Source organism: uncultured Erythrobacter sp. (genome assembly GCF_947502395.1).
Classification (GTDB): Bacteria; Pseudomonadota; Alphaproteobacteria; order Sphingomonadales; family Sphingomonadaceae; genus Erythrobacter.
In genome coordinates this window covers 1-56,267 of record NZ_CANMZM010000001.1, presented here as the reverse complement: position 1 = coordinate 56,267, position 56,267 = coordinate 1, and the positions used below count along the sequence as shown (strand labels likewise).

General features: G+C 56.1%; 56 protein-coding genes and 1 tRNA gene (1 of these 57 running past the window's edge). 13 read left to right on the top strand and 44 right to left on the bottom strand.

The window, feature by feature from the left end; all coding sequences use genetic code 11:
• The 9 genes from Q0778_RS00285 to pgsA form a co-directional block, all read right to left on the bottom strand.
• A protein-coding gene (locus Q0778_RS00285; protein WP_298333197.1) for an isopeptide-forming domain-containing fimbrial protein crosses the window boundary here: on the bottom strand, positions 1–1,598 show its start. Its footprint begins 3,637 nt before the window's first position; the window shows 1,598 of its 5,235 coding nt (coding positions 1–1,598); the start codon lies at positions 1,596–1,598; its stop codon lies beyond the left edge, outside the window.
• A 52-nt stretch (positions 1,599–1,650) separates the two neighbouring features.
• Positions 1,651–2,766, bottom strand: a complete 1,116-nt coding sequence (locus tag Q0778_RS00280) for a hypothetical protein (protein WP_298302733.1) — start codon at positions 2,764–2,766, stop codon at positions 1,651–1,653.
• A gap of 106 nt (positions 2,767–2,872) precedes the next feature.
• Positions 2,873–3,358 (bottom strand): hypothetical protein, encoded by a 486-nt coding sequence (locus Q0778_RS00275; RefSeq protein ID WP_298333195.1) that lies wholly within the window; start codon positions 3,356–3,358, stop codon positions 2,873–2,875.
• A gap of 30 nt (positions 3,359–3,388) precedes the next feature.
• Positions 3,389–4,381, bottom strand: a complete 993-nt coding sequence (locus tag Q0778_RS00270; protein ID WP_298333193.1) for a hypothetical protein — start codon at positions 4,379–4,381, stop codon at positions 3,389–3,391.
• Between the two features lie 144 nt (positions 4,382–4,525).
• A complete protein-coding gene (locus Q0778_RS00265) occupies positions 4,526–5,527 on the bottom strand; it encodes a DUF2891 domain-containing protein (RefSeq protein ID WP_298333191.1) in 1,002 nt (333 codons plus the stop codon).
• Positions 5,518–6,468, bottom strand: a complete 951-nt coding sequence (locus tag Q0778_RS00260) for a DUF979 domain-containing protein (protein WP_298333189.1) — start codon at positions 6,466–6,468, stop codon at positions 5,518–5,520. Before Q0778_RS00260 ends, Q0778_RS00265 begins: the two co-directional genes overlap by 10 nt.
• Positions 6,465–7,136 (bottom strand): DUF969 domain-containing protein, encoded by a 672-nt coding sequence (locus Q0778_RS00255; protein ID WP_298333187.1) that lies wholly within the window; start codon positions 7,134–7,136, stop codon positions 6,465–6,467. Before Q0778_RS00255 ends, Q0778_RS00260 begins: the two co-directional genes overlap by 4 nt.
• Positions 7,137–7,139: 3 nt before the next feature.
• Positions 7,140–10,682: a hydantoinase B/oxoprolinase family protein gene (locus Q0778_RS00250; RefSeq protein WP_298333185.1), complete on the bottom strand. Its 3,543-nt coding sequence runs from the start codon at positions 10,680–10,682 to the stop codon at positions 7,140–7,142.
• Positions 10,683–10,978: 296 nt separating this feature from the next.
• Entirely contained in the window at positions 10,979–11,590 is a 612-nt protein-coding gene (gene pgsA / locus Q0778_RS00245) for a CDP-diacylglycerol--glycerol-3-phosphate 3-phosphatidyltransferase (protein WP_298302708.1), read from the bottom strand.
• A gap of 156 nt (positions 11,591–11,746) precedes the next feature.
• On the opposite strand from pgsA, the gene Q0778_RS00240 reads away from it, so the two are divergent.
• Positions 11,747–13,141: an MFS transporter gene (locus tag Q0778_RS00240; protein WP_298333183.1), complete on the top strand. Its 1,395-nt coding sequence runs from the start codon at positions 11,747–11,749 to the stop codon at positions 13,139–13,141.
• Positions 13,142–13,160: 19 nt separating this feature from the next.
• On the opposite strand, the gene Q0778_RS00235 is transcribed toward Q0778_RS00240, so the two are convergent.
• The gene (locus Q0778_RS00235; RefSeq protein ID WP_298333181.1) at positions 13,161–13,436 is read right to left on the bottom strand and encodes a hypothetical protein; all 276 of its coding nucleotides are present in this window, start codon (positions 13,434–13,436) and stop codon (positions 13,161–13,163) included.
• Between the two features lie 169 nt (positions 13,437–13,605).
• Between Q0778_RS00235 and Q0778_RS00230 the strand changes: the two genes are divergently transcribed.
• Entirely contained in the window at positions 13,606–15,309 is a 1,704-nt protein-coding gene (locus tag Q0778_RS00230; protein WP_298333179.1) for a thiamine pyrophosphate-binding protein, read from the top strand.
• Here the strand turns inward: Q0778_RS00230 and Q0778_RS00225 are convergent.
• Positions 15,306–15,716, bottom strand: coding sequence for an EVE domain-containing protein (locus tag Q0778_RS00225; protein ID WP_298333178.1), 411 nt, complete (start codon positions 15,714–15,716; stop codon positions 15,306–15,308). The genes Q0778_RS00230 and Q0778_RS00225 overlap by 4 nt on opposite strands.
• A 220-nt stretch (positions 15,717–15,936) precedes the next feature.
• Here Q0778_RS00225 and Q0778_RS00220 point away from each other — a divergent pair, with 220 nt between their 5' ends.
• Genes Q0778_RS00220 through Q0778_RS00200 form a run of 5 tightly spaced genes read left to right on the top strand, consistent with a single transcriptional unit; the run spans position 15,937 to position 21,212 of the window.
• Complete coding sequence (locus Q0778_RS00220) at positions 15,937–17,601, top strand: EAL domain-containing protein (RefSeq protein WP_298333176.1); 1,665 nt, start codon at positions 15,937–15,939, stop codon at positions 17,599–17,601.
• Positions 17,602–17,660: 59 nt separating this feature from the next.
• Positions 17,661–18,473: a diaminopimelate epimerase gene (gene dapF / locus Q0778_RS00215; protein WP_298333174.1), complete on the top strand. Its 813-nt coding sequence runs from the start codon at positions 17,661–17,663 to the stop codon at positions 18,471–18,473.
• Positions 18,470–19,645 carry a MiaB/RimO family radical SAM methylthiotransferase gene (locus Q0778_RS00210; protein ID WP_298333172.1) on the top strand — a complete coding sequence of 392 codons (1,176 nt, stop codon included), beginning with the start codon at positions 18,470–18,472 and terminating at the stop codon, positions 19,643–19,645. The genes dapF and Q0778_RS00210 overlap by 4 nt, the downstream gene beginning before the upstream one ends.
• Positions 19,642–20,556 (top strand): signal recognition particle-docking protein FtsY, encoded by a 915-nt coding sequence (ftsY, locus tag Q0778_RS00205; RefSeq protein ID WP_298333170.1) that lies wholly within the window; start codon positions 19,642–19,644, stop codon positions 20,554–20,556. The genes Q0778_RS00210 and ftsY overlap by 4 nt, the downstream gene beginning before the upstream one ends.
• A complete protein-coding gene (locus tag Q0778_RS00200; protein WP_298333168.1) occupies positions 20,556–21,212 on the top strand; it encodes an inner membrane-spanning protein YciB in 657 nt (218 codons plus the stop codon). Before ftsY ends, Q0778_RS00200 begins: the two co-directional genes overlap by 1 nt.
• Before the next feature lie 115 nt (positions 21,213–21,327).
• Here the strand turns inward: Q0778_RS00200 and Q0778_RS00195 are convergent, their stop codons facing one another.
• The 11 genes from Q0778_RS00195 to Q0778_RS00145 form a co-directional block, all read right to left on the bottom strand.
• The gene (locus Q0778_RS00195; RefSeq protein ID WP_298333166.1) at positions 21,328–21,660 is read right to left on the bottom strand and encodes a hypothetical protein; all 333 of its coding nucleotides are present in this window, start codon (positions 21,658–21,660) and stop codon (positions 21,328–21,330) included.
• A gap of 27 nt (positions 21,661–21,687) precedes the next feature.
• Positions 21,688–23,619 (bottom strand): potassium transporter Kup, encoded by a 1,932-nt coding sequence (locus Q0778_RS00190; protein WP_298302669.1) that lies wholly within the window; start codon positions 23,617–23,619, stop codon positions 21,688–21,690.
• A gap of 122 nt (positions 23,620–23,741) precedes the next feature.
• A complete protein-coding gene (locus tag Q0778_RS00185) occupies positions 23,742–24,386 on the bottom strand; it encodes a tetratricopeptide repeat protein (protein WP_298302667.1) in 645 nt (214 codons plus the stop codon).
• Positions 24,383–24,805, bottom strand: a complete 423-nt coding sequence (locus Q0778_RS00180) for a cytochrome c-type biogenesis protein (RefSeq protein ID WP_298333164.1) — start codon at positions 24,803–24,805, stop codon at positions 24,383–24,385. Before Q0778_RS00180 ends, Q0778_RS00185 begins: the two co-directional genes overlap by 4 nt.
• Complete coding sequence (locus Q0778_RS00175; RefSeq protein ID WP_366519505.1) at positions 24,805–25,329, bottom strand: DsbE family thiol:disulfide interchange protein; 525 nt, start codon at positions 25,327–25,329, stop codon at positions 24,805–24,807. Before Q0778_RS00175 ends, Q0778_RS00180 begins: the two co-directional genes overlap by 1 nt.
• Positions 25,329–27,323, bottom strand: a complete 1,995-nt coding sequence (locus Q0778_RS00170; RefSeq protein ID WP_298333162.1) for a heme lyase CcmF/NrfE family subunit — start codon at positions 27,321–27,323, stop codon at positions 25,329–25,331. Before Q0778_RS00170 ends, Q0778_RS00175 begins: the two co-directional genes overlap by 1 nt.
• 6 nt (positions 27,324–27,329) lie before the next feature.
• Positions 27,330–27,791 carry a cytochrome c maturation protein CcmE gene (gene ccmE, locus Q0778_RS00165; protein WP_298302658.1) on the bottom strand — a complete coding sequence of 154 codons (462 nt, stop codon included), beginning with the start codon at positions 27,789–27,791 and terminating at the stop codon, positions 27,330–27,332.
• Positions 27,788–27,928: a hypothetical protein gene (locus Q0778_RS00160; protein WP_298302656.1), complete on the bottom strand. Its 141-nt coding sequence runs from the start codon at positions 27,926–27,928 to the stop codon at positions 27,788–27,790. The genes ccmE and Q0778_RS00160 overlap by 4 nt, the downstream gene beginning before the upstream one ends.
• Entirely contained in the window at positions 27,928–28,686 is a 759-nt protein-coding gene (gene ccmC / locus Q0778_RS00155; protein WP_298302654.1) for a heme ABC transporter permease CcmC, read from the bottom strand. Before ccmC ends, Q0778_RS00160 begins: the two co-directional genes overlap by 1 nt.
• Positions 28,687–28,783: 97 nt before the next feature.
• Positions 28,784–29,851, bottom strand: coding sequence for a Glu/Leu/Phe/Val dehydrogenase dimerization domain-containing protein (locus tag Q0778_RS00150; protein ID WP_298302652.1), 1,068 nt, complete (start codon positions 29,849–29,851; stop codon positions 28,784–28,786).
• A gap of 70 nt (positions 29,852–29,921) precedes the next feature.
• A tRNA-His gene (locus Q0778_RS00145) sits at positions 29,922–29,998 on the bottom strand.
• A 231-nt stretch (positions 29,999–30,229) separates the two neighbouring features.
• Between Q0778_RS00145 and Q0778_RS00140 the strand changes: the two genes are divergently transcribed.
• Both Q0778_RS00140 and Q0778_RS00135 read left to right on the top strand, forming a co-directional pair.
• Positions 30,230–30,865 carry a 2OG-Fe(II) oxygenase gene (locus Q0778_RS00140; protein ID WP_298333160.1) on the top strand — a complete coding sequence of 212 codons (636 nt, stop codon included), beginning with the start codon at positions 30,230–30,232 and terminating at the stop codon, positions 30,863–30,865.
• Between the two features lie 68 nt (positions 30,866–30,933).
• A complete protein-coding gene (locus Q0778_RS00135) occupies positions 30,934–31,407 on the top strand; it encodes an MOSC domain-containing protein (protein ID WP_298302644.1) in 474 nt (157 codons plus the stop codon).
• Here the strand turns inward: Q0778_RS00135 and Q0778_RS00130 are convergent.
• The 12 genes from Q0778_RS00130 to Q0778_RS00075 all read right to left on the bottom strand — a co-directional run bounded on the left by Q0778_RS00130 (position 31,404) and on the right by Q0778_RS00075 (position 42,054).
• Positions 31,404–31,730 carry a multidrug efflux SMR transporter gene (locus tag Q0778_RS00130; RefSeq protein WP_298333158.1) on the bottom strand — a complete coding sequence of 109 codons (327 nt, stop codon included), beginning with the start codon at positions 31,728–31,730 and terminating at the stop codon, positions 31,404–31,406. The two genes, Q0778_RS00135 and Q0778_RS00130, sit on opposite strands and share 4 nt — an antisense overlap.
• A gap of 90 nt (positions 31,731–31,820) precedes the next feature.
• Positions 31,821–32,045 (bottom strand): 50S ribosomal protein L31, encoded by a 225-nt coding sequence (gene rpmE / locus Q0778_RS00125; protein WP_298302635.1) that lies wholly within the window; start codon positions 32,043–32,045, stop codon positions 31,821–31,823.
• 108 nt (positions 32,046–32,153) lie between these two features.
• A complete protein-coding gene (fabZ, locus tag Q0778_RS00120) occupies positions 32,154–32,633 on the bottom strand; it encodes a 3-hydroxyacyl-ACP dehydratase FabZ (protein WP_298302631.1) in 480 nt (159 codons plus the stop codon).
• Between the two features lie 27 nt (positions 32,634–32,660).
• The gene (locus Q0778_RS00115; RefSeq protein ID WP_298302628.1) at positions 32,661–33,359 is read right to left on the bottom strand and encodes an OmpH family outer membrane protein; all 699 of its coding nucleotides are present in this window, start codon (positions 33,357–33,359) and stop codon (positions 32,661–32,663) included.
• Positions 33,359–35,965 carry an outer membrane protein assembly factor BamA gene (bamA, locus tag Q0778_RS00110; protein WP_298334821.1) on the bottom strand — a complete coding sequence of 869 codons (2,607 nt, stop codon included), beginning with the start codon at positions 35,963–35,965 and terminating at the stop codon, positions 33,359–33,361. Before bamA ends, Q0778_RS00115 begins: the two co-directional genes overlap by 1 nt.
• Before the next feature lie 349 nt (positions 35,966–36,314).
• Positions 36,315–37,424: an RIP metalloprotease RseP gene (gene rseP, locus Q0778_RS00105; RefSeq protein WP_298303384.1), complete on the bottom strand. Its 1,110-nt coding sequence runs from the start codon at positions 37,422–37,424 to the stop codon at positions 36,315–36,317.
• Between the two features lie 16 nt (positions 37,425–37,440).
• Positions 37,441–38,604: a 1-deoxy-D-xylulose-5-phosphate reductoisomerase gene (gene dxr / locus Q0778_RS00100; protein WP_298333156.1), complete on the bottom strand. Its 1,164-nt coding sequence runs from the start codon at positions 38,602–38,604 to the stop codon at positions 37,441–37,443.
• Entirely contained in the window at positions 38,604–39,374 is a 771-nt protein-coding gene (locus Q0778_RS00095) for a phosphatidate cytidylyltransferase (RefSeq protein WP_298333154.1), read from the bottom strand. The genes dxr and Q0778_RS00095 overlap by 1 nt, the downstream gene beginning before the upstream one ends.
• A complete protein-coding gene (uppS, locus tag Q0778_RS00090) occupies positions 39,361–40,002 on the bottom strand; it encodes a polyprenyl diphosphate synthase (RefSeq protein ID WP_298334819.1) in 642 nt (213 codons plus the stop codon). Before uppS ends, Q0778_RS00095 begins: the two co-directional genes overlap by 14 nt.
• An 80-nt stretch (positions 40,003–40,082) precedes the next feature.
• Positions 40,083–40,640, bottom strand: coding sequence for a ribosome recycling factor (gene frr, locus Q0778_RS00085; RefSeq protein WP_298302613.1), 558 nt, complete (start codon positions 40,638–40,640; stop codon positions 40,083–40,085).
• A 6-nt stretch (positions 40,641–40,646) separates the two neighbouring features.
• Positions 40,647–41,366 (bottom strand): UMP kinase, encoded by a 720-nt coding sequence (gene pyrH / locus Q0778_RS00080; protein ID WP_298302610.1) that lies wholly within the window; start codon positions 41,364–41,366, stop codon positions 40,647–40,649.
• A gap of 157 nt (positions 41,367–41,523) precedes the next feature.
• Positions 41,524–42,054 carry a Crp/Fnr family transcriptional regulator gene (locus Q0778_RS00075; RefSeq protein WP_298333152.1) on the bottom strand — a complete coding sequence of 177 codons (531 nt, stop codon included), beginning with the start codon at positions 42,052–42,054 and terminating at the stop codon, positions 41,524–41,526.
• Between the two features lie 51 nt (positions 42,055–42,105).
• Here Q0778_RS00075 and Q0778_RS00070 point away from each other — a divergent pair, with 51 nt between their 5' ends.
• Both Q0778_RS00070 and Q0778_RS00065 read left to right on the top strand, forming a co-directional pair.
• Positions 42,106–42,843, top strand: coding sequence for an SDR family NAD(P)-dependent oxidoreductase (locus tag Q0778_RS00070; protein WP_298302604.1), 738 nt, complete (start codon positions 42,106–42,108; stop codon positions 42,841–42,843).
• Entirely contained in the window at positions 42,840–43,508 is a 669-nt protein-coding gene (locus Q0778_RS00065) for a VTT domain-containing protein (RefSeq protein WP_298333150.1), read from the top strand. Before Q0778_RS00070 ends, Q0778_RS00065 begins: the two co-directional genes overlap by 4 nt.
• Positions 43,509–43,924: 416 nt before the next feature.
• Here Q0778_RS00065 and tsf read toward each other — a convergent pair whose 3' ends face one another.
• Positions 43,925–44,851 (bottom strand): translation elongation factor Ts, encoded by a 927-nt coding sequence (gene tsf, locus Q0778_RS00060; RefSeq protein ID WP_298302597.1) that lies wholly within the window; start codon positions 44,849–44,851, stop codon positions 43,925–43,927.
• 87 nt (positions 44,852–44,938) lie between these two features.
• Complete coding sequence (gene rpsB, locus Q0778_RS00055) at positions 44,939–45,712, bottom strand: 30S ribosomal protein S2 (protein WP_298302594.1); 774 nt, start codon at positions 45,710–45,712, stop codon at positions 44,939–44,941.
• 345 nt (positions 45,713–46,057) lie between these two features.
• On the opposite strand from rpsB, the gene Q0778_RS00050 reads away from it, so the two are divergent.
• On the top strand, positions 46,058–46,339 hold the full coding sequence (locus Q0778_RS00050; protein WP_298302591.1) for a hypothetical protein: 282 nt from the start codon (positions 46,058–46,060) through the stop codon (positions 46,337–46,339).
• A 1-nt stretch (position 46,340) separates the two neighbouring features.
• Here Q0778_RS00050 and Q0778_RS00045 read toward each other — a convergent pair whose 3' ends face one another.
• The 3 genes from Q0778_RS00045 to Q0778_RS00035 all read right to left on the bottom strand — a co-directional run bounded on the left by Q0778_RS00045 (position 46,341) and on the right by Q0778_RS00035 (position 49,244).
• Entirely contained in the window at positions 46,341–47,111 is a 771-nt protein-coding gene (locus Q0778_RS00045; RefSeq protein ID WP_298303380.1) for a phosphatidylcholine/phosphatidylserine synthase, read from the bottom strand.
• Positions 47,112–47,229: 118 nt separating this feature from the next.
• Positions 47,230–47,982, bottom strand: a complete 753-nt coding sequence (locus Q0778_RS00040; protein ID WP_298333148.1) for a phosphatidylserine decarboxylase — start codon at positions 47,980–47,982, stop codon at positions 47,230–47,232.
• An 80-nt stretch (positions 47,983–48,062) separates the two neighbouring features.
• Positions 48,063–49,244 carry a beta-ketoacyl-ACP synthase III gene (locus Q0778_RS00035; RefSeq protein ID WP_298333146.1) on the bottom strand — a complete coding sequence of 394 codons (1,182 nt, stop codon included), beginning with the start codon at positions 49,242–49,244 and terminating at the stop codon, positions 48,063–48,065.
• Positions 49,245–49,384: 140 nt separating this feature from the next.
• On the opposite strand from Q0778_RS00035, the gene Q0778_RS00030 reads away from it, so the two are divergent.
• On the top strand, positions 49,385–51,298 hold the full coding sequence (locus Q0778_RS00030; protein WP_298333144.1) for a cation:proton antiporter: 1,914 nt from the start codon (positions 49,385–49,387) through the stop codon (positions 51,296–51,298).
• Between the two features lie 241 nt (positions 51,299–51,539).
• Here the strand turns inward: Q0778_RS00030 and Q0778_RS00025 are convergent, their stop codons facing one another.
• The 5 genes from Q0778_RS00025 to istA form a co-directional block, all read right to left on the bottom strand.
• A complete protein-coding gene (locus Q0778_RS00025) occupies positions 51,540–51,734 on the bottom strand; it encodes a helix-turn-helix domain-containing protein (protein WP_298333142.1) in 195 nt (64 codons plus the stop codon).
• Positions 51,731–51,937 carry an AlpA family transcriptional regulator gene (locus Q0778_RS00020; protein WP_298333140.1) on the bottom strand — a complete coding sequence of 69 codons (207 nt, stop codon included), beginning with the start codon at positions 51,935–51,937 and terminating at the stop codon, positions 51,731–51,733. The genes Q0778_RS00025 and Q0778_RS00020 overlap by 4 nt, the downstream gene beginning before the upstream one ends.
• Positions 51,938–52,524: 587 nt before the next feature.
• Positions 52,525–53,097: an SDR family oxidoreductase gene (locus Q0778_RS00015; RefSeq protein ID WP_298333138.1), complete on the bottom strand. Its 573-nt coding sequence runs from the start codon at positions 53,095–53,097 to the stop codon at positions 52,525–52,527.
• A 134-nt stretch (positions 53,098–53,231) separates the two neighbouring features.
• Entirely contained in the window at positions 53,232–53,960 is a 729-nt protein-coding gene (gene istB / locus Q0778_RS00010) for an IS21-like element helper ATPase IstB (protein ID WP_298333136.1), read from the bottom strand.
• On the bottom strand, positions 53,957–55,471 hold the full coding sequence (gene istA / locus Q0778_RS00005) for an IS21 family transposase (protein WP_298333134.1): 1,515 nt from the start codon (positions 55,469–55,471) through the stop codon (positions 53,957–53,959). Before istA ends, istB begins: the two co-directional genes overlap by 4 nt.
• Positions 55,472–56,267 lie beyond the last annotated feature (796 nt).

Below are 56,267 nucleotides of genomic sequence, written 5' to 3'. Positions count from 1 at the left end.
CTGCCATCTTCCATCACCATTCGCACTCCAGCGACACCTGGGCGCGGGTTGTCACGAGTACCGCGAACATCGCACGGACCAGCGGTGATGCGGCCTATGATTGTCATTCGATCCGCTATTGTGTCGCGCTCGACATCGATAGCAATGTTGGCCCGGGACTTGCGCCCAACGGAATCGGTCACGATTGCGTCATTCACGGCCTTCCCTGGATCGGCATCTGGGCGCACCGTCACTGCATAAGTGACGCGCACGCTTTCCCCCGCAGCCAGATCACCAAGATCGACGGTGAGTTGGCTACCATCTGGTGCAAATTCAATGCTATCAAGAGCTTCTTCACCGTTCACCCGCACCGTATCGGGGCGGAACCGCAGTGAGGAAGACGGAGTATCGGTTAGTACAACATTGCGTCTTGGACGTGACGGGTCGTCATTTGTGGCTGTGATTGAGTAGAAAACCACATCGCCTGGCTGAACGCGTTCGCGCGAAGCGGTCTTAACAAGACCAATGCTGACACCAGCCCGGTCCAATGGAATGTCCACCTGAACCGGCGTGGGATCATCAAGCGTAAAGCTCTGACCAAATGAAGCGTCGAGAATTCTGAAGGAACGGCCATCAGGACGCGTGAGGCGCGCAAGATTGTCCGGGCTGACAACTGAGGGCGCACTGTATGGATCTGGAGGCTCAATCACGAGCCGGTATTGGCCCAAGAATGTCAGAGGGAACCAGAATTCGCCTGGCTCCTGATTGTGGATTTGCCCAGAACCAAAAGCAATGGGCTCTCCCGAAATAACCGATGAAGGCCAAGGGGTTACACCATCTTCAGCAAACACCGTCGCGGGCTGGCCGGTTGATGCATCAACCAGCGTAACGCGCGCGCCCGATACCGGCTCACCGGTCTCGCTGTCGAAGACCACCCCAAATGGATCGGCCAGAACTTGAACGTCTGTTTCAACAATGACCGTAGAGTCGTTTGGAAGCGAGGCAGCGATCGAGATCGTCGAGCCGTCATTGATGCTCAGTCGGCAATCACCCGAAGTGGGCACTGGTGGGATCCGTGCCGTGCCCATTTGGCCCACGAAAACACCGGTATTGGGGCCCGTCTCAAAGATCGTGACTGTTTCCTCATCGCCCGTTGAGGTGGTGATTGTCACCGACAGCCGGTCTTCGGCGGTCTTGTCGACATTAGCGGCCAGTGCCGTAACTTCGAACAAGACTGTTTGCCCTGGTCTGATCGTGCTGGTTACTTCCGCTGTTCCTGCCGCAGGAGTCAGCTCGATTGTGGAGCCGGAAGCGCTGGCATCAGATGCGGGCACTTGCGTGCTTGCCACGCATAATGGTGCGCGGAAATTGAGATCAATGTCACCCTGTGGGGTCGGCCTGAACGCCCGGATCTCGGGTGGTGGTAATGTGACATCAAATTCAATGGTATTTGAGACCGTATCACCCTGACGTCCCCCAAAAAGCCAGGTGGCCTCTGCTGTGTTCGTGACCGTGCCGATGACCTCGACATCAGTATCTGTTTCTGAATTATCTTGCGCTGCAGCGCCTTCTCCGAACACGCCGAAAGGCAGCAACACTACAAGGAGTGCTGCTGCCAAGCGCTTCAGAGAAGAGCACACACGCAAAGTCTAATTCTCTTCTTTCACGATCTTAGTTGATCGTGACTTCGAAGTAGACCGAACTGGTCGTGTTGGCCGGAATGTCGGCCAAATTCCCAGAGATCAGATCGAGGCCGCCCGTACCGCCGCCGGCAGTGAAAGAGGCATCGCCGCCTTCTTCATCGGTGCCGCCGCTACAAGTCGCAACCGGGGTAGGACCCGAGCTGTCGATCGTGGCTGTTCCGTTGACGATAATCCCCGAACCTGGCGTGAATGTCACGTCGGCAGGAAGGTCATCGTTCACCGTCACCGCGGTTGCATCAGCTGCGCCTGCTGCGTTGGTCACGGCAATACAATACTCGATTGTAGCCCCTGGAATTGCTTTCGGATTGGTGGCGCCGTTGACAGGATCGCTTACAATACGGCTCGACTTCACGACCGTAACGACAGCGCCCGCGACCGAAAACTGTCCCTGATCGGAATGAGCACCGTCACCGACAGCTTCCTCAGCCGTGCCGGATTGATCGGCAAGGACTGTATCCACACCGGAAGTGTTCGCACCAGAAGTCGCGTTGATTTCAGCCCCAAGGCCAGCTGCGCCAGCTTCGTGAGCGTCAGCAACCAACACGAGATCAAAGGTATCGGAGTTGACTGCATCAGTCGTGATGTCGGCAACGACGAGAACTTCGATGGTCTCAGTGCCCGTGCCGTCATCGGCGGCCACTTCATCAAGGAAAGTTATCGCGCCTGCGTCAATTTCAGCCTGCTGAAGCGCACCGTCACCATTAAGATCGCGATAGATCGTAATGTTTTCAATGTTGGCAGCCGTACCGCCGACCAAAACGGCCGAAAGGTCAAGGTCAACGGTGTCGTTCGACAGGTTGGTCACGTCAAAAGCGAGAACCGCCTGAACTTCACCAGGCGAAACCGTTACCGGGCTTGTGCTGGTCAAGTTGACGTTGACATCGATACGGCGATCAACCGTGAAAGTGTCACTGTCAGTGACATCTTGCTGCGTGTTCGGGTCGTTTCCGACCTGGTAAGAGACCGTCACCGAGTTGGTAATCGTATCCCCCGCCGTTGTGCCGACTGCGAGAGCCGGCGAGCTGGACATGGCAACAAGCGCCAACGCGCTGACTGCCCCCAGCAATTGGGTTGAATGTCTCATTGCAAATGGTCCTTTGCGTGTGTGCCCTGCGTCAAAACTACCGCCCGCAGGAATTGGCGGCTAACGCCCCCTGTTTGAGTGAGGCGAAGCTTGTTCTCCCGTCCGATCAGCGAATGATCGCAGGATATTCGAGGCGACCGTTTTCCCCCGGCGCAATTTCAGCGAGGGTCCAGCGGACATGGGTTACATCTTGGTGGGTGGCGCTGCGGGTGCTCCCGTCTTCCAGAGTGACAGCGAGGCCAGACAAAGTGCCCCAGCTCTTTCCGCCATCGACTGAAACAACCAATTCAGCATCTGCGTCAGGCGCAAGACGAACGGGGCCAGGAAGTGGGTTCGTCACCACAAAATTCTTAACCGGCTCATCCCCGGTGTTGGCGTAATCGGTGCCGAAGATCAGGCGATCGCCCGGGACAATTGTGCTGGGCTCGACAAGTTCAACGGATTGATTTCCCTCGGCATCGAACGAAGTCACCACCGCTTTGACATCGCCTGAAAGCGAAACCGGGCTTGCTTCTTGCGCGAGCGCAGGGCCAGCCATCGATGCCGTTGCAACGAAAAGCGCTGTGGCGAGAGCTTTTTGGAAAATGTTCATTGTTCAGCCCCTTCAAGCTATTGTTTTGGTTCAGTCGATCGTCACATCGAAGGTGACTTCGAATGTGTCGCCGCCGTTGACCGTGCCAATATCGACAGAAATTCCAGCTGCATCGGAGGCTTCGCCGGCATCGTCACCGGACGCGTCAGTGAGCGTCGCGCCGTCGAACATAAGGCTGCCATCGACGTAAGTTGTGTCGTCTGGAATGCCGTCGGTAATGACGAGATTGTCTAGCGAGCCATCGCCAATGACTTCGGCGGTCAGGGTGAAAGTTGCGACCGTACCGGGAACGGCGCTCGTCCCTCCGAATGGATCAACCAAGCTCACCGCTTTAGTGAGATCGACCGTGGTTATGCCGATCAGGAGAGAACCAGTTGCTGTCCCATCAGCGCCAGTCGCACCGACGATCGCGTCGCCGCCATCGACACCTGCTCCCGCGAAGCTGGTACCCGGTGCTCCCGTGCCTGTTACGGCCTCGGCAAGCAATTCGATATCACTGGTATCGTCATCAGCGACACCACCTGGTACGGCGACAATCACAAACACTGTCAGCGCTTCATCAGCTGCAAGTTCTGCAGTTGTCTCTGGCCCGGTCAAAATCTCATCGACGCCATCGTCGTAGACACCATTGCCATTGGTATCGACGGCTATGGCAGTGATGGTCGTATCAAAGTCATTGCCGGCGACAGCCGGGTTGGCGGTCAACGTAAAAGCCTCAGGCCCGTTGCCTTGATTAGTCACCTCGTAAGTGAGTACCGCTTCACCTGGCGCTGCTGCGACTGGACCACTGTCCTGCGAGGTCACAGTCACATCGAGCATCTCGTCGACCCGGACAGTGACGGTGTTTGAATCCACCGTCTTGGATCCTTCACCATCTTCGAAGGTGGCGCTGGCCGTGTTTTCGATAAGCGTACCCGCATCAACGCCCTCAGCCAGAGCCGGGGCGGAAAGGGTAAATGTCGCCAAAACAGTTGTGGCGAAAAGCGAGCTGATGAGTTTCTGCGTATCCATACCTATGGGCACGTACGCAGTAATGGTTAGCATCTCGTTAGCGCGAAATGTAAAACCTAGCAAAACACAAGGGTTTCCGCGGGTTCACGCGCTTGAAAGTTAGGGTTAACGCGGGATTCAAACTAACAGACAAATGTCGGTTTGGATTTCAGGTTTCTACGAAGTTTCCAAAAGCGCCAACAAAGCAAAGCTCGCGAGCCAATGCTCACCCATATAATCACCCGCCACATGCGGGATCGCCGCATCAAGATGCGCCTCGGCCCGCGAATTCAATAGGGCAGTAAGGGTCGAGTTTTCAAGCGAGCGCCCTATGCGTAGCAGGCACCATGCCCGGCTGAGGTTGAGCCCGTCGAGATGGGCAATTTTGCCATCGCTCCGGTCAGACACAGTGACCGGGTGGCACTCGCGCTCCAGCCACCCATTGGTGAGCACAAGCCCTTCAAACCATGGAGTAAAGTCTTGTGATGTCATGACGTCACTCATCAGGAGAGACGCAGTCAATACAGGCGACAGGAACTCGTCTCCGCCCGGTTCCCATCCGGCATAGTCGCTCTTGGAGGCAAAGGCGTTGAGAGACCATGCATCAATCTGTGCGAGCAAGGCTGGGTCGCGCGCCTTGGCCCACTCGCGTGCGAGCAACAGAGCAAAAGCCGTGTTGAAGTGGGTCCCAACAGTAATCGGATATGTGAGCAGCGGCAGAAACTCAGCAAACCTCTTCGAGATGGCGCATGCCAAGGGTGCGAGCCTCGCGCCCCAGGCTTGGTCCTCATGCCTCTCCGCCTCGTGGTGAAGGTAGAGCAACCAGCCCCAACCATAGGGCCGCTCAAACCCGCGTGCGGTTGGACGATCGAAATAGGCAAGCTCAACCGCGAGGTTCTCTTCGCTTAGTGTGGTCTCGGCCAATGCAGAGATGGCTTCAAATTCAGGTATTTTGTAAAAAGTCCGCCTTAAAGTCAGCAAAAGCCACCAAGAATGTACGCAAGAATGCCAATCATAACTTCCGAAAAAGGCCGGATGCAGCTCGCGCGGGGTCCTCGCATCGGAATCCTCCACCATCACATGCATCGGCTGATTGGGATATTCCTGCGCCACATGCCCGAGCGCAATCTTCGCAAACTTTCGAGCGATTGCCTCGTTAAGGCGGTGACTTAGCTCCATAACAAGAAGGCCCCCACGTAGATGATCACGACATTGCAGACCCAGAGCGGCACCGCCGTTCCCACTTGCTGACGGATCACCGCGTTCTGGTCTTTGAGCTCCAGAAGCGCGGCCGGGACGATATTAAAGTTCGCCGCCATGGGCGTGAGCAAGGTGCCGCAGAAACCGGCAAGCATTCCCACAGCCCCAATCACCGCCGGATCGCCGCCATAAGTCTCAACAAGGAGTGGAATGCCGATAGCTGCCGCCATTACAGGGAATGCGGCAAAGGCATTGCCCATGATCATTGTAAAGAGCGCCATGCCAAGGGCAAAGACCACGACGGTGAGGAATACACTTCCCTCCGGGATCGCGCTGCCAACGGCTCCGCCGATGATTTCACCCACTCCTGCAAGTGCAAAGACAGCGCCGAGTGCTGCGAGCATTTGTGGCAGGATCGCTGCCCATCCAATTGAATCAATCAGCTTTCGCCCTTCTTCAATCGGCGCTAGCGCAGGCGGTCTCAACCACGCCATTGCCGCCGCGAGAGCAATGATCACACCGATCCCAAAAAGGATCAGCGTTTCGCGTCTTGCTTCAAACAACTCGGTCTCGATGAGTGGTGTATAGTTGTAGAGCACCGTCCCCGCCACAGCAGTGACCGGAACAATGAGCGCGGGCGCGAAGAGTTTATTGCCTAGGCTCTCGGAGAATGCCTTACGCTCTTCAAGCGAAGTGGTTTCTGGATTGCTGCGGGTCAACAGCCTCGTTCCGGCGATTGCGACGAGCGCAAGAACGAGCACTCCATTGGCGAGATCACTAAGGTGGCTCCCAAAATAGAAACTCACCGCCAAGAGACCCCAAAAAGCAGCATTTCCAATGCGTTTGTCGCGTAAGCTTAGAAGTGACCAGAAAGCAAAAAAGGTGCCCGCAAGCCAGTAAAGCCAATCATAAGTGATCATGATCTTGCCCTCCCCAGCCTTCGGTCGAGCGATCGAATCCGCCAACTATGAATGATGAAAGCACAGATCGCAGTAGGTATCGCCCAGACTGAAAGCTCAAGCGGGGCAAGCGGATATCCATTGCTTTCAAAAACACCTTGAATCAGTAAGATAGAAGCGATTGCAAAGAATATATCTTCACCAAAGAAGAGACCGACATTGTCGGTAGCCGCTGACATGGCGAGTACCTTTTCGCGGCTCTCTTCGGTCAATTCGCCATGCGATTTTTCCGCTGCCGCCTCGGCCATCGGTGCGACTAGGGGGCGCACCGCTTGCGGGTGCCCACCAATATCCTTCATGCCGAGCGCGGCTGTGATCTGACGAAAACCGAGATAGATCATGAGGAGCTTCCCCATGGTCGCACCGCGCACGGTTTCGATCAGCGAGCGCGCACGCTGTTGCAAACCGTATCGTTCAAGCAGACCTATGACCGGTAAAATAATCCAAGTTACAGAGATATAACGGTTGTCATTAAAAGCCTTTCCCAAGGCTTCAATGACCGCAACCAGATCAAGCCCTGCCAAAAGTCCAGTCGCGATCGCTGCGCCGACCACCACAAGCAGCGGGTTGAACTTAAGCGCGAAGCCAATGATGACGAGCGCGATCCCCAAAAGGGGCCAATAGTTCATGGTTTACGTCCCTTTCCCAAATCCGCCTCCTCCGGGTGTGAGTATTACGAATGTGTCGCCGATGCCCATTTCGGCGCTGTCTGTTGCTGTGAGCTCTTCATGGGAACCATCGACACGCTCAACCCAATTACGACCTGGTTGCGCGGCCCCTCCTCCAGCAAGCCCCTGTGGTGGCACTGCGCGGCGATTGGCAAGCATATTGGCGCGCATTTCCTCAAGGAAGGTCACACGCCGCACGGTCCCCTCGCCACCACTGTGAGCGCCCTTCCCGCCGGATCCTCGCCTGATTGAGAATTCATCAAGGCGCACCGGCAAGCGTGCCTCAAGGATCTCCGGATCGGTAAGGCGCGAGTTGGTCATATGGGTTTGTACAGCGGACGTACCGTCATGGTCCGGCCCGGCCCCAGAGCCTCCACAGATCGTTTCGTAATACTGATGCCGCGCATTGCCGAAGGTGAAGTTGTTCATGGTCCCTTGCGAGGGTGCAAGCCGTCCGGTGGCCGCGAACAGCGTATCGGTGACCGCCTGGCTCGTCTCCACATTGCCGGCGACCACGGCTGCGCCCGGCTTAGGATTGAGCATGGAACCGTCAGGCACAATCAGCTCAACCGGCTTTAAACAGCCATCATTCATCGGGATCGCATCATCGATCAGCGTGCGCAGGACATAGAGCGCCGCTGCGCGCGTGATTGACCGTGGCGCGTTGAAATTATCGGGCAATTGCTCAGACGTGCCAGTAAAGTCGAATACGGCCGAGCGTGCCTCACGATTGATGCGGATTGCCACTCTGATCTGTGACCCGTTGTCGAGCTTGGTCGTGAAAGCCCCGTCCTCTAGCCGGTCAAGCAAACGCCGTACGCTTTCCTCTGCGTTGGCGATGACATGACCCATGTAGGCCTTCACCACCTCGCTTCCGTGATCTCTCGCCGCAACGCTCAGCAATTCAGCGCCTCTGGTGCAGGCCGCCAGCTTGGCGCGCAGGTCAGAGATATTGCGATCTGGGTTGCGCGCTGGATATCGCGCCGAAACGAGAACTGCGCGCACCGCATCTTCTTGAAAAAGCCCTTCGTCGACCATGAGGAGGTTATCGATCATGACTCCCTCCTCTTCGATATTGCAGCTCTCGGGCGGCATAGAACCGGGTGCGATCCCGCCAATATCGGCATGGTGTCCGCGAGCAGCTACGAAGGCATCAGGAGCCTCGCTCGAACTGCTGTAGAATACCGGCACGATTACGGTGATATCAGGCAGATGAGTTCCGCCGCGATAGGGATCGTTGAGGACATAGGCATCGCCACGACAAAACCCGCGACCGTCGCGTTTGTCACCGCGTGCCTCGATAACACGGGCAATTGAATCCCCCATGCTGCCTAGGTGCACTGGAATATGTGGCGCATTGGCAATGAGCGCGCCTCGCGCGTCGAACAGCGCGCATGAAAAATCCAACCGCTCTTTGATGTTTACCGAGGTTGCGGTTGACTGAAGAACAACGCCCATCTCCTCCGCAATCGCCATGAAGTGGTTGTTGAATATCTCGAGCCGGACAGGATCGACCTTTGTGCCGTCAGCATGCGCGCGGTCGAGGGGGACTGCGCGGGTAAGCACAAGGCTCTTGTCCTCGGCCAACGCTGCCTGCCAGCCGGATTCAACCACGGTGGTAGAACCAGGGTCGATGATAAGTGCGGGGCCGTTGATGGTTTGATCCATCGCCATCGCAGTACGCTCGACGGTTTTCCAGTCGCCTGACGGTTCGCCCAAGGCGGCGACCGGTTCTACGTCCACACTGCCGAGCCCGCCTGAGATACCGCTGCCTTCAACGCTCAAAGCTTCGACGATGATTTGTGCATCATCATCCGAATAGCCGAACCGTTGGCGATGCAAGGTTCGGAAACTTGCATCCATCTGAGCCACTTCACCACAATCGACCGTGAGCATGGAGTCGCTCCCGTCAAATCGCAGCCGTGCGCGGCGATCGATCTCAATTGCGCTTTCCCCTATGTCTTGCTCTTGAAGGGCGCGGCACACTTGACTTCCCAGCTTGGCAAGTTCGCCTTCGAAGCTCTCTCCCAGCGGCCGCACTAGGCTTACTTCGCGGATGGCCTTTACCGGTGCCAAACCAATGCCGAACGCTGAGAGGATGCCTGCAAGTGGATGAACCAGCACGGTCTCCATGCCCAGCTCATCAGCAACCTTGCAGGCGTGTTGACCCCCTGCCCCGCCAAAACAGGCGAGCGCATAGCTGGTGACGTCATGACCTCGCGCGACCGAAATTTTACGGATGGCATTGGCCATATTGTCGACGGCAATGGCGAGGAAGCCTTCTGCGATCTCTTGCAAGCTTTTGGGCTCGGACAAGGTCTTGGCGACTGATTCCAAGGCAGCGCGCGCGGCTTCTGGATCCAGCGGCTCATCGCTATCCGGACCAAAAACGCTTGGAAAGAAAGCTGGGTCAATCCGGCCAAGGAATAGATTGCAGTCGGTGACCGTTAATGGTCCACCCTTGCGATAGCACGCAGGGCCGGGATCGGCACCGGCGCTGTGTGGCCCTACGCGGAAACGCGCGCCATCAAATTCGCAGATTGAACCTCCGCCTGCGGCCACCGTGTGTATCTGCATCATGGGTGCCGCCACTCGAACTCCGGCGACGACACTGTCTCCGGTCAGCTCATACTCACCCGCATAATGGGCCACATCGGTGCTCGTGCCGCCCATGTCGAACCCGATGAGCTTGCTGTGTCCCAGAGGCTCACATGCGGCGACCATGCCGACCACCCCGCCGGCTGGTCCGGAGAGGATCGCATCCTTGCCTCCAAATGCCCCCACCTCGGCGAGACCACCATTAGACTGCATAAACCGCAAGGCCTGCGCATCCGGCAGTTCGGCCTGGAGCGTGTCTGTATAGCGCCTGAGAACAGGAGACAGATAGGCATCCACCACAGTCGTATCGCCGCGAGGGACCAGCTTGATAAGAGGAGCGACCTCGTGAGAGGTGCTGATCTGCGCGAAGCCAACTTCATGCGCGATGGTGGCAAGCCGGGCCTCATGATCGCGATGCTTCCAACCATGCATGAGTACAATGGCAATCGCGTCAAATCCGTCATCGCGCAGCGCCTGAAAGCCCGCGCGCGCCGCCCGTTCATCAAGCGGAGTAAGGACATCGCCATCCACTCCAACTCTCTCGGTGATCTCCACCACCCGCTCGGACAGTTGTTCAGGCAAAACGATATGTCGCGCAAAGATATGAGGTCGCGCCTGTGTGCCAATCCTCAGCGCATCGCCAAAGCCTTGGGTAATCGCAAGCGCAAGCCGTTCGCCTTTGCGCTCAAGCAGAGCATTGGTTGCGACCGTGGTCCCGATTCTGAGCTCGGCGATCGGTCCCGTGCCATGCTTGGCCAGCAAGCGGCGGACCGCTTCACTAGCGGCGTCTTCATAATGACCGGAACTTTCGGAGAGCAGCTTGTCAGTCACAAGAGCACCATCAGGTGTCAATGCGACGACGTCGGTAAAGGTCCCTCCCCGATCAATCGCAAAGCGCCAGGCTGTCATTTGGGGGCAAGTCCTTCAGTCGGTTGCGCGTGAAGTGCTTCCTATGCAACCGCCACCACGAAGGTCAAACCCTCAGCGAGTCCATGTCCGCAACTGCGGGCTCCCCAAGGCTCACAAATGTGCCTTCGCGGAGAGACTAAGGAACGATGGCCTTTGTTAGGTCCTGCGAGCCTCTCTTCTGAGGCAAAGCGCCCACCATGATCCGTGTGCGGCCACGAAGAGCTTTGAACAAGATTCAGATGTGCGCGGCCTAATGCCGGGCGCCCGTAGCCGACGGATCGCCGACAGGCCAAAGCTCAGTCCATATGCTTGAGGCCAACCCTCAGGTAATCCCATCCGGTGATGCAGGTGAGCGCAGCGGCAAGCCATAGGCTAGCGAGCCCCACTACATGCACCCAACTCTCAGCGATCGTCTCACAGTCAGGAGCTTCAATCGACTGGCATGGCTGGCCATGCACGGCTCCACCAAGGATAAGTGCGCCCAGGGCGATCAGTTGGAACGTGGTCTTCCATTTGGCGAGCTTGGTCACCGGAACCGATACCTGAATGCCGCCCAGAAATTCGCGCAAACCCGAAACCGTGATCTCACGGACGAGGATTATACCACCAGCTATTACATGAAGATCGCCAACGTAAGGACCGCGCAAATAGCCCTGTGCGGTCAAAATCAGAATGACTGCAGCCACCATGATCTTGTCGGCAATGGGATCAAGAAATATCCCCAATTTTGAAACTGTGCCCTGCGCTCTTGCCAGATACCCGTCGAAAAAATCGGTGATGGCGATGACGCAATAGAGGGCAAATCCAATCAGATAGCCGATCTTCCAATCCGGCCACCACAGGAAGAATCCCAGCAAAGGCACGGCGAAAATGCGGGACAAGGTAAGGATGTTTGGCAAAGTCAGCATAGAACGAAACGTTCCTTAGCGGGCATTTCGTGGAAGCAAAACACCTGGAGTTCGCCAGACCAGAGTCTGGGGCATTGCTCCATGGTCGCACTTGTGCGCTTCATCGATTGCATTACATGGGTGAGCGCAAGAAGCCGCCGGGACGCTACGTTACGCATGACAACATCGACGCACCTTCTTCGGCGAAAGCGGTTTTTGCCATTGATGATCACGCAGTTTTTCAATGCGTTCAACGACAATCTCTACAAGACTGCCATGGTCTTGTTTGTTGTCTATTCTGTCTATCAAGATGAGAAGCAGGAGGCGCTTTTTAGCGGCGCGGCCTCGCTTATCTTTGTCGCACCTTTCGTGCTATTTTCCGCTCTCGCTGGGCAATTGGCCGACACACGCGACAAAGCGGCAATTATTCGCGTGGTCAAACTGTGTGAGATCGGTTGGGCGAGCCTTGGCGTTGTGGGGCTCTACTTGGCTTGGCAGGGAATCATGGTGCACACGGTGGCGATACCGTTGCTCATGGTGGTGCTGTTTCTCGCCTCAACTCAGTCAGCTTTTTTGGGACCGATCAAATATGCGATCCTTCCCCAGCAGCTCAAGAAAGAAGAGGTGCTTTCTGGCACAGGCCTTGTCGAGGCGGGAACGTATATTGCAATCCTCGGAGGCACCATCCTAGCGGGTTTTGTCGAGGTTCAGACCTCGATGATTGTCATTATTATCACTGCTTTTATCGGCTATCTTTCGGCGCGATTTGTGCCTCAGGCGCTGCCGCAAAGTGACTATGAGATGCACTTTCCGCTGCTTGAGCCTTTTGCAGTAGAGACTAAAAGCACCTTCAAGAGATGGTTGGGATACCCCTTTGTTGCTGTAGCAGATCAGGTCGTTATGAGCTCTCGCCTAATCAAAGAGGTGAAGCAGAATCGCCAGATCTGGCTCGCGATAATCGCCATCAGCTTCTTCTGGACCATGGGCGCGGTCCTGTTCATCCAGTTCCCTCCGCTCGCCAAGAACCAACTGCTTGCCACACCCGAGGTCTCAAGCCTGTTTCTAGTGATCTTCTCGCTCGGGATTGCCATCGGATCGGTCAGCATTAACGCGCTTCTGAAAGGCGTGGTTTCCGCCCGTTATTCGCCCATATCAGTCGTTGTCATGGGTGCCTTCCTGATCGGTTTCTACATTGTCGCTAAAGCTTGGTCGCCCAACCCATCGGGCGAATTGCTACCGGTGCAAGAATGGATCATGGAGCCGCTTGCAGTGCCACTGTCGCTGATGCTGCTGGGCGTTTCGACGGCGGGTGGCATGTTTGTTGTGCCATTGTATGCATTCCTCACCACCCGCTGCGCCAAGGATGCCGCGAGCCGGACGATCGCAGTGAATAACATCGTCAATTGCATTTGCATGGTGCTGGGGTCAGCGCTTGCGATTGGCCTGACCGGCATTGGGATAGCTGTAGTCGATCAACTGCTCGTCGCAGCCGCTATGACAATGGTTTCAGCCTGGCTCGGTTGGATGCTGTTCAAGGCTGAGAAAGAAGCGGGCGATCCGGCAATCGCGTGAACACGCTCGTTCGAATGCTTCAAATGATAAAGACCAGAACAGCAGCGAAAACCGCAAAATAGACGCTTGCGAACCCACGAACATCGTCTCTCGTCAAACGCCAAAGGCTCTCGGTCGGGGTTTCAAATAACTCCTCAGTCACATGCCCCGGCAAAGTCGCCCGAAAGGGGTGCCTCGCACCCTCGTCGGTTAAAACCAGAGCACGACGTTTGCGGCCAGCGAGACGGCGGCGCTCAATTTCGGGGGCTGGTGAAGCGTTGAGGAAACCCTCTGCGGAAAGGCTTGCGACTGTCATGAGCCAAGGGTTAACGATTTCTTAACTTTTGAGCGAGCGCCAAAATCGCCCTGCCCTGATGCGGGACAGTAAGCCGTGGTTGTGGTTAATCTCCACATGCTTCAGACCCTTGGCGGATAATCGAATAGCGGTGTTTGCGCCAAAACGGTGCCACCGCTACCCCTCGCGAATGGGAGAATACGGCAAGGTGACACAAGCAACGAAATCCGCAGCGAAGCTCTTAGTCGAATGCCTTGAGGCACAAGGGACCGACCGCATATTCACGGTGCCGGGAGAAAGCTTCTTAGCGGTACTAGATGCACTGCATGGGCAAAGCGCAATTGAAACCGTGATTTGCCGACAGGAAGGCGGCGCTGCCTTTATGGCTTGTGCGGATGGCGCCATGAGTGCCGCCGGCGATGCACTCCGTCCTGGCATCGCCTTTGTTACGCGCGGCCCGGGCGCCACCAATGCCTCTATCGGTGTCCATGTTGCGATGCAGGATTCGCAGCCCATGATCCTTTTCGTTGGCGATGTCGCCCGACCGATGCGCGACCGCGAGGGCTTTCAGGAGATCAATTTTGAGGCATTCTTTGGCCCGATCGCCAAATGGACGGCGCGCATTGATGATCCTAATCGAGTAGCCGAGTATGTTTCACGAGCCTATTCCATCGCCGTGAACGGCAGGCCAGGCCCTGTGGTGCTTGCCCTTCCGGAAGATATGCTATGCGACGAGGTTGCAGAAAATCTCACTCCTCGCCCTGCCACGGTTCGCACACCTCAGGCGGTTTGCCCGGATGCAATGCAGGCCCTTTTCGGCATGATCGCCAACGCCGCCAGCCCCATTGCAATCATCGGTGGTGCTGGCTGGAACACCAAAGCGCGGCTTGGATTCCAGCAATTTGCCGAGCGGATCGGCCTCCCGGTCGCGACCGCATTCAGGCGGCAGGACGCAATTGATCCGACTTCGCCGGTCTATGCGGGCAATTTGGGATATGGACCCAACCCTAAGCTTATCGACCGTGTTAAGAACGCCGATCTGGTTCTGGCAGTTGGTGCGCGCCTGGGCGAGGCGACGACAGATGGCTACGAGGTGCTGACGCTAGAACACCCGGACCAAACTCTCATCCATGTCCACCCGGACCCCAATGAGATTGGCCGTGTATACCGCACAGATATGGGGCTCTCCTGTTGGGTCGATGAATTTGCCGAGGCGGCAAGCCTATGGGAAGATGCGACGATCATTCCGTTCGATGCTGGCGCTGACGCACACCGCGAATGGGAAGAATGGGCAACGTATTCGCCATCTGATGCCCCCCCTGCCCTCGATATGGCCGCCTGTGTCACGGCTATGCGATCCGTGCTTCCTGAAGACAGTATCATCTGCAATGGCGCGGGCAATTTTGCTGGGTGGTGGCACCGCTATTGGCGCTATTCCGGCTATCCTAGCCAGCTTGCACCGACGGCTGGGGCCATGGGATATGGCGTGCCCGCATCGATTGCTGCCGCCCTGCGATACCCAGACCGCACCGTGGTCGCTGTCGCTGGCGATGGGGATTTTCTGATGAACGGACAGGAACTCGCAACTGCTGAGCAATATGGCGTGAACCTTCTTGTCCTTGTGGTAGACAATGGCGCCTACGGCACGATCCGAATGCATCAGGAGCGAGAGTATCCAGCCCGTGTTTCAGGCACACAGCTTTCCAATCCAGATTTTGCGATGTTGGGAGCAAGCTTTGGAGGTTGGAGCACCACGGCAAACACCACTGACGAGTTTGTGGAAGCGCTTGACGAAGCCAAAGGCCGCAGCGGCCTCCGCCTGATTCATATGAAGATTGACGTGGAACAGCTTGCCGCGAGCGGCGCGACCGTCAGCGGCCTCAGGGCTCGCTAGCGATCCGCCATTTCGCAGATGAGCTGCCACTCCTCCGGCGCAATTTTGGCAACTGAAAGGCGAGACAAGCGCACGAGCTCACATTCGGCGAGCTTAGGCTCAGCTTTAATCTGCTTGAGGGTGACTGGGTTGTCGAACTTACGCAGAGGTTTGACCTTTACCGCTGCCCATTTGCCCGTCTCATCGGTCGGATCTAGAATTCCGGCAACGCTCACCTCGCAAATGCCAACAATTTCAAGCCCTTCTCGCGAGTGGTAGAAGAAGCACTGGTCACCAACTTCCATTGCCCGCAGGTTGAGCCGCGCTGTGTAATTACGAACGCCGTCCCACACGCCCTCTTCTTCAGCTACCAGATCGTCCCAACCATATTTGAACGGCTCAGACTTTATCAGCCAATATTTGGGCATGAGGTTGATCTCCAAATCGGGGCGGTCAGGCAGCAGCGCTCTTCAAAGTCGCCTTTAAGGACTAACCTAGACGATGCTGAGCTTCTACCCTGAAACGCGGCTAGGCTTTGTTTTGAGTTACTCAGGCTTCTTCTCTCGGGCGATTAACTCAATCTTTAAGACGTGCCTGATAGTCACGTAAACGTAGGAAAACAGGGGGTCTTGAACCGACGCATCGGGCATGGTGGAACTCGACAGAACGAAAAAGCTAAGGGGGAGCGCTGATCGCGATCTCGTCGCATTGGGCATTGCAACTGCAGCGATTATACTGTTTGTTGCGACAGGCGGGCGTGTTCTTCCCGCAGCAATAAACGCAGTATTTGCCGGCGGTGCCGCACCGGACGCTTTGCTCGTCAACGCCCTTCTTCTCAACGTCGTTCTCATCATCTTTGGCTGGCGGCGCTACCGCGAGCTTAAAGTCGAGATCAATGACCGCCGAACCGCCGAAGAATTGGCGCGCGAACTCTCTGAGACTGACCCGCTTACCGGGTGCCTAAATCGGCGTAGTATGGCCCGCATTACTAATGAGCTACGTGGCGAGGCGAGAGCCAAGGGCCTGGCAGTTGTTTATTGCATGATCGATTTGGATAACTTCAAACAAATCAATGATATGAATGGTCATACGGCAGGAGACTCTGCTCTTGTCGAGCTTGCTCGCCGGATCGATTGCGTGCTTCCGAATGAAGCAAGCCTTGCCCGAATTGGCGGTGATGAATTTGCCTTTGTAATGGTTTTTGACCCCAATCAGACTGAGCGCGTGGATGACCTCGCGATTCGTCTATACGAAGCTATGGCCACGCCATTTGTCCTTGAGCAAGTCACAGTGGATGCAACCCTTTCCATGGGTCTTGCTAGCGATCACAGCAAACACGGATTTGATCCAAAGCTACACTCCTCCGATGTGCTTATGCAGCGTGCCGATATTGCGATGTACCAGGCAAAGAAAGAGGGCAAGAACCGATATTTCTGGTTTGAACCAAGCATGGAAAGCGAGCTGCGTTTCCGCAACGAACTGGAGATGGGCATTCGTTCTGGGCTGCATAAGGGCGAATTTGTGCCCTATTATGAGCAGCAAGTTGACGTTGAATCCGGCGAATTGGTGGGTTTTGAAATGCTGGCGCGATGGATCTCGCCCAGCTTTGGTTCAATCAACCCTGAGATATTCATTCCGATTGCCGAGGAAATCGGTGTCATTGCCGAGCTTTCAGACCGGCTGATCGAAAGCGCATTGGACGATGCAGGTGATTGGGACGAAGCCATCACCCTTTCAATCAACATCTCACCGGTGCAATTGCGCGATCCATGGTTTGCTCAAAAGCTTCTGAAAATGCTGGTGAAGCACAACTTCCCTCCGCATCGCCTTGAAATTGAGATCACTGAAAGCTGCCTGCACGACAACGTAGATATGGTTCGAGGCATCATCACATCCCTACGCAATCAGGGTGTCCAGATCAGCCTTGACGATTTTGGTACGGGCTATTCCTCACTCGAGCAGCTGCGCAGTTTGCCGTTTGATCGGCTCAAGATTGACCGTTCATTTGTGAGCGAGCTTTCATCGCCTGAGGCCAAGTCGCCGATTGTTGATGCGATCGTGTATCTGGGTCGGGGTCTTGATTTGCCGATGACAGTCGAAGGCATCGAGGACGAGGCGATCCTTGGGCAGCTCAAACAGATGGGCAAACTCAAGGGCCAAGGCTATCTCTATGGACGCCCGGAAAGCGGTGCCGAAGTGCGTAAAAGACTGGCCGCGAACGGCAAGCTTGCCGCGGCTGGAGAGGGCCGGAAAGGACCTCAGCGTTCCACCGACAGTGGCGAAGCGCAAGCACTCTCGCAAAGGGTAAGCTGAGCTCTATTGATCAGTAAGACTGGACGCTGGTGCACTCGATGCATAGATGCGCATCCACTATGCGCGTCCCTTTCATAAAAATGCACGGCCTCGGCAATGATTTTGTCGTGCTTGATGCACGTGAGAGGCCCCTGCCCGGTACAATCTCAAGCTCAAATGCAAAAGCTCTTGCCAACCGCAATACCGGGATTGGCTGTGACCAACTGATCGTGCTGGAACCAAGCGCTGCGCACGCCTTTGCGATGCGGATCTACAATGCGGACGGCGGCGAAGTTGGAGCCTGTGGGAATGCAACCCGCGCGGTGGCTCTCCTCCACGGCGAAGCTGCCACGATTGAGACAACCGGCGGGCTTCTGGCGCTGGAGCCCGCTAAGGGCGGCGCTACGGTAAACATGGGCGTACCGAGGGTGGACTGGAATCAGATCCCCCTCGACTACGCGATGGACACGCTTTCCATGCCGGTTGGCTGGCGCGAGCTCAAGAACCCGGTGGCCGTCAATGTCGGCAATCCGCACGTGATCTTCTTTGTTGAGGATGCCGATAAAGTGGATCTTGGCACGCTTGGTCCTGAGATCGAAAACGATCCCCTCTTTCCTGAGCGCATCAACGTGAATGTCGCTTCCGGCGTCGGCGAGAATCATCTCAAGCTTCATGTCTGGGAGCGCGGCGCTGGTTTGACCCGGGCTTGCGGGACAGGGGCGTGTGCAACCGCAGTCGCGGCTATCCGGCGCGGGCTTGTTGGCGATGCAGTAACTGTGACCCTTCCGGGTGGCGATCTTTTTATCGAATGGCGCGAGGGTGAAAGCATCCGAATGACTGGCCCGGCGACCGAAAGTTTTCGTGGCGAGTTTGAATGGGATGATTTCGCATGAGCGACGCAGAAGTCATTTCCCTCGGCTGCCGCCTCAATATCGCCGAGAGCGAACGCATGAAGGCGATGCTGGGCGATGCTGGGGATGTGGTGGTCATTAACTCCTGCGCGGTCACATCCGAAGCCGTGCGCCAGACCCGCCAAGCCATCCGCAAAGCTCGACGCGAGCGGCCTGATGCGCGCCTAATGGTCACCGGGTGCGCGGCCGATATTGAGCGCGACCAATTGTCTGATATGCCAGAGGTCGATGGCCTCATTGCGAACGATCGCAAACTCGATCCGAGGGCGTGGAATGTGCCCGTCCCCGAGGCTCCGCCGCCTCCCACACGCACCCGAGCCTTTATCGCTGTGCAGAATGGCTGCGACCACGCCTGCACTTTTTGCGTAATCCCTCAAGGGCGCGGCAAAAGCCGCTCAATGACGAGCCCAGAGGTGCTGCGCGAGGTCGAGCATCACTTGAAGTTGGGCGCGATGGAAGTCGTACTGACCGGCGTGGACGTGACGAGCTGGGGACACGACCTGCCCGATACCCCGCCGCTTGGCACATTGGTCGCAGCTGTCCTCAATCGCTTCCCCGGCCTTGAACGCCTGCGTATGTCATCGCTCGACGGCATAGAGATTGATGACGAGCTGTTCGAACTGCTCGCAGGGAATGAGCGCCTGATGCCGCATCTACACCTTTCGATGCAGCACGGTCACGATCTTATCCTAAAGCGAATGAAACGCCGCCACCTTCGTGCGGATACAGTCGATCTGGTCCAACGCCTCAAGGCTCGCCGCCCGGACATCGCGATTGGTGCCGACCTTATTGCAGGCTTTCCGACCGAAACCGACGAGCACCACGCAGCTAACCTCTCGATCATCAAAGAGCTTGATATCGTCCACGGTCACATCTTTCCTTATTCGCCCCGCCCCGGGACGCCCGCGGCGCGTATGCCGCAGCTCGACCGGGGGATCGTCAAGGCGCGCGCGGCGGAGCTTCGTGAAGCCGTCAAGCAGCGCCGCACCGATTGGCTCAACACCCTTGTGGGTGAAACCTTGCCGGTCCTCGCCGAGAGAGACGGCACCGGCTATGCACCTAGTTATGCAAGGGTGACCTGCCCAAGCGACGCCGTACCCGGCACGATCATCGCCCACACACCGAGCGCTCTTGAAGGAGGTATGCTCATATGACGCAGAGTTGGAGCGAAAGGCTCTTTAGCGGCTTTCGCAAGACCTCTGAGCGCATTGGCAGCAATCTCACGGGCGTCGCGACACGCCTTGATGATGCAACGCTCGATGACCTTGAAGATGCACTGATTGTCTCAGACTTGGGGCCGGCTGCAGCCGCACGTATTCGACAGAAGCTTGCTGACAAGAGCTTTGGGCTTGAGATCACGCAAACCGAACTCAAAGAAGCGGTCGCCGAGGAAATCGCAGAGATTCTTCGCCCGGTTGCAAAACCACTTGAAATCACCGCCTTCCCGCGTCCTCAGGTCATTCTCGTGATCGGGGTCAATGGTTCCGGCAAAACCACAACCATCGCGAAACTCGCCCACCTCTTCACTGAGGACGATTACGGCGTGCTCCTGGCTGCTGGCGACACATTCCGCGCGGCTGCTATCGGTCAGTTGGCGACTTGGGCCGAACGTGCCGGTGTCAACCTTGTACGCGGGCCGGAGGGTGGAGACCCAGCATCCATCGTCTTCGATGCGGTGAAGCAAGCAACAGACACCGGGATCGATGCGCTGGTGGTCGACACCGCTGGACGCCTTCAGAGCAAGAAAGAGCTGATGGAAGAGCTCTCCAAAATCCGGCGTGTTCTAGGTAAGCTAAACGAAGAGGCCCCGCATGATGTGGTGCTCGTGCTTGATGCGACCAATGGTCAGAATGCGCTTTCTCAGATCGATGTCTTCAAGGAGGTCGCAGGTGTCACCGGCCTGATCATGACCAAGCTTGATGGCACAGCGCGTGGCGGTGTTTTGGTCGCGGCAGCAGAACAATACGGCCTCCCGATCCACGCGATTGGTGTTGGCGAGAAGATGGAAGACTTGCGCCCGTTTGATCCCGACCTGGTGGCGCGCGTGATTGCAGGAGTGGCTTGATGGCCGAAACGGAAAGCCCGACTGAAACCAAGCCTGCACCCTCGGGCTGGCTCAACGTAGCGGTCGATTACGGTCCGCTGATCGTCTTCCTCGCCGTCTATCGTTACAATGCACCTGCCGAGCCCAATGCAGCAAGTGAGCTGCTCGCCATCATTTATGGCACGGGCGCATTTATGGTAGCGGCGGTGGCTGCGCTCCTCTTTTCGAAATTCCGCCTTGGCAAGGTCAGCCCGATGCTGTGGCTCTCCACAGCGTTGATCGTGGGCTTCGGAACACTGACGATCTTCTTCGGCGATCCCGTGTTCGTGCAATTGAAGCCCACCATCATCTACTCCTTCTTCGGAGTGGCCTTGTTGGCAGGCTTTTTCACAGGGAGAGCGCTCCTCAAGATTCTCCTCGAAGCTGCATTTGAAGGCCTCACTGAAGAAGGTTGGCTCAAACTCTCGCGCAATTGGGGCGTGTTCTTTCTGGCGCTCGCGGCGCTCAACGAGGGCCTTCGCACCTATATGGATTTTGAAGGTTGGCTTTGGGCAAAGCTCTGGGTGTTCCTGCCGCTCACCTTCCTCTTCACCTTTACACAGCTTCCAATGCTCTTGAAGCACGGCCTTGACGTGGGGCAGAATGAGGATGGCGAAGAAGGATCAAAGAGCGAATAGAGCGCAGGATTCCTGCAGCTTTCCTACATGAAGAAGGCACACCATAATGCGCGCAGCTCTTCCACAATCAAAGCTCCTCCAGAACTGCCTGCGCATGGGTGTTGCGTTAGCACAATCAAGCAAGCTGTTTGATCTCAGGCTCTTGCCCAAATCTGCGTAGGAGATAACGCAACAATCGTGCTGCGTCAGCGTCTTGAGCACCTTGACTCAAGCTGGGCCCGAGCGCCCGGAAGCGGTGCCCATATCCAAGGCGCAAATACGCGGCCATTGCGGCTTTAAGGAAGTCCTCTGCATCGCCGTGCGAGAAGAGCATACCGACATCGTTGAAGTTCAGGAACAATCGTTCGCCATCGCCAGTGAACGTCGTCGTCCCGATGGAAATCTGCGCCTCACCTTCAAGCTTGGCGTGATCGCGAACGGTACGTTTGAAATCGATCTTGGTAGGCACTAGTCGCGCTCCTGTAAGCCAAAGGCTCTAAATCTCGACCTGACTGCCCAGTTCCACCACACGGTTGGTTGGCAGTTTGAAGAAGTCCATCGCGCTTGCTGAATTCCTCAACATCCAGGCGAATATCTTCTCGCGCCAGATTGGCATTCCCGGCTTGTCACTCGCGAGCAAAGTCTGTCGCGAGAGGAAGAAGCTGGTGTGCATCATGTCGAAATCGCCACCGCAATAAATGCCCATGCCCTTAAGGCCCTCGGGAACATTGGTCTCCTCCATAAAGCCGTAGCGCAGCACAGCGCGGTAGAAGCCATCACCCATGTCTTTGTACTCGCAGCGTTTGTCGGCATCGACATAGGGCACGTCCTGAATGTCAACCGTCAGGATCACCACGCGCTCATGCAAGACCTTATTGTGCTTGATATTGTGGAGGAGCGCTGAGGGCACACCTGAAGACGCGCTTGCCATAAAGATTGATGTGCCCGGCACGCGCAGCGCGGAGTTCTTGGCCGATTTGGCAAAGATCTCCATCGGCAGGGAGCCCTCACTCATCCGGGCGCGCATCAGTTTGCGACCACGAGCCCAAGTCGTGAGCAAGGTAAAGGCAATAAAACCCACCGCCAGCGGGAACCAGCCGCCATCGGGCACTTTGGTGAGGTTGGCTGCGAAGTACGCCCCGTCCACGATAAGAAAGAGCAGGACAACGGGAGCTGCGTACCACCATTTCCACTTCCATACGCTGACAAGTAACAACGCCATCAGCAGTGTGTCGATGGTGACAGCACCCGTCACCGCAATCCCGTACGCGCTCGCAAGGTTGGACGAGCTCTGGAAGGTCAGAACCAAGAGGATCACGGCCACCATCAATGCCCAATTGACGATGGGGATGTAGATCTGGCCACCTTCAGTCTCAGACGTGTGGAGGATTGAAAGGCGCGGCATAAAGCCCATTTGCACCGCTTGGTGCGTGATCGAGAACGCGCCCGAGATCACCGCTTGGCTTGCGATAAAGGTCGCGATCGTCGCCAGGAACACCAGTGGCAAACGCCATTCTTCGCTCGCGAGCAGGAAGAACGGGTTCTGCACCACAACCGCCGCCTCCTCAGCGGGAAGGCCTGCGATCATAGCCCCTTGGCCGAAATAGTTGAGCAGGAGGCACGGCATGACAAAGCCGAACCACGAAAGCCTCATCGGCCCACGCCCAAAGTGCCCCATGTCTGAGTAGAGCGCCTCAGAGCCCGTCACAGCCAGCACCACAGCGCCAAGCGCAAGGAACGCCACAAAGCCATCGGTGATGAAGAACAGCACCGCATAATAAGGGTTCAAAGCCCATAAGATATCGGGGTTCTGGATGATCTGCCAACCGCCCAGCCCCGCCAGAACGCTGAACCAGACGATCATCACGGGCGCAAACAGAGCGCCAACTTTGGCGGTTCCCCTCGCCTGAAGCATGAAGAGGAACACAAGAAGACCAAGCGCGATAGGGATCACATATTGCTGCAATCCTTGGTCTACTACGGTGAGCCCCTCGACCGCCGAAAGCACGGAGATTGCCGGCGTAATCATGGAGTCGCCATAGAATAGCGAGGTTGCGAACACGCCGAGAAGCACGACAAGCCAGCCGTAGGACGACTTACCCATATGCCGTGATAGCAGCGCAACCAGAGCGAGCGAACCGCCCTGCCCTTTGTTGTCTGCACGCATCAAAATGGTCACATATTGGATCGCCACAACCAACAGCATCGACCAGAAGATTAGGCTGACCACGCCCAGGACATGCATGCGGTCAATCGCAACGTTTGCGGTGCCCGCGAAGGTTTCACGAAAAGCGTAAAGCGGGCTGGTGCCGATATCGCCAAAGACGATACCGATCGCGCCGACAGCCAGCGCGGCCTTCGAGCCCTTGTGCGTCCCGTGACTATGCTCGCCCGATAGGCTTGCTTGCGCTGGTGAGGTTTCGCTCATCTAATGCGACTATCCCGTGTCCTGCCCCGTTCGGGGAGACTCAAGAGAGCCCAATCCCGTCCAAGGCCGCGCGCTCTACCACCGAGGCCATGCACCTGCAACATCCCGCAGTGCAAGAGTCCCTATTGGAGCATCGGTGCATTGGCGATCATCTGATCGAGCCGCGCAACGCGGTTCTCAATTTCCTCTTTCCACGGAGCATCATCGGGTGAATTCTCCAGCAGGCGTCCCCAGATATCTCGCGCCGCTACGATCTGCCCCGATTGCAGCAAAGACGTGCCGAGGAAGAAATCAGGGCCAGGGTTGGTCGGATCGATTTCGCGAGCTTTCCCATAGGCATAATTCGCCGCCGGAGTCACAAACCCCTCCGCATGACCAGTGAGTGCCATCCCCAGTGCAAGCCAACCTTCGAGGTGTTGCGGGTTTTCGCGCAGGCCTTTTCGAAGAAGGCCTGCCGCATCGTCAAACTTTCCACGCCGTGCGAAGCCATCGGATAAGGTAAGGTAATCCGGTTTGGCTTGGCCGGGATCGAATAAAGCACGGCGCGCTTCTACCATTTCTTCGCCCGACTGCTGTTCAACTTGAGTCTCTGGCTGCTTTGGACTGCCCGGTTGACCAGGCGAGCCAGCCCAAGTGTATCCGATCAGCCCCATCAAGAGGATAGCGCCGAACACGGCGAACCCTTGTTTGGGCATGCGAAGATAGAATGCGGCAATCGCAAAACTCACTAGGGTGAGCGCAAGAATGGCAAGCCATTGGCCAATCATGCTTCGGCATCCTCATCTGTCCCGCGCCTGCCAAGTCGGCGAAGAAGAACGAGGCCTACGAGCGCAAGGAGCAATAAAGGAATTGCGAAAAGCGGCCATGTTGTCGCACTAACAGTAGGCTCATAGCTCACGTAGTCGCCATATCGCTGCGTTAGCCAATCACGAACTTCATCGGGGCTTTCGCCTGCAAGCAACCGCGAGCGGACTTGGTGACGCATATCGCCTGCCATCGGAGCATCGCTATCTGCGATGCTCTGGGATTGGCATTTGAGGCAGCGCAGCGTCTCCATAAGAGCGGTAGCCTCGGCCTCGAGCGCCGGGTCCTCGAGCTGGGTGTAGGCGTAGGGCGCGGGTGGCATGCCGCTCTGTGCAACGAGCGGAGCCGCTAAGAGGATAAGGAGGGCTGTCAACAGACGCATCACTCTGCTTCCTCCAGTTTCTCAAGCAACAGATCAACATGGTCAGCGCGAACGTCGCCGATATGCTGATACCGAATATTGCCCTCTCCATCGATTACATAAGTCTCTGGAACGCCCGAAGCTCCAATCGCCAGCATCAGTTCCGAAATATCGTCTGCACCAATGCGGGTGTACGGATTGCCATAACGGCTAAGAAAGCCTTCTACGGCTTCAGGTCTATCACGCACGGCAATCCCGATGATCTCAACGCCTTCCCGTTTGAGACGCTCCAGATGTGGCGCTTCGGCAATACAAGGCACACACCAACTTGCCCAGATGTTGAGAAGCTTGGGCTTTCCGTCCGTAAAATCCGCGCGCGAAGTTCCTGGCACGTCCTCCAGCGCAGGTGAAAGCGAGAATTCAGGAAGCTCCTGCTCTACCATTTGCGAGGGAATATTCGTCTGCTTCGGCTGAGTCAGCATGTAGCCGGCAACGCCCCCAAAAAAAAGGAACAGCCCCAATGGGATTAGATAGAGTAGGCGCATTATTCGGCGGGCTCCGGTGCGGCATTTCCGCCAAGTGCTTCAACATCGTCACGGCGTTCCTTACCACGCTTGGCGGCGCTGCGGCGCTTCAGATCAACCTGCAAACGGCCAATAATCGACAGCACACCGCCAAAGGCAATCAGCAGGCCGCCATACCAGATGAATGTCACAAATGGCTTCCACCAGACGCGGAGCTGCCAACGCGGATTGCCATTGGCATCGACACCCGCCTGATCACCGATAACCGCATAGAGTTGGCCATCCCATGTGGTGAGCAGCGCACTTTCGCTCGTCGCTTGGCTTGGGGCCCAGAAATTGCGGGCTTGCGGGGTTAGGAGCACCCCGTCGCCATCCGCCCGCGTTGCGATTATCCGCGCCTCGACCGCAGTCCAATTGGGACCAGCGATGGGGTCAACACTTTGAAGTTCGATGGTCCAACCGGCAACCTCTTCCTGGCCGCCGGCTGAGACAGCTGCGAGCTTTTCAGAGGTGAAAGCGCTTTCGCTCGCCATGCCGAAGAGAGACACTGCGACGCCGAAATGCGCCATCACCATGCCCCAAGTGGCGGTTGGAACGCGGCTTAGTTTTCGCCCGCGAAGCGGAAGGAGTGAGGCAACACCAAGCGCCGCTGCAAAGGCGAGCCCCAAAAGGGGCAAGATGTCGTAACTGCCGAAGAAGGCCACCAGTGCAATAACCGTGATGGCGATCGCCGCCAGCAGCAGCATCTCAAACTGGATGCGTTGCGGCTTATCGTCTTTCCATCGCAGAAGCGGGCCCACGGCCATCACTACGAACATCGGGATCGCGAAGATTGCGCCAGCGGGATTGAAGTACGGCGGGCCAACACTGACGCGCACATCAAACACCTCCGTGAAGACGGGATAGAGCGTGCCCAAGAGTACAATCGCAAGGATTGCGGATAACATCACATTGTTGAACACAAGCGCACCTTCGCGGCTTGTCGCGCTGAAGCGCTTGCCTTCTGCGATGTGCCCTGCCCGCATCGCGAAGATGATCAGGCTACCGCCAATGTAGAGGCCGAGCAGCGCGAGGATAAAGCTGCCACGTTCGGGATCGACGGCAAAGGCATGGACACTGGTGATAACACCAGAGCGCACAAGGAAAGTGCCGAGCATCGACATCGAAAACGCAAGCACTCCGAGCATGATCGTCCATGTCCTGAGTGCATCGCGTGCAGCGAGAACGCTGACCGAGTGTAGCAAGGCCGTCGCCGCAAGCCATGGCATCAGCGATGCATTCTCAACTGGATCCCAAAACCACCAGCCGCCCCAGCCAAGCTCATAGTAAGCCCAGTAGGAACCTGCCGTAATGCCGAAGGTCAAGAACACCCATGCGCCGAGCACCCAAGGTCGCATGACTTTGGCAAAGTCAGGAGTGACCTGCTTCGTGATCAGCGCGCCCATACACAGGCTAAATGCAACGGACAGCCCGACATAGCCAATATAGAGCGTTGGCGGATGGATCGCGAGACCGATGTCTTGAAGGAGTGGGTTGAGCCCGGAGCCCTCTGGTGCTGGCAATGGCAAGCGCTCAAATGGGTTCGAGGAGATCAGCAGGAAGGTATAAAAGCCAAGCGCGACAAAGCCCTGCACACTCAACGTCGCAGACATGGTTTTTTCGGGCAGGCGCCGTTCAAGCCCTGCGAGCAAACCACCTGAAAGCGCCAGAACCGCAACCCACAAGAGCATCGAACCCTCATGATTACCCCAAGTGCCGGTCAGCTTGTAGATGAACGGTTTCATCGAGTGGGAATTGGTTGCTACCAGCTTGATCGACAGATCGGTGATCGCAAAGGCATAGAGCAGTAAGAGGAATGCCAGCGTTGCTAGAAACGCCTGCACCACTGCTGCTGGACGAGCCAAGGCAACAATCGCTTCATTGCCCGCACGAAGGCCAAGACCGCCTGCGACCATTTGCAGAACCGCAAGCGCTGTGGCGAGCCAGAGGGCGGCATGTCCGAGTTCTGCGATCATCGGATGTTACTTTAGCCCCGCCACGGTTTCAGCATAATTCTCAGACTGGTTATGCCCTTCGAGCCCCTCAAGCTCGCGCGGCACATAATTCTCATCATGCTTTGCGAGCAGATTGGTCGCAAGAAAGGTGCCATCAGACTGGAGCGAACCCTCTGCCACCACGCCAGAGCCCTCGACGAACAAATCTGGCAAGATGCCGCTATAGGTGACGGGGATCGCGTCTTCGGTGTTACCAGTCACCATAAAGTTGACAGTGATGCCATCCTCCGCGGTTTTGATCGAATCCGCCGCGACCATACCGCCAAGACGCACAGCCTGGCCGACCGAAGGTGGTTCAGCTGCCATTTGCTCAGGCAAATAGAAATAGTTGGCTTGGCTACGCAACGCCCAGGCCGCGATAAGACCCGCAGCCACAATCGCAATCAAGGCCAGGACCACGAGGGTCATGCGTTGGTGTTTCGCCTTCATTTGCGCCTCATCTCCTCGCGGCGTTTCTCAGCTTTGCGCATGGTCTGGTAGCTCCACGCAATCAATGCTCCAAGCGCTACGCCCCCGACGGTATATGCGCCAATGACAAACGGCCAATGGTCGAGTGCCTCACGCATTACGCAGTCTCCATACCCGATGTTGTGACGCGCATCACATCTTCATCCAATGCGCGACGACGAAGGCGTGCTTCAACCTGTTGCTCAGCAATCAAAGCGCGCATACGCATCAGGACAATGGCTCCAAACAGCAGCGAAAAGCCTATGGTCGCGGTCAAAAGCGGCCAGAGATATTCTGCGTCAATCGCGCTTTTCCCAGCGGTTAAGCTCGGCGGTTGATGAAGCGAATTCCACCACACCACTGAACGGTTAATGATCGGCACGATAATCGCGCCGACAATACCAAGGATAGCGGGTATCTTCGGAGAACCTCCTTCACGCGACGTGGCCTGAGCTAGCGCGATATAACCTCCGTATAGGAACAGCAGCACCAGCATGCTGGTCAGCCTCCCGTCCCATTCCCACCAGGTGCCCCATGTCGGCCGACCCCAGATCGATCCGGTCGCAAGGCAAATACCCGTAAATACCATACCCGGCACAGCAATCGCACGCGCAGACAGCGCCGCCAGAGGATGCTTCCAGATTAGCAGGGCAGCGCTTGAAATCGCAATCCCAGTCCAGCCCCCCATGCCCAGCCATGCAGACGGGACGTGGATGAAAAGAATGCGAACCGTCTCGCCCATTAACCGATCAGGCGAGACGACAAACAAGCCCCAAGCAATGGGCCCAAGCGACAGCACTAGACCGCTCCAAAAAAGGAGCGGCGTCAGCCAGCTTGCGAGCGACAAAAATCGCTTCGGATTCGCGTAAATGTGCAACTGATTATCCCTCTGGATGTACTCATAGTGGCCCTGTCAGACCCTGCAAGTGCACAACTCACACGACAACTTGTAAACGGCGGGATAAGTTCCCGATTCAGCCGCGACCGATCAGCGCCTGTGCCATACGATCAGCTTCCACATCCGGGGAAACGTTGTCGGCTGCGCTCGCTTGCCAAATTGATTCAAGCCGCGCGGGGATTTGTTCGATGAGGGCGTTAACCTCATCGCGTGAAGCGTGGCGTCCTTCTCGGCCGGCGAGATACTCAGTTGCAACCGAGATAATGCCACCCGCGTTGATGACATAGTCAGGAGCGTAAAGCGTCCCGTGGTCGAACAAGGCTTTGCCGTGATTGGAACGAGCAAGTTGGTTGTTCGCCCCGCCCGCGACAATCTGTGCATCGAGTCTCGCGATGCTCTCATCATCAAGGATCGCACCAAGAGCATTGGGGCTCAGCACGTCACATTTGGTGGTGAGAATAGCATCAGGTGCAACAACCTGAGCACCCAATTCTTCCGCCAGAGCGCGTACGCCGTCAGCATGAATGTCAGCCAGGGTCAGGCGGGCACCGTCTTTGGCAAGCAAACGGGCAACTCCACCACCCACACTACCCGTGCCTTGTACTGCAACGTGAACGCCTTTCATGTTATCAGTGCCAAGGCGATGCTTCACCGCAGCTTTGATGCCGAGATAGATACCATAGGAGGTAAAAGGTCCCGGGTCGCCACCAGCGCTGTCCTCACCTGAAACTGGCAATCCCGACACATGACTGGTCCGTCCGGAAAGGGTGACCATGTCTGCCTCGCTCATTCCCACGTCTTCCGCGGTGACATAGCGGCCGCCCAACCCTTCGACGGCGTCCCCAAAAGCTGCAAGCAATTCAGGCGTCTTGGTACGCGCTTCATCGGCGAGGATGACGGCCTTGCCCCCACCCATGGGAAGCCCAGCCATTGCATTCTTATAGCTCATGCCGCGCGACAGGCGCAGTGCATCGCGCAGCCCGTCCTTTGGGTTGGGATAGTGCCAGAAGCGCGTTCCGCCAGCACCCGGCCCAAGGTGGGTCGAGTGGACAGCAATAATGGCCGTAAGTCCCGACACACGATCGCGCACTACGTGCACAAACTCATGATCGTCAAAATCAGCTTCGGTCCAAAAAGCAGTCATATATCAAAGCCCCGCGCATATGGAGCGCGCTCAAAGCCAATAGCCTTAGGAGTCAATCCAAGGGGGAAAATGGGGCGATCGAGGGGTCTCGAACCCCCGACCTCCGGTACCACAAACCGGCGCTCTAACCAACTGAGCTACGATCGCCACATGCCCCGCACCATTGGATGACCTAAAAGTCTTCAGCCAGAGAGCGCTGCGATGGGCGCCATTGCTTGAACAAATGCCAAGGTCAAGACCACTTGGGACGGGCGGGAGCCAATTGCACAATGTGCCGATCAAGGGAAGCGAAATCTATCCTTGAGCCTACTTTGCGCAACATTCTTTCGCTCTCATGTGATCTTGCTTAGGCGCACCGGAGACTTACACTCACCAATCATGGATACCCTTACCGATTCTGTGTCAGCCCAGATCGCGCGCTGCGATGGGATCCAACGCGTCCCCCACGCAAAAATTGAGCTGTTTCGGGTCAAGAATTTTCTGAGTGCTGCACAATGCGAAGAACTGATTGCGATGATCGACAAGGATCGCCGACCCAGCACCATCGCTGATCCCAATGGCGACGATTACTTCCGCACCAGCGAAACCTGTGACCTGCCTCGCAAGGAGCCTGTCATCCAAAAACTGGAGGCTCAGCTGCATAGGCTTAATGGGATTGATCCAGCTTTTGGTGAACCGGTCCAAGGGCAACGTTACAACGTTGGACAAGAATTCAAGGCGCACACCGACTATTTTACGCCCGGCACCGCCGATTTTGAAAAATTCTGCAGCGAGTCTGGCCAGCGCACCTGGACCTTCATGATTTACTTGAACGAAGTTGATGCAGGAGGAACGACCCGGTTCAAAGTGGTAGGCAAAACCTTCAAACCCGAGGTGGGCAAACTGGTATGCTGGAACAACAAGCGGCCCGATGGGGCGCTCAATCCCAACACGCTGCATCACGGGATGAAGGTGCGCAAAGGTGTGAAGTACGTCATCACCAAATGGTACCGTGAGAGGCCTTGGCCGTGGTGACGGAACACGGTTTGATTATCAGCGTCAACAAAGACAGCGCGCACGCATTCTCAAAGCGACCTTCCCCCTTGATCCGAATTATCGCTGGCCAAGGTGTCGAAGGCGATGCGCATTCGGGCGAGCGGGTTCAGCACCTCAGCCGTATACGCACTGATCCAACCCAGCCCAATCTGCGACAGGTCCATCTGATGCATGCCGAATTGTTCCAAGAGCTGGCCAAAAAAGAGATCGCCATCAATCCGGGTGATTTGGGTGAGAACATCACAACACGGGGCCTCGATCTGCTCTCACTGGGACGCGACACTCTTCTTCACCTGGGTAAAGCGGCGGTCCTTCGCGTAACTGGCCTTCGCAACCCCTGCGCCCAGATCGATGCGTTTGCCCCCGGCCTTCTCAAGGAGGTTGCGATCAAAACGCCGCACGGAATTGAACGCAAGGCAGGGATTATGTGCGTGGCGCTTGAGAGCGGGGAGGTGTGTGCGGGAGATGTGATCCGGGTGGAGCCTCCAAATGGCCCATTTATCCCGCTCGAACGCGTTTAGCCGTTCTGCACGCTGAGATTGAGCCCCACAGCGCCGATCAAAATCATCGCGATAAATACGAACTGGATCGCGCCGAGGCGCTCATCAAAGGCGAATAGTCCGATCAAACTCGCCGCCACGATCCCGACCCCGGACCAGATTGCATAGACAATCCCCACGGGCAGAATCTTCATCGCCGGGGCCAATGCCCAGAAGCAGGCGGAATAACAGGCGATTGAGGCGAGGCCCCATTCCCATTTCTCAAACCCGTTGGAGAGCTTGAGCAAGAAGGTGCCCGCGACTTCGAGCGTGATGGCTATTGCGAGAAATATCCAAGCGTTCATACAAAGAGACTAGCCGGACATTGAAACCGCGCAAAGAAAAAGGCGGCCCAGATTGGACCGCCCTAATCAACTATCATAATGGATATGCGCTTACTTCTTAAGCGTAAGACCACCAAAGCGCTTGTTGAACGCAGCAACGCGGCCGCCTTCTTGAATCTGACGGTTGCCGCCAGTCCAAGCCGGGTGGCTGGTTGGATCAATGTCAAGCGCCAGCGTGTCGCCTTCGCTGCCCCAAGTGGAGCGGGTTTGGAACTCTGTGCCATCGGTCATTTTGACCGTGATCATGTGATATTGTGGGTGCCCTTCGGCTTTCATCGTACATATCCTTTGAGCTTTCGCCGGTACCGACCGGCGGTGCTATGAATCTGGAGAAGGCGCGCAGATAGCGCTGCCACAGAAAAATGCAAGCCAAAGCTCGCTCAATCAGTCCTTCGGCGGATCCGCAATCATCGCGGTGAATTCACATTCGCAGGTGGTTTTGCCCTCAACGCTCGCCCGGCCCTTGAATTTGTAGATCGTGCGGCGCTGCTGGAGGAACTCCACTTCAAGATCGAGCAGACAACCAGGGGTCACAGGTGCACGGAACTTGGCTCCGTCGATTCCCATGAAAATCACGAGCTTGCCTGTACCCGCAAGTTCCAGAGTCTCGATCCCGAGGATGGCAGCAGCCTGAGCCAGTGCCTCAATCTGTAAGACACCAGGCATGATGGGAGAACTCGGGAAATGCCCCTGAAAGAACTCCTCATTCATGCTGACGGCTTTCACCGCATGGATACGCTCATTCAAATGGATTTCGCGCACCCGATCAACAAGCAAAAGCGGGTAGCGATGTGGCAGAGCCTTCAGGATCTTGTGAATGTCGTAGTCGGTGATCGGCTGCGACGGATTCGCGTCTTCACTCATGCCCTGCCCCTATTCGCCATTCATGCCTTAACGACCTGCCGGAGCAGTGGCTGGCTGTTGACCTTGCTGCGCAGCTTGTTGTTGCTGTTGGAGTAGCTGAGCGCGCAGAAGAGTCTGCTGGATATCCTGGAAGATCTGAGCAGCGTTCGCATTCGGGCGATAATTAGCCGGTGGAACAATCTGTACCGAAGGGACCTTGGTGTTCAATGAAGTCGTAATAAGCGGCGTGATATCCGCGCCTTCCGCTACGAATTGCAGAGATTCGGGCACGACCACTGCAACAACCTGTTGTTGCTGAGCCACTTCGCTGAGTGCTGCGGGATATTGTGCAAAAATCTGCTCAACCGCGAAGACACGCGCTGCATTGACCTGATTGGTGAGTGCTGCGACTTCTTGTTCAAGCGTCTGAATCTGGGTGAAGTTGGGTGAGTTTTGAACGCCCCCAAGTTCGCTCTCTTCGAGCTGTCCATTGCTGTTAGTGTCGAACGGCTGGAGCAGCTGCGATAGCTCCTGTTGCTTGGTTGTGCGCTGCTCAATCTGCGCCGAATATGTTGTACCGATCTGGTTGTAGGCGGTTTGAAGCGCTGTTGTGCTGATGATTGCGCGGCTGATGTCAGCGGTTGCGATCCGACCTTCAACCTGAGCGGCTGAAGGAGTAGCAGCGGCTGCGATGAAGGCTCCAACGGCGATGCCGGTTGCGCGAAGCGTTTTGGTAAAACGTGTCATTAGAATTGTGTTCCTACGTTAAACGTGAGTGTTTTGTCGTCATCGCCCTCAACCTTGCGGATGGTCTGAGCGAAGTCGATACGGAAGGGGCCAAACGGTGAATTCCAGTTCACGCCGATCCCTGCGGTGATACGAGGGCTGGGCGAATCACCAACGAAGATCTCGCGGAAAGAGAGGAAGTTGACCTGGTTCTGCGTCTCACCATCAGCAGCGATAGGGTTGGTTGTGAGCACTTGACTGACTGTACCATCATCATTGGAGACAAGCTCAATGAACTGCGGCTGATCTTGTAGTACAGGCTGCTCAACCTGCCATAGCGCGCCAACGTCTAGCCAGATCGACGGTCGCAGGCCCAACTCGCGCGCACCCGTTCCAAGAGGGATCTCAAGCTCGGCACGCCCGAGGTAGTAATTGCGGCCGCCAATCGCATCGTCACGTACACTGTCACGATCAGTGATGAATGTTGGGTTGCCGGCATCATCAAGAATAAGAACTCCGCCTTCCGTAGCGACATTCTGCCTCAAAATACGAGGCCCCACACCGCGAATATCAAATCCTCGGAATTGTGGCTCTCCAAGGAAGAACCGATCGGTCAGGAAGACATCGTCAACGCCAGCCCCCTCACGTTCCCGAAGCGGGAAGATCGTGCCACCTTCCAGCGAGACCGAGAATATGAACCCAGAATTTGCCACGTCCCAGAACTGCTGCGCGCGCCCACGAAAGCGCAGGTAACGGACATCCCCGCCAAGACCAGCAAACTCGGTGCTAAGCGATATGAGCCGTCCGCGTGTCGGCCGGAAACCAGAATTGAGCGTGTTGTAATTCAAGCTCAATCCGAGGATTGAGCTCAATCGGTCACCGAGCTGATCGCACAGGAAACGACCTGCCTGCAATGGATCGCAGAAGTCTTCCGGGCTGTTGCCGCGAATACCGTCGAGGTTAAAGTCAGTGAAGAATATGCCTTCATCAAGGCTGACCTCATCGTAGTTGAGCGTGTAACTACCAACCACCGACATAAACTCGGTAAGCGGAACTCCAACGCGGAAGGCCCCGCCAGTGGTAGCCTGTTCAAAGGTGTTGTTACGTTCGCCATCAAAGCGGTTAAAGCTGTTGAAGTCGCGCCGGTAAATGTCGGCGCCAGCCGAGATGTTCCGGTCAAAGAGATATGGCTCGGTAAAGCTTAGTTGCGCTGAGCGGGAGAATTGCGAGAAGTTCAGCGAAAGCCCAACGGTCTGGCCTCTTCCGCGGAAGTTACGTTGTCGAATGGAACCGGCAAGAATGAAGCGTTCAATCGACGAGAAACCCGCCGAGAACTGCAACTCACCAGTGGGCTGCTCTTCGACATTGGCTTCCAGAACGATCCGGTCAGGTGCGGAGCCTTCGACCTGGCTGACTTCAAAATTTTCCTGGAAATAGCCCAGCGAATTGATTCGTGCAGTGGTCCGCAGAACTCCAAGTGAGTTGAATGCATCGCCTTCCGAAATACGGAACTCACGGCGGATGACTTTGTCCTGGCTCAAAGTGTTGCCGTTTACATCGACGCGCTCGACGTAAACGCGCGGAGCCTGGCGAAGGATAAATGTGATATCCATCGTCAAGTCTTCAGGATTGCGATTAAAGCGGGGCTGAACGTCAGCAAAGGCATATCCAAATCGGCCGGCCAGCTCGGTCAGAGATTCGACCGTATCTTCAACCGATTTCGCGTTGTAAAAGTCGCCAGACTGGATACCGAGACCGGTCGCAAGCGCGTCGCCGTCAAAGTCGCGCAGTTGACTGTCAACCTCAACCTCCCCGAAGTTATAGCGTTCACCCTCTTCCACCACATAGGTGATGATGAAGTCCTGCTGATCAGGGGTAAGCTCTGCAACTGCAGAGACAACGCGGAAATCGGCATAGCCTTCGGTCAGGTAAAACTGACGCAACTTCTGTTGGTCAAAGGCTAGACGATCGGGATCGTAGCTGGTGTTGGAGCTGAAGAAGCGGAAAAAGCGCGACTGCTTCGTCACCATCTCACTGCGCAATTCGCCATCAGAGAACTTCTCGTTCCCGATAATGTTGATCTGACGAACCTTGGACTTGGGCCCTTCGGTGATCTCAAAAACGATGTCGACGCGATTCTGCGGGAGCGAGACCTGCTGCGGCTCGACAGTCGCTGCGAAGCGACCTTGCCGCTTGTACAGTTCGATGATGCGGGCCACGTCGGCGCGCACTTTTGATCGGGTAAATATCTGACGCGGGGCAAGTCTGATTTCGGGCAGGATCTTGTCGTTGTCGATCCGATCATTACCCTCAAGCACGATCCGGTTGATCACCGGGTTTTCCGTCACGTTGATAACGACGTTGCCGTCTTCGTTGCGGATCGAAAAATTGGCAAACAGCTCAGTCGCACCCAGATCCTTGAGCGCTTCGTCAGCAGCAGCCGAAGTGTATTCCTGCCCGACGCGCAGACGAATGTAGGATAGGATTGTAGTAGGCTCGAGACGCTCCGCACCAATCACATTGATCGAACGGATCGTATTAGTCGAAGGGGCTGGAGTTGGTGTGGGTTGTGCCGTATTTGGCGTGGCTTCCTGAGCTGCAGCAGCAAACGGCACGCCAGCCAGCATGGTTGCACCGGACAAAGCAAGCCCGAAGCGGCCGATCGAACTTTTGGTTTTCACGATTTTAGAAGACGCAAGGCTGACGCCTGCTTGCTCACAAAGACTCATGTATGGTTTATCCCGTACCCGTACTCAATGCGCCTGCCCGAAACGCGTTTGGCGCGGCCCGCAGGCCTTGCCTTCCCTAAACACCCACCGCCTCTGCCCGATGCAGGTCGCAACGGTCAAGCGGCCTAAGCGCACTATGACCGGGCAATCCAAGATCACCCGTTTCCTTTCCCCGATTAGCCGCCCGTCTAACGACGATCGTCCGCGAAGCAAGGCCCCATTTGACTACCGAATAACAGCAGCTTTGTTAGCTGCCGAACAGCGGCAGGGAAGTCACATCGTTCACAGTGACTACCACCATAAACAAAAGGACGACCGCGATGCCGGCCCGATAGGCCCATTCCGTCGCTTCAGGCCCCACCGGTTTGCGGCGGATCGCTTCAGCGGCATAGAAGGCCAAGTGCCCGCCATCGAGAGCAGGGATTGGCAAGAAGTTGATGAATGCCAAATTAAGCGAGATGAGCGCCGCGAAATTCACAAAGGCAAGAAAGCCCAAACTCATTTGCTCACCGGAGTATTTCGCAATCTTTACAGGGCCACCTAGCTCTTTGATCGAGCGTTCTCCGGTGACGATTTGCTGAATGCCAGTAATCATCATACCTGTGATTTCCCAGCAGCGTTCGGCAGCTAGAGGGATCGAGGCCAACAGCCCAACCTCTTGAAATTCGTATTGTCCACCCGCTGGGCCGACGCCAATGCGCCCTAGAACGCTCACATTGCCAAACGCATCCGCCTCCTCGACCCGCGCAGTGGTAAGCGGAAGGTCGACTTCAACGCCGTCGCGGACAACAGTGACGACCATGTCTTTGCCCGGATAAAGCAGAATCTGGGTACGAATTTCGTCGAAATCAGCCACGGCCTCCCCGTCGACCTCGATAATCGTATCTCCAATCTCCATTCCTGCATCACGCGCGACCGATTCTTCGGAAAATTCGCCTACAGTGCGTGAATCTTCTGCGCCGACAATCGTTGGATTGCCGTATATTGCGAAAAACGCGGCAAAAATTGCGATTGCGACGACCAGGTTTGTGACTGGCCCAGCCGCCACGATCAAAGCGCGTTTCCAAAGGCTCGCGTTTTGGAAACTGCCGTCATTGGCGTGGCCCTCAAGCGGCGCATTGGCGTTCGGAATGCTCGCCGGATTCATATCGCCTTTGAACTGGACGTATCCGCCAAGTGGCAGCCAAGAGAGTTTCCAGCGCGTGCCAGCCTTATCAGTCCAGCCAGCAATTTCTCGCCCAAAACCAATGGAAAAGGCCTCAGCCTTCACACCAAACCAACGGCCAACAAGATAGTGACCGAGCTCATGGACCGTCACCAGCGGGCCCAGCAAAAGCAGGAAGCCAACAAAGTACATCCAGAAAGGGGGCGATTCAAACAAGGGGTGCGTGCTCCAAAGCCTCAGCGGCGCGTTTACGCGCTTCGCTATCTATTGCGAGCACATCTTCAAGGGTGCTCGGTGACGGCGCGTCATAGCGCGCTAACGTCGCTTCGGCTACTGCCGTAATGCGGCTGAACCCAATCTGACCAGAGAGGAAAGCTTCAACCGCGATTTCGTTGGCCGCATTGAGGATCGCAGGAGACGCCCCGCCCGTCTCTATCGCTTCGCGCGCGATGCGGGTGGCGGGGAAAAGGTCTTCATTGGGTGCTTGGAACGTCAATTCACCAATGTTGGCGAGGTTCAATGGCTCTAGTGGCGTTTCCATCCTTTCAGGATAAGCAAGGCAGGATGCAATCGGAACACGCATATCCGATGGTCCGAGCTGCGCAAGCGTCGAACGGTCGCGGAATTCGACCATGGAGTGAATGATACTTTGCGGGTGGACGACGATGCCCAGCCTATCGAGACCAACCGGGAACAAATGATGAGCCTCGATATATTCAAGGCCCTTGTTCATCATGGTCGCGCTGTCGACACTGATCTTTGCGCCCATCGACCAATTGGGGTGCGCCACCGCTTGTTCAGGCGTCGCAGCATTAATGGCTGCTGCGTCCCAGGTGCGGAACGGACCGCCGCTCGCAGTCAAAGTGATCTTGGCCACATCTTCCATCTTGCCGCCGGAAAGGCACTGAAAGATGGCGTTGTGTTCGCTATCGGTCGGCAGAAGGATGGCACCGTGCTTGGCAACCGCGCTGATCATCACATTCCCTGCTGAGACGAGAGCCTCTTTGTTGGCGAGCGCGATAGTCCCGCCACGTTCCACCGCAGCCATTGTTGGAGCAAGACCAGCGCACCCAACAATCGCGGCCACTGTCATATCCACCGGACGTTGCGCGGCATAGCACAGGGCCTCAGGTCCACCAGCAGCCTCGACCCCGCTTCCAGCGAGCGCCTCCCGCAAGTCTGGCAGACAGCTTTCATCTCCCACCACCGCGACCTTCGCCCCGAATTCGCGCGCCAAGACGGCAAGCTCTTTGGCAGAACAGTTCGCCGTCAGTGCCTCAACCTGCCATTCTGAGCGATTGCGCCTGACGAGGTCCAACGTCGAGGCTCCGATTGAGCCAGTCGCCCCCAGTAGAGTAATCGTGCGGCTCATCAGAAGCCCACAAAGGCCGGAACAAAGGCGAGAAGGAACAGAATAAAGAACACCGCGATAAAGCCATCGAGCCGGTCAAACACACCGCCATGACCAGGAATAAGGTTGCTGGAATCCTTGACGCCAGCACGCCGCTTCATCCAGCTTTCGAAAAAGTCTCCCGCTTGCGCGATAACGGCGATGAACACGCCTGCGACTACTGCACCAAGTAGACTGCCAATTGAGAAACCTGCCATTGCGGCGGCGGGTCCAAAATCCGTCGCCTCCACTGCCACCGCAACAAGCGCCGCACAAAAGGCGCCGCCTACAAAACCGGCCCAGGTTTTCGATGGGCTGATCGACGGGGCAATCTTAGGACCACCAATTAGACGACCGAAGAAATACGCGCCAACATCGACTGCAACGATGGGTGCCATGAATGCAAAAAGGACCGGCCACGGGCCATAACCAAGGGACGCACCTTCTCCAAGAAGGAAGCCCCATCCATTTCTGACCGCAATCATCGCAAGGGCTGCTGCCCCCACGTAGATCGCGCCAAAGAACTGCCAAATGACTTCAGCGACGGGCGATTTGCAGAACCCACGCGCAAGCAGGTTCCACTCCCATAAGACAAGCCCTGCAAGCAGGATCACGAATCCGATCCAGACCCAGCCGCCCAGCCACAGCGCAATCACGACAAGCCCAATCATCGCAATCGCAGAAACGAAGCGAACAGCCAAATCTGCAGTACCCTTGGGATGGGGGGCAGCTGTGCTTTTATCGTCCGCCATAGCGCCTCTCCCGTTGCGCGAAGTCTTGCAATGCTCGACTCAAATGCTCGGGTTTGAAGTCAGGCCACAGCGTATCAACGAAGAGCATCTCGGCATAGGCCGATTGCCACAACAGAAAGTTCGAAAGGCGTACTTCACCACTGGTGCGGATCAACAAGTCCAGCGGCGGCAAGTCAGCTGTGTCAAGCTGCGCCGCAATGCTCTGCGGCGTGATCTCACCGATGGCCCCGGCTTTGGCGGCAGCGCGCGCAATTTCGTTCTGAGAACCATAATTGAGCGCGACTGCGAGCGTCTGTTTGCCATTGGCGGTTTGTTGCAGAGCATCTTCGAGCATGCCGACGATATCGGGCGCGAGGCTGCGCCAATCGCCGATGATCTTGAGCTTCACATCATTCGCCACGAACTCAGCGAGATCCGACTTAATGAAGCGGCGCATGAGGTTCATCAGGTCATCAACCTCATCCTCAGACCGTTTCCAATTCTCTGAACTGAAGGCATAGAGCGTCAAGCAATCGAGGTTCATCGGCTCGAGAGCACGGACAAGCCGGCGCACTACTTCTACCCCGCGCTGGTGACCGATAGCACGCGGCAGAGCCCGCTTCTTCGCCCAGCGACCATTGCCATCCATAATGATGGCGACGTGCCTGGCGCCGCTCTCTGCGCTCTCGTCCACGCTCACTTTCTAGAACCCTCTCGTCCCAGCCATGTCTATTGGGTCAGGATTTCCTGAACCTTCTTTTCAATCGCCGCATCGATATCGGCAACATGCTTGTCGGTCAGCTTCTGAACTTCGTCCTCAAGCCGCTTGCGCTCATCCTCGGAGATTTCCTTGGCCTTCTCGTCAGCCTTTAGGCTCTCCATACCATCACGGCGGACATTTCGCGCAGCCACTTTGGCCTTTTCACCATACTCACCAGCAAGCTTGGCAAGATCCTTGCGACGGTCTTCCGTTAGGTCAGGCATGGGCAAACGGATCGTTTGACCATCGGTCATCGGGTTGAGGCCCAGATTTGCTTTGGAAATCCCTTTCTCAACCGCGCTCACATTGCTCTTGTCCCATACTTGCACAGCCAGCATACGCGGCTCAGGCGCTGAGACCGTTGCAACCTGGCTAAGTGGCATCATCGCGCCGTAAACTTCTGCCACAACCGGATCGAGCAACGCGGTGTTCGCGCGCCCCGTGCGTAGCCCGGAAAGATCGCCTTTCAGCGATTCCACAGCGCCGCTCATACGGCGTTCGATATCTGCCTTGTCATACTGAGCCATTGCTCATCAGTCCTTTTGTACAATCGTCTGTGTGCCCTCGCCTGAGAGCACCTTGGCGACATTGCCTTTTTCGCGAATTGAGAAGACCACTAGCGGGATATTGTTCTCGCGGCAAAGCGCAACGGCGGTTGCGTCCATAACCTTAAGATTATCTGCGAGCACGCGGTCGTAAGAGATGCTGTCAAAGCGGGACGCATCCGGATTATGCTTGGGATCGCTGTCATAGACCCCGTCAACGCTAGTGCCTTTGAGCAGCGCGTCGCAATTCATCTCTGCCGCACGCAACGCAGCGCCCGTATCGGTGGTGAAGAACGGATTGCCGGTGCCAGCGGCAAAAATCACGATCCGGCTCTTTTCAAGGTGCCGCTCTGCCCGGCGGCGAATGTAAGGCTCACACACGCTGGACATAGGAATAGCGCTCTGCACCCGTGTCTGCACGCCGAGCTGCTCCAGCGCGTTCTGCATCGCCAGCGCGTTCATGACCGTTGCCAGCATGCCCATGTAGTCGCCGGTCGTCCGATCGAGCCCCTTGGCCGCTGCCGATATGCCGCGGAAAATATTGCCACCGCCGATGACAAGGCACACTTCGATGCCGTTGTCCTTGGCCGCCTTCACCTCCTCGGCGAGCCTCGCAACGTACTCCGGGTCGATGCCATACTCTTGGTTCCCCATCAGCACTTCGCCTGAAAGCTTAAGGAGAACGCGTTTGATGGGTGGAAGGGTCATGACGAGGTCGGTCTCCGATAGAGAATTGGCGCTGCCCGAGCCCTTATCCGGCAGGGGCGATAATGCCAAGGGGGGTGGTGTGCAGATACGCGAATGGAATATTCGCCAACGAAGCGAGAAAACGCACACGCCTTCTCCGTTCGCGCGCAGCGGATAGCTAGGATTTGATGCGTCGCTTGATCCGGCTCAATGCCTGCGGCGTCACACCTATGTATGCGGCCAAATCTGCCTGGTTCACCCGCTCCGCCACATCATGCATGCCTTCTAGAAGCACAGAATATCGCTCCTCTGGCGAAAGACTGAGAAGTTCATACTCGCGACGTTCTTTGCGTTTTCCGTAAACCGACAGAAAATCGATCAAGACATTGGCCAATCCGATGTCTTGCCTTGCCGCTTCTTTCAATCTGGAAAAAGGCAATCCAACAACCGCGCCATCTTCAACTGCGACTAGGCTAAAGCTGCATGGGTCATCGTCCACCAACGCGACCATGCTGCCGATGATCGACCCTTCGGGCAAAAAGGATTTGATGTGCTCTTTCCCATCTGCCCGGATGTAATAGGCCTTTAGTATCCCAGATTTGACGAAGTAGACGTTCGAATCGCTGTCACCTTGGTTAAACAGATGATCGCCGGGCCTGACCGCAATTTCACGGCCATTCTGGATCACAAGGTCTTGAAATTTCGACAAATGAACCTCGGTTAATTACAGCCTCTGCGAGTGTAGCCATACCCTACACCCATGAAACTTGAGAACAAAACAATCGTCTTGACGGGAGGAAGTTCCGGCGTTGGCTTTGACCTCCTTTCACGGTTGGTTGAGCACAACACAGTCATCAACCTATCGCGCGGCGCACCTGCGATTGCACCGAAGGTCGATAATGCCGGCCTCGAGCATATCCCAACCGACCTTTCCAGTGCTGCGAGTGTTGCCGATGCCCTCGCTAAAATCAAAGAGCGGCATTCCCACGGCGTTGACGGTTTGATCAACTGCGGAGCGGTGCAATTCCTGCCGCTTTTTGGTGCCGACGATTTCGATCACAGTTCGATCGCCAAAGAGATTGCAATCAACTTCATCAGCCCTGCAGAGCTTATCTCTGGCCTATTAGAGGGGATGTCACAGCGGCCCGAGGCCTTCGTTTTGAACGTCAATTCGGGCCTTGGGATCGTACCGAAACGCGAATCTGCGATCTATTGCGCGACCAAGGCGGGGCTGGATAATCTGACACGCGGCCTACGCGCACAATTATCACACACCAATATCGCGATACAGCAGGCCTTCCTGCCTTTGGTCGATACGCCAATGACGAAAGGGCGCGGTTCGGGCAAAATCACGTCTGCCAGCGTTGCGGATCAAATCATCGCGCAAATCGAGAGCGGTAGGCCAGACCTCGACATTGGTAAGGTCAAGCTCCTGCGCTTGATCAACCGCATCTCCCCCTTCCTTGCTAACCGTATCATGCAGAAAGGTGAATCATGAAAACCCTCCTTAAGATCATGCTCACGCTCGCCGCAATCTTTGCCTCCACTTTCATATTGGGCCGGATGCTCGGCATATTGACCGAAGACAATGTGCGAAACTGGCTCGAAATGGCCAGCACATTATCAGTCGCAACCGTCGCGATGGTTGTGATCGCGCTGTTGTTCATCGACCTGTTTGTCGCGGTCCCCACGCTGACGATTGTCATCCTTGCCGGCTATTTCCTTGGCTTTGAAACTGGCCTTTTGGCTGCGATGATCGGTTCAGCTCTTGCCGCTTTTGGAGGGTATGCAATTTGCCGCAAATGGGGCGAAGGCGCGCTTTCAAAGGTTATTCGCGATCCGGTCCAGCGCAATGAGATGCGCGAGGCATTTTCAGCGCACGGCCCTGGAATGATCCTGCTGGCGCGCGCTGCCCCCATTTTGCCTGAGGTCACAGCCTGTATGGCAGGGCTAACCCGCATGTCGCTAAGGCGATTTTCGATGTTCTGGAGCGTGGGTACGCTGCCTTATATGGGAATTGCCGCCTACGCTGGCTCAGTCAGCACCTTGGATGACCCACGCCCCGCAATATTTGCCGCACTGGGCCTTTACGCGGTGATGTGGGCCGGATGGTTTATCTATCGCAGATACTGGATGGGCGCGGGATCGAAACTGTTGGCCTAATTCTCGCTAAAGACGAGTATCCACTAAGCCCAACTCAAAACATGGAATGGCGTTCAGAACCCTAAAGGAATTTTGTCGTGTTAGGGTCCTGACGCCCAAAGGCGCATAATCCTTGGAGTAAAGCGTTTTCAAGCGCGATATTACCTGTGTGATGAGCAGTGTTTGCGAGGCTCGGACATTTCGTGCCAAGCGCATCGACCATCAACCTTTTCTTACACGGGAAACCCCTGCTAGCTTCGCTTCGCCGTCCTCCTATATCCAACGGCGATCCGGCTTTGGTTCATGTCCCGCTCTAGGCTGTAACTTATGAACTAAACCCCGGTCTGGGCGCTGCTTCGCTTCCTTCCCTCAACGCAAAGCGGCCGCCAAACCCGTGGGTCCGGCGGCCGCTTGAATTGGCTTATTGGATGAAGCGCTTAGCCGCCTACAGCAGCAGCCACTTCCGCCGCAAAGTCGCTCTCTTCTTTCTCGATGCCTTCGCCAAGTTGGAAGCGGACGTAGTCTTTGAGAACGACCGAACCGCCATTATCCTTACCGAACTTGGCAACGGTGTCTTCGACAGACGTTTTGTTGTCCATCACGAACATCTGCGAAAGCAGGGCGTTCTCTTTGGCAAACTTCTTGATCGCACCTTCGACCATTTTCTCTTGCACGTTCTCAGGCTTGCCGCTTTCTGCTGCCTTCTCTTGTGCAATCGCGCGCTCACGGGCGATGACATCTGCGTCAAGACCGTCAGCGTTGAGAGCCTGCGGGAACATTGAGGCGATGTGCATGGCGAGTTGCTTGCCAAATGGCGCAAGCGTGTCCGCAGCAATGTCACTTTCCAAAGCAACCAGAACGCCGATTTTGCCGAGGCCTTCAGCCGCCGCGTTGTGGACATAAGAGACGACCGCACCGCTTTCGACAGCGACGGTTTTCATGCGGCGCACCTGCTGGTTCTCACCGATGGTTGCAATGTTGTCTGTGAGCTTGTCAGCAACGGTGCCGCCGCCGGGGTAACCAGCAGCTTTGAGCGCTTCCACATCGTCGCCGTCCACGCCAAGCGCAGCAGCAGTCGTGCTGCGAACGAAGTCTTGGAATTGGTCGTTCTTAGCAACGAAGTCGGTTTCCGAGTTGACTTCAACAGCCACGCCGCGCGTGCCTTCGACGGCAACGCCAACGAGACCTTCAGCAGCCGTACGGCTTGATTTCTTCTGAGCGGTTGCAAGGCCTTTTGCGCGCAGAGCGTCAACCGCTGCGTCGATGTCGCCATCGGCTTCGGTCAGGGCTTTCTTTGCATCCATCATGCCTGCGCCAGAAAGTTCGCGCAGTTTTTTCACATCAGCAGCGGTAAAAGCAGCCATGGTGATTTCCTTTGTGTGTTTGGGGGCGCCGGGTGCCCTTAGGGAGGGTCTGCCCAGCGCCGCTAATTTGAAATTGTGACGCGTTGCTTACGCTTCTGCGGCTGGTGCTTCTTCAGCAGCTGCTTCGGCAGGAGGCGTATCCATCGCACCGAAGTCTTCGCCAGAAGTCTCAACAGCCTGACCACGGCCAGCATTCGCCGCATCACCGATAGCCTGACAGTAAAGACGCACGGCGCGGCTCGCGTCGTCGTTGCCGGGCACTGGGAATGCGATGCCGGTTGGGTCGGTGTTGGTGTCGAGCACGCAGATCACCGGAATGCCGAGAACAGCCGCCTCTTTAATCGCGAGCTCTTCCTTATTAGCGTCGATCACGAACATCACGTCCGGAACGCCGCCCATATCGCGGATACCGCCAAGCGAAAGCTCAAGCTTGTCACGCTCACGGGTGAGTTGCAGAACTTCTTTCTTGGTGAAGCCGCTGGTGTCGCCAGAAAGCTGCTCTTCAAGGGTCTTGAGACGCTTGATCGAACCGCTGATGGTTTTCCAGTTGGTGAGCATACCGCCCAGCCAACGGTGGTTCACAAAGTGCTGACCCGATTGACGCGCCATTTCAGCGATAGGCTCTTGCGCCTGACGCTTGGTGCCCACGAACAGAACCTTACCGCCAGCGCGAACAGTTTGCTCAACGAAGTCTAGAGCGCGCGCGAAAAGCGGAACGGTTTGTGAAAGGTCGAGAATGTGAACGCCGTTGCGTGCGCCGAAGATATACGGCTTCATGCGCGGGTTCCAACGGTGGGTTTGGTGGCCGAAATGTGCGCCGGCCTCAATCAATTGCTGCATGGTGACGGTAGTGGTCGCCATAGGATAGTTCCTTTCCGGTTAGTCCTCTGGAAGGGCGTGGAGACCGCAGCGGAGATCCCGCTTTGGCACCGGTATGATGCGCCTTCCATGTGAATTTCGCTCAGGCGTGAGTCGCGAGTGATTCGCGCCTCATCCGAAACGAGTGCGCGGCACATAGAGCCCCTTCCCCACAAAATCTAGTGCTTAGTGCACTGATCAGAACACAAGAAGAACAAAACGCTTGACTCAATGGGAACATTAGAGGAACATGTAACCAAATCAGGGAAACTAACGTAGACTAACAAAGCGATCCGACAGCAGAGCTCTCAAGGATTGGAGTGCCGGATCTTATGAGGACACACCGCCATGCTTATCGCCTGCATTACCGCACTCTTTGTGATCGTCACATTGGCCACCGCGCTAAGCCTTCTCGACACGTGGCTGCGTGCTCGTTCGGCGTTTTGGAGCGTGTTTCGCGAACGCGAATTGCTCGAGGCGGGGTTTGTCCCTCAAGTCGAAGCGAGTGAAGTCAGACTTCGCCAACCGCTACACCGTTCAGCTCGCCGTACTCCGCAAGCGCGGTCTCGTAAAAGCGGTTTCGCCGGTGCGCGCCGCTCGAACCTTGGTTCGATTCAGGCACTCGGTTGAGTTAGGATTGCTGGCGAGCGCGTTCTCGTTTGATCTTGCCATATCGGATGAGTGAATAAGGCATGAGCGCCAGATAGCCTGCGCCAATCGCGCTTAATGTCCACCACGGCTCTAGCAGAAGGCCTGCAAACATGATGGCCACAAACGCAATCAGCCAAATGCGCACATCACGCTGAGGTCGGACAGCGGTCCAGCTGAGTGTTGCCATATTGGAGATGAAGAGCACGCCGATTGCGCTCATCCAGACGGCGATAAAGACGGGCTCACGGAATACGTCCATCCCCGTTTCAATCCATAGACATAGCGGTGTCAAAGCCAGCCCTGCACCAACTGGCGCGGGTACACCTGTAAGAAAGCCAGCGGATTTGTGCGGCTGGTCCTCAACATCGATCTGCGCATTGAAGCGCGCGAGCCGGAGTGCACAACAGATCGCATAGGCTAGCGCCGCGAACCATCCGAAGCGAGTAAGGTCTTCAAGCGACCACAAAAACAGGATCAGCGCCGGAGCCATCCCAAAGGAAAGCGCATCGGCCAGACTGTCCAGCTCTGCTCCGAAACGCGATTGCGCATTCAAGAGCCGAGCAATCCGTCCATCCATCCCATCCAGCACCCCAGCCACAACAACGGCGAGGACGGCAAAAGACCAATTCTCATCGATGGCAAATCGCACAGCTGTAAGCCCTGCACAAAGCGCCGCCGCTGTAATCGCATTGGGGAGCATGGCGCGCAAAGAGAGCCCAGTCCGCTCCTCGACGCTGTCCGTGTCGTCCATCAATTCTTCAAGCGGGAGCGCCTCATCGCCCTCGGCCGCCTTTGGACCAACCCGCGCAGCTGGAAGGCTACCTTCGCTTGGTGACGACGGCTCACTCATAAGAGGCTCTTCAACGCAGCTATTGTGCTATCCCTTCGATAAGCACGCTCGCGCCAACCTCGGCAAGGACCGTCTCGCCAGCAACAATACGCTGACCCATGAGGACCTTTGGCTGTGTGCCAGCGGGAAGGTAGACATCCACCCGGCTACCAAAGCGGATAAGACCCACGCGCTGGCCCTTGGCTACCGTGTCGCCTGGCTTCACGAACGGCACGATGCGCCGCGCGACGAGACCTGCGATCTGCGTGAAGCCAATCATTAAGCCATCAGTGCGCTCAATCAGAACTAGCTGGCGCTCATTCTCTTCACTTGCCTTATCCAGGTCGGCATTCACGAACTTGCCCGGAATATAGACGAGGCGCTGAACGGTCCCAGCGATAGGCGCGCGGTTAATGTGCACGTCGAAAACGCTCATGAATATCGAAATACGGGTCACAGGTCCGCTTGGAAGGCCGGGAACTCCCGAACCATCATTGCCAAGCATCTCCTGCGGCGGCTCCATCGTCTGGATCAGTGTAACCAATCCATCGGCAGGAGCGACAATCGAGTTGTCATCTTGAGGCACCACGCGCTCTGGATCGCGGAAAAAGGCGAAAACACCCAGCGATAGGAACAGCAAGGGCCAGCCGATCAGTTCAAGATCGAAAATAATTAGCGGGACCAGCGCAATCGCGGCTGCGATCACGCCATATTTGCGCCCTTCCGGGTGGATTGCAGGCCAACCCCAGCTTGCTTCGCCGCGGCCCTGATTGTCGAGAATTTCACCAGCCATAGATCAACCATTTAGGCACTGCTCGCCCCCTGAACAACCAGGGCTCACAAGCAAGTGCAATTTACAATACCCGGATGGGTTTAAGCGATTTTGCGAACGAAGACCGTTCCCGCGGAGTAGCCAGCACCAAAGCTGCAGATCAGACCGGTGTCACCCACGTCCAAATCTTCACTATTCAAATGGAAAGCAATGATCGATCCAGCGCTCGATGTGTTGCCATAGGTATCGAGCACCGTCGGGCTTTCATCATCATTGGCCTCGTGCCCTAGAACACGCTGCGAAATCAGCCGGTTCATACCCGCATTTGCCTGGTGGAGCCAGAGCCTACGCAGCGTTTTCGGATCCATTCGAAGACGCTTGGCCTCCTCAATGATCATATCCGCAACCATCGGCACCACTTCCTTGAACACCTTTCGGCCCTCTTGGACGAAGAGCTTGTCGGCCTTGCCAACACCTTCAGGGGTAGCGCGATTCAAGAAACCGAAATTGTTGCGAATATTGTTCGAAAACACGGTCTTCAGCTTGGTGCTAAGGATTTCCCAATGGTTCGCTGGAGCAAGCGCTGCATCCTCGACCAGTACGGCAGTCGCCACATCACCGAAGATAAAGTGGCTGTCTCGGTCGCGCCAATTGAGGTGGCCTGAAGTGATCTCCGGGCTCACTACCAGTACACTCTTGGCGTTTCCTGCGCGCACATAATCAGCTGCGGTCTGAATTCCGAATGTCGCCGATGAGCACGCAACATTCATATCAAAGCCAAAGCCATCAATGCCGAGAGCCTGCTGAATCTCAATTGCCATGGCGGGATAGCCGCGCTCCATATTGGAGGCTGCGCACAAGACCGCATCGACATCTTTGGGATCGCGCCCGGCCCGCTCAAGAGCCTGCCGCGCTGCCTTCACTCCGATCTCGCACATCATCGATTGCTCGTCATTCGAACGCTCTTCAAAGCGCGGAGCCATGATGTCTGGATTTAGGATCGGCTCCTTGGTCATCACATGGCGCGCTTTAATTCCGCTAGCCTTTTCAATGAATTCGACCGAGGAATAGGTGAGCGCCTCAACGTCACCCGCTTCAATCGCCTCAGCATTCTCGGCGTTATGGCGGTCAACAAATTCATTGAAGCTAGCGACCAGCTCTTCGTTTGTGATCGATTCCGTTGGCGTAAAGAGTCCCGTTGCGGAAATGACAGGCCGGCCAATCAAAGCCACGCCTTCACCCGAATTCTGCGACGATGGTTCATTCGTTATTGTGTCTTGCATGACGCCCACGAATAGGCCCGCCTACAAAGCGCCGCAAGCCACCTTGTGCTGCAAAGTCACAATCAATCTTGGGCCGCCCAAAGAACTCCTTAGGGACGAACGGCTTGTGATTGGGACCGATTGCCCATAGCTCCTTGCGCATGACCGACTTTCTCCTGCTTGCCACCATCCTCCTTGCGGTCGGCGTCATCGCAGTTCCGATTGCATCCCGATTGGGACTTGGATCGGTTCTTGGCTATTTGATAGCGGGCATGGCGATCAGTCCGGCGCTCGATGTACTCGGAGTGGACGTGATCTCGCTCCAGCACTTTGCCGAGTTTGGCGTTGTGATGATGCTCTTTCTGATCGGACTTGAACTGGAGCCTCGAAAGCTGTGGGAGCTGCGCGTGCGGCTTCTGGGCTTGGGCGGCGGACAAGTGCTCATTACCATGGTGATTATGGCGGGTTATGCGCTGTTGGTGGGCAACCAATGGCAGACGGCGCTTGCGGTTGGGATGATTCTAGCACTGTCCTCAACCGCTATCATTCTGCAAACCCTTGATGAGAAAGGCCTCATGAAAACCGAAGGCGGGCAGTCGTCATTTTCGGTGCTCTTGTTCCAAGACATCGCCGTCATTCCCATGCTGGCCATCATTCCGCTTTTGGCGATCCCTGAGCTCGCTGCTGAGGCTGCGAGGGCGGTAGGTGAACATGGCAGTGATGATCACGGTGGAATCAATATTCTCGAGGGGCTTCCCGCTTGGGCCGCTGGCCTGGCGACCCTTGCAGCCATCGCCTTTGTAGCATTCGCGGGGAATTACCTCACCCGTCCGCTCTTCCGTTTCATAGCGATGGCGGGGCTGCGCGAGCTGTTCACCGCGACGGCCTTGCTGGTAGTGGTCGGCATTGCTCTGCTGATGACGGTCGTGGGACTCTCCCCTGCCCTCGGTACTTTCCTCGCAGGCGTGGTGCTCGCGAACAGTGAATATCGACATGAACTTGAGACCGACATTGAGCCCTTCAAGGGCCTCCTTTTGGGCTTGTTCTTCATCACAGTGGGCGCCGGGATCAACTTTGTCCTTTTGTTCGACAGCTACATGAGCGTGCTAGGCTGGACCGCCGTTCTCGTCAGCACCAAGATCGCGGTTCTTTACGCGCTAGGCACATTCTTCGGTGTAAAAGGTCAGGACCGCTGGCTCTTCTCTCTGGGACTTGCCCAAGCGGGTGAATTTGGCTTCGTCTTGCTGAGTTTTGCTGTGGGCGCGCACGTCCTTCCCGTCGCGCTCGCCGAACAATTGCTGCTGATCGTCGCTATGTCGATGCTGATCACACCGCTCCTCTTCATCTTCTATGACAAGGTGATTCTGCGATACTACCAGAAGGGCCGTGAGCGAGCCTTTGACGACATTGATGAACCATCAGACATTATTCTGGCCGGGCGCGGGAGAGTGGGTGGAATCGTCGACCGGATGCTGGAAACCGCTGGCTACCGTACAACGGTTATCGACTACTCTTCGGCCCAGATCGATCGGTTGAGCAAGTTTGGCATTCGGACATATTTCGGCGACGCATCGCGGCCCGACCTGCTGCATTCGGCGGGCATTGAGCAGGCCCGCCTCCTGGTCATTGCGATCGATGACAGAGAGGCAACAAACAAGCTGGTCACGCATGTGGCGAAAAACCACCCGCAGGTCCACATGATCGCACGCGCTTATGACCGCAGTCACGTGTTCGAACTGTGGTCGCTGGGTTGCCGCGATATCATCCGTGAAACCTACGACAGCTCCTTGCGAATAGGCCGCTCCGCCTATCAAGCACTCGGCATCTCAAGCGAGCGCGCGAATGCGATGAAAGAGAAGTTCGAGGAGATGGACCGCAGCACTATGTTGCCCATGGCCGAAGCCTTCGACTTCGATACGCCACCTTGGGAAAACGAAGAGATGATCGCGGTCATCAAAAAACTGCGTAGCGAATGGGATCCGCTCTTCCGTCAGCAAATGGCAGAAATCATGGGTCAGGACGATCTGGAAGAGCTCGACGAATTCGACACACTGGCAAAGTCAGAAAACCAATAGCGCGGAGGGCCAGGTGGTGCAGGGCTTGAATCGAACCGGAAAAATAACACTTTGATATCAAGCCTGTTCTTGGAACGAAGGGAGATCCTCCCCCACACTCTCCCCCACATTTTCGTTCATTTAACGGTGGTTCGGTTCAGCATTTTGGCCAAAAAGCTGAATAATTGGGCGGTTCTTGGAGCGCTTGAGTGCAGCATAATGGCACGTTCTGACACTGTCCAATTGCGAGTTAGCGTCCTGGTCAGTTCAATGCCTTATGCCGCTCAACCAGCTTATGCAGACTGGCTGTCGTGATGCGCGTTGCCCTGCCGATCTTAACCGTTTCGAGTTCGCCACTGGAGATCAGATCATAAAGCTTTGTGCGCCCAACCCCGATCATGCGGGCAGCGTCATTGATCCTGATGCAGATCGGCTCGACAGGTTGATTGCCGCTCATTCCGCCGGTTCCTCGTCACGGTAGTGAGCAGGATCGGCGATCCAGCGATTGATGGCTGACTCATGCCATCCAGCGCCATGCACACTGATCTTCACTTGTGACGGGAAAGTGCCTTCAGCAATCTTACGGTAGATGGTTGAGCGGGAGAGACCGGTGCGGTCGAGCACGGTCTTCAGTCGGATGATGCGTTCTGTATTGGACATTGGGCACTCTCACATTGACATTGGCAGCCCCTCCATGGAACATAATGAGAACTTTTTCGAAAGGTGCAAGGGTCGGGTGCAGTTGAAGGTCGAGGAATTCTTCAACGATTTGGACGATTTGAACCGTCTATGGACAATTTGGAACTCTTGCGGACAAACCGCTCCGATGTCCTCATCTCGTAAGATTTTATCGCTCCACCCGATTTTGCGGCAGGCATGCGCTGATTTGAAGCGGTGAAGACGGATTTCCGCGCCAACGTTGCTCGATTTTGCGATAACCCGGTTGAGTATGTGCCACTAGCTCGATCCTTGCTGATTTTCCAATGTGCATGGGCGAAAGAATTTTATGCTGTCGAACCTGGCCGCCCGCAATGACTGAAACTGGGCCGATTGCAGTCTGTCCGCTTTCCGGCTCTGGTAACCGAGAAGCTGACCTTCAGCTTTCCGACCCAAAATCGACATTCATATTGTTTGGAATATCTCTTTCTCATGCGCGTAATTTTGGGCAAACTTTTTCGAAAGACAGTGCAAGTGCCCCAATTGGTGCTGGAACATTTACACTGCCTTTTCTCCGTTAGATGCTCAAACTACAAAATTCCGCCATTGGCTTGAATGTTTTGTCCGTTAATCCAACGGCCTTCGTGTGAGACGAGAAACATCACAACATCGGCAATATCCTCTGGTTGACCAAGCCGCCCCAAAGGCGTTTGTCCGATCAGCATCTTCACCTGCTCTTCCGGCATGACTAGTCCGTCAGTATCGGTAACCCCAGGTGAAATGACATTGACAGTAATTTGGCGAGAACCGAGCTCCTTTGACAAGCCAAGCGCAAAATTCTCTCCGGCAGATTTTGTGCCCGAGTAGACACTACCGCCTGCGACTGGCATTTTTGTCCCGCCGGTTGAAAATTGGACAATTCGGCCTCCGTCCGCAGTCCGCACTGCGGCTTCTTGAAGGACGTTAAATGCGCCTCGTACATTGATCGCGATGGCTTTCTCCAAGTCATCCGTTGTGATTGCTTCCAGCGGAGCAAATGTGGAGGTAGCGCCCGCATTTATGACAATGTCGATTTTCCCATAGAGCCCAATCGCTTCATCAAATGCCGCGGCGACTTGATCCCTATCGGAAACATCGGCGTGAAAGGTAGAGGCAGCCTCCAACTAGACTCGTTGTTGCATGGCGAACTGACTGGCAAACGCATTTGAACGCCGTGCCGGCCTTGGTGCCCCGTGCCAGCAAGAGGCAAAACGTGCATGAAATGGCGAGCCCAAAATCGGACCCGCCACCATATTGACTATCGGCGTGCTCGTAGAGAGGGCCCTTTAAGCGCAAGCTTGTGCGACCTCTGGGTTAGCCGGTCGACAATGGCATCAGCGAGGTGCGGTGAATCCAGGTAGTTATGCCATTCGGAGGGATCGAGCTGGCCGACTATCAAGGTCGATCCGTTGTCGCTCCTGCCATCCAATAGATCAAGCAGGTCTTCTTTCGCGTCCTCGTTGACAGGCGCGATACCGAAATCATCCAAGATCAAGAGTGACACCCGCACAAGCGACGCTCGGAGTTTCGCGATTGAGCCATCGTGATGGGACAGACGCATCTCCTCAAGAAGTGGGTTCGTTCGGAAGTATTTGACTGAAAGCCCCTTGTTGACCGCCGCCACGCCAAAACAGCATGCCAGCCAAGTCTTTCCGGTCCCCGTTGCCCCTGAGATCAACAAGTTGTCAGTATGCTCGATCCAGTCACACGTGAGCAATTCTGCAATTTGTGATTTGTCGAGCGCCCTCTCACCGCCAAACTGGATGTCTGCCGGGTCGGCGGACTTGTGCTTGAATTTTGCTTGACGAAAAAGCCTTTGGCGGGTTCGCGTCTGTCTCTCGAGTTTTTCGCTTGTTGCGAGATGCTCGAGCCTATCGATGAACGCCATCTCCGAATAGGCCGTTGAAGTGCTTTGCTGGTTGAGAGCTGCGTACATGCCGTCGAGTCGCAATTCACGAAGCGATTGGCGGACTGTTTCAATGCTCATGCCGCATCTCCTTGTTTCCCGTAGTAATCATTCCCTCTTACGTTTTTGTCTGGGGAGAACTTGCCAGACGCTCGGGAGCCGCTCGGAGAGGCCTCGATCCCTCGTTCAAGTACGTTCTGCACATGCTCAAAACGCAGGTCGTTGGAAGACACAGCTCTGATACAGGCCAACTCGAACCGCCGTCGAGAATGGATGCGCGGTAGGTCTTTTATCCAAGCAGTGCGCCGTGATCGTTGCTGTGAGGTCACGTCTTTCGACATTTCGACAGCAGCAAGTTGTCTGACAGCAACATCGTATGTCTGCGCCCACTTTTCGAGATCTTGTTCCGCACGAGCTGCATGCGCGATCGGCCTATGCTGCGGGTCAGTGTGGCGTTTGCCAGTTTGATATTGTCTTGGGTGCACCGCGACCTCTCGACCGTTCAAGGATATCTCGACCGTCTTATCACTCGCCCTCAACGACACCTTTTTGCCAATGTACTGATGTGGCACCGAATAGTACGCTCCTTTCCAGCTGACATGATAATCTCGGCCAACGAGTGCTTCGCCTCTGATCTCCGCAGGCTGGAAGCGGTCCTCGGGTAGAGGCCGGAGGTGGGATTCCTCTTCAGCCTCGAAAAGCGATCGGCGGCTGTGGCCATTGGCTCGCCTGAGTATGCGCGAGTTCCAATTTTCAACTATTTCGCCGAGCGCTTGCTTCAGTTCGGGCAGAGAAGGCAAAGGCCGATTGATGAACCGCAGGCGCAAGCTGCGCTGAATCAGCTTCACTGAGTTTTCAACCGCAGACTTATCTTGGGCTTTCCTAACGCGGGCCGGGACTACTCCCATACCATAGTGGTCGGCGAAAGCCTGGTAGTCTAATTGCACCCGAGCGGGACCGAACCTGGGCCGAGAGATGATTGCGGACTTCAAATTGTCCGGTGTGATCACAATCGTGGTGCCGCCAAAGTACTCAACCGCTGCGACGTTAGCTAGAATATGCTCGCGCACCTTCTGCGACCGCGTAATTGATGCGTGGATCAACCGCGAGAAAGGCAACGTGGCAACGAAAAGCTGGAATTTGACGATGTTGGTAGGCTCACCGTCCCAAGCTTTCGGTTCATAGCCAGCAAAGTCTGTTTGCATCGCGTAAGCAGGCGGATGATCGAGACTCATTACTGGGTCGAGCGTCGCAAGATGTTCTTTGATGCGTTTGCAATAGGTTCGGTACTTCATCACGCGGCCAGGCTCGGTATTTTCCACGTACCGATTATGCGCCTCTATACGGCTGAACCCTTGTCGCAGATAGGCGACTTCGGCGTCCCAGTCAGGTTCGTCGAAGGTAAGATGGGCACTTCGAGTAGAGCCGAATTCTGTCATCATTTTCTGATCGTCCCAACTCTCGATAAGTCGGCGATCAATCGACTTTTGCTCGATTATCGTCATGGCACGCCTGACGGTATGATGGGACATATTGCGCTGGGCAGCGATTGCATTGGCCGATAGACGGCCTTCAAGGACTTGATAAAGCATTGCACGATATGGGTGCATTGAACGTCTCCCATTGCGCCAATTATGGGCGCGCAGAATCTTTCTCCGAACTCGGAGGTTGCATTTTTGAAGTTTTGGGAGCAGATTGATGTTGCTAAGCGATCAATCGCACAGAGGCCTCACCAGCGCGGTGGGGCCTTTGTTTTTCCCGGGTCTCTTGCTTGGGATTACCTCATGTTCTGGTCTCCTCTTCTAGCTTGACGAGCCATTCAGCCACATCTCTAGTGAAAGCATAGGTCCCGCGTCTGTGCTCGACGTGGAATACCCGCACGCCAACCTGACCACGCGAACGTGCTTTTCGAAAAGCTGCGGCACTTGTGAACCCAAGGGCCCTCCAGAGTGCTTGACCAGTCATCAATGGTCCGTGCGCATCAATTAATTGCTGCATTCTGTCTTCCTCGTGGTCCCACTTCGTCACGCTTGGCCCTTAAGAAGTCGATTCGTCCCACTGCCTGCCGCAAGTAATTCGCTGGGTTAAGGTGGCCATTCGCTACCCATTTTTGGACACGTTGTTGTTTGGCAGATAAGCAGACCAAATGGCGAAGGGGCGACCGCATGCTGATCCGATAGGGAAACTGCGCACTAAGGTGTGGTTTGAGATAACGTCCCGAGGGTTGGGCGGACGGTCACCCTACTGGTTTTGGAAAGTCGTAGATGGCGGCAATGGTGATCGAAGCACCTGGGAACGCTACAAGCGCGGTTTGCGTGACGCGTCTCCGCATAATGGGACCCATCGCGTAGCGATGACTGATTTCAAATTTCCAGGTTCGGGGATTTC

Excerpts from the sequence above, each read along its gene's own strand:
- Q0778_RS00235 (WP_298333181.1), bottom strand. The coding sequence starts at position 13,436 with ATGACAGTCGCAAGCCTTTCCGCAGAGGGTTTCCTCAACGCTTCACCA.
- Q0778_RS00095 (WP_298333154.1), bottom strand. The coding sequence starts at position 39,374 with ATGGCGGACGATAAAAGCACAGCTGCCCCCCATCCCAAGGGTACTGCA.
- Q0778_RS00070 (WP_298302604.1), top strand. The coding sequence starts at position 42,106 with ATGAAACTTGAGAACAAAACAATCGTCTTGACGGGAGGAAGTTCCGGC.
- Q0778_RS00130 (WP_298333158.1), bottom strand. The coding sequence starts at position 31,730 with ATGAACGCTTGGATATTTCTCGCAATAGCCATCACGCTCGAAGTCGCG.
- Q0778_RS00050 (WP_298302591.1), top strand. The coding sequence starts at position 46,058 with ATGCTTATCGCCTGCATTACCGCACTCTTTGTGATCGTCACATTGGCC.
- Q0778_RS00250 (WP_298333185.1), bottom strand. The coding sequence starts at position 10,682 with ATGACAGCCTGGCGCTTTGCGATTGATCGGGGAGGGACCTTTACCGAC.
- frr (WP_298302613.1), bottom strand. The coding sequence starts at position 40,640 with ATGGCTCAGTATGACAAGGCAGATATCGAACGCCGTATGAGCGGCGCT.
- dapF (WP_298333174.1), top strand. The coding sequence starts at position 17,661 with ATGCGCGTCCCTTTCATAAAAATGCACGGCCTCGGCAATGATTTTGTC.
- Q0778_RS00020 (WP_298333140.1), bottom strand. The coding sequence starts at position 51,937 with ATGTCCAATACAGAACGCATCATCCGACTGAAGACCGTGCTCGACCGC.
- Q0778_RS00275 (WP_298333195.1), bottom strand. The coding sequence starts at position 3,358 with ATGAACATTTTCCAAAAAGCTCTCGCCACAGCGCTTTTCGTTGCAACG.
- Q0778_RS00030 (WP_298333144.1), top strand. The coding sequence starts at position 49,385 with ATGACCGACTTTCTCCTGCTTGCCACCATCCTCCTTGCGGTCGGCGTC.
- Q0778_RS00280 (WP_298302733.1), bottom strand. The coding sequence starts at position 2,766 with ATGAGACATTCAACCCAATTGCTGGGGGCAGTCAGCGCGTTGGCGCTT.
- Q0778_RS00265 (WP_298333191.1), bottom strand. The coding sequence starts at position 5,527 with ATGGAGCTAAGTCACCGCCTTAACGAGGCAATCGCTCGAAAGTTTGCG.
- Q0778_RS00180 (WP_298333164.1), bottom strand. The coding sequence starts at position 24,805 with ATGCGTCTGTTGACAGCCCTCCTTATCCTCTTAGCGGCTCCGCTCGTT.
- Q0778_RS00200 (WP_298333168.1), top strand. The coding sequence starts at position 20,556 with ATGGCCGAAACGGAAAGCCCGACTGAAACCAAGCCTGCACCCTCGGGC.
- ftsY (WP_298333170.1), top strand. The coding sequence starts at position 19,642 with ATGACGCAGAGTTGGAGCGAAAGGCTCTTTAGCGGCTTTCGCAAGACC.
- fabZ (WP_298302631.1), bottom strand. The coding sequence starts at position 32,633 with ATGAGTGAAGACGCGAATCCGTCGCAGCCGATCACCGACTACGACATT.
- istA (WP_298333134.1), bottom strand. The coding sequence starts at position 55,471 with ATGCTTTATCAAGTCCTTGAAGGCCGTCTATCGGCCAATGCAATCGCT.
- Q0778_RS00115 (WP_298302628.1), bottom strand. The coding sequence starts at position 33,359 with ATGACACGTTTTACCAAAACGCTTCGCGCAACCGGCATCGCCGTTGGA.
- Q0778_RS00150 (WP_298302652.1), bottom strand. The coding sequence starts at position 29,851 with ATGACTGCTTTTTGGACCGAAGCTGATTTTGACGATCATGAGTTTGTG.
- pyrH (WP_298302610.1), bottom strand. The coding sequence starts at position 41,366 with ATGACCCTTCCACCCATCAAACGCGTTCTCCTTAAGCTTTCAGGCGAA.
- Q0778_RS00210 (WP_298333172.1), top strand. The coding sequence starts at position 18,470 with ATGAGCGACGCAGAAGTCATTTCCCTCGGCTGCCGCCTCAATATCGCC.
- Q0778_RS00220 (WP_298333176.1), top strand. The coding sequence starts at position 15,937 with ATGGTGGAACTCGACAGAACGAAAAAGCTAAGGGGGAGCGCTGATCGC.
- Q0778_RS00255 (WP_298333187.1), bottom strand. The coding sequence starts at position 7,136 with ATGAACTATTGGCCCCTTTTGGGGATCGCGCTCGTCATCATTGGCTTC.
- Q0778_RS00190 (WP_298302669.1), bottom strand. The coding sequence starts at position 23,619 with ATGAGCGAAACCTCACCAGCGCAAGCAAGCCTATCGGGCGAGCATAGT.
- rpmE (WP_298302635.1), bottom strand. The coding sequence starts at position 32,045 with ATGAAAGCCGAAGGGCACCCACAATATCACATGATCACGGTCAAAATG.
- uppS (WP_298334819.1), bottom strand. The coding sequence starts at position 40,002 with ATGGATGGCAATGGTCGCTGGGCGAAGAAGCGGGCTCTGCCGCGTGCT.
- bamA (WP_298334821.1), bottom strand. The coding sequence starts at position 35,965 with ATGCTGGCTGGCGTGCCGTTTGCTGCTGCAGCTCAGGAAGCCACGCCA.
- Q0778_RS00045 (WP_298303380.1), bottom strand. The coding sequence starts at position 47,111 with ATGGACGACACGGACAGCGTCGAGGAGCGGACTGGGCTCTCTTTGCGC.
- Q0778_RS00065 (WP_298333150.1), top strand. The coding sequence starts at position 42,840 with ATGAAAACCCTCCTTAAGATCATGCTCACGCTCGCCGCAATCTTTGCC.
- pgsA (WP_298302708.1), bottom strand. The coding sequence starts at position 11,590 with ATGCTGACTTTGCCAAACATCCTTACCTTGTCCCGCATTTTCGCCGTG.
- Q0778_RS00260 (WP_298333189.1), bottom strand. The coding sequence starts at position 6,468 with ATGATCACTTATGATTGGCTTTACTGGCTTGCGGGCACCTTTTTTGCT.
- Q0778_RS00240 (WP_298333183.1), top strand. The coding sequence starts at position 11,747 with ATGACAACATCGACGCACCTTCTTCGGCGAAAGCGGTTTTTGCCATTG.
- tsf (WP_298302597.1), bottom strand. The coding sequence starts at position 44,851 with ATGGCTGCTTTTACCGCTGCTGATGTGAAAAAACTGCGCGAACTTTCT.
- Q0778_RS00025 (WP_298333142.1), bottom strand. The coding sequence starts at position 51,734 with ATGAGCGGCAATCAACCTGTCGAGCCGATCTGCATCAGGATCAATGAC.
- Q0778_RS00140 (WP_298333160.1), top strand. The coding sequence starts at position 30,230 with ATGGATACCCTTACCGATTCTGTGTCAGCCCAGATCGCGCGCTGCGAT.
- Q0778_RS00230 (WP_298333179.1), top strand. The coding sequence starts at position 13,606 with ATGGGAGAATACGGCAAGGTGACACAAGCAACGAAATCCGCAGCGAAG.
- dxr (WP_298333156.1), bottom strand. The coding sequence starts at position 38,604 with ATGAGCCGCACGATTACTCTACTGGGGGCGACTGGCTCAATCGGAGCC.
- Q0778_RS00040 (WP_298333148.1), bottom strand. The coding sequence starts at position 47,982 with ATGGCTGGTGAAATTCTCGACAATCAGGGCCGCGGCGAAGCAAGCTGG.
- Q0778_RS00170 (WP_298333162.1), bottom strand. The coding sequence starts at position 27,323 with ATGATCGCAGAACTCGGACATGCCGCCCTCTGGCTCGCCACAGCGCTT.
- istB (WP_298333136.1), bottom strand. The coding sequence starts at position 53,960 with ATGAGCATTGAAACAGTCCGCCAATCGCTTCGTGAATTGCGACTCGAC.
- ccmE (WP_298302658.1), bottom strand. The coding sequence starts at position 27,791 with ATGAAGGCGAAACACCAACGCATGACCCTCGTGGTCCTGGCCTTGATT.
- Q0778_RS00160 (WP_298302656.1), bottom strand. The coding sequence starts at position 27,928 with ATGCGTGAGGCACTCGACCATTGGCCGTTTGTCATTGGCGCATATACC.
- rpsB (WP_298302594.1), bottom strand. The coding sequence starts at position 45,712 with ATGGCGACCACTACCGTCACCATGCAGCAATTGATTGAGGCCGGCGCA.
- rseP (WP_298303384.1), bottom strand. The coding sequence starts at position 37,424 with ATGTACTTTGTTGGCTTCCTGCTTTTGCTGGGCCCGCTGGTGACGGTC.
- Q0778_RS00185 (WP_298302667.1), bottom strand. The coding sequence starts at position 24,386 with ATGATTGGCCAATGGCTTGCCATTCTTGCGCTCACCCTAGTGAGTTTT.
- Q0778_RS00035 (WP_298333146.1), bottom strand. The coding sequence starts at position 49,244 with ATGCAAGACACAATAACGAATGAACCATCGTCGCAGAATTCGGGTGAA.
- Q0778_RS00225 (WP_298333178.1), bottom strand. The coding sequence starts at position 15,716 with ATGCCCAAATATTGGCTGATAAAGTCTGAGCCGTTCAAATATGGTTGG.
- Q0778_RS00175 (WP_366519505.1), bottom strand. The coding sequence starts at position 25,329 with ATGCGCCTACTCTATCTAATCCCATTGGGGCTGTTCCTTTTTTTTGGG.